Annotated in this window: 45 protein-coding genes and 1 riboswitch (2 of these 46 cut by a window edge); of the genes, 18 read left to right on the top strand and 27 right to left on the bottom strand. The window is 42.5% G+C overall.

Features of this window, described 5'->3' with window-relative positions; genetic code table 11:
* From LZG71_RS06620 to LZG71_RS06590, 7 genes are all read left to right on the top strand, one after another.
* On the top strand, positions 1–1366 hold the 3' portion of the coding sequence (locus LZG71_RS06620) for a sigma-54 dependent transcriptional regulator (protein ID WP_233818242.1). Its footprint begins 83 nt before the window's first position; 1366 of the gene's 1449 nt are visible here — the last part of the coding sequence; its start codon lies beyond the left edge, outside the window; the stop codon is at positions 1364–1366.
* A gap of 82 nt (positions 1367–1448) precedes the next feature.
* Positions 1449–2180 carry a PAS domain-containing protein gene (locus LZG71_RS06615; protein WP_233818240.1) on the top strand — a complete coding sequence of 244 codons (732 nt, stop codon included), beginning with the start codon at positions 1449–1451 and terminating at the stop codon, positions 2178–2180.
* Positions 2164–2916: an ATP-binding protein gene (locus LZG71_RS06610; RefSeq protein ID WP_233818238.1), complete on the top strand. Its 753-nt coding sequence runs from the start codon at positions 2164–2166 to the stop codon at positions 2914–2916. The genes LZG71_RS06615 and LZG71_RS06610 overlap by 17 nt, the downstream gene beginning before the upstream one ends.
* A gap of 32 nt (positions 2917–2948) precedes the next feature.
* Positions 2949–4376, top strand: a complete 1428-nt coding sequence (locus LZG71_RS06605) for a hybrid sensor histidine kinase/response regulator (protein ID WP_233818236.1) — start codon at positions 2949–2951, stop codon at positions 4374–4376.
* Positions 4377–4520: 144 nt separating this feature from the next.
* A complete protein-coding gene (locus LZG71_RS06600; RefSeq protein ID WP_233818235.1) occupies positions 4521–5009 on the top strand; it encodes a hypothetical protein in 489 nt (162 codons plus the stop codon).
* Positions 4981–5790 (top strand): tetratricopeptide repeat protein, encoded by an 810-nt coding sequence (locus LZG71_RS06595; RefSeq protein ID WP_233818233.1) that lies wholly within the window; start codon positions 4981–4983, stop codon positions 5788–5790. The genes LZG71_RS06600 and LZG71_RS06595 overlap by 29 nt, the downstream gene beginning before the upstream one ends.
* Before the next feature lie 134 nt (positions 5791–5924).
* Positions 5925–6290, top strand: a complete 366-nt coding sequence (locus LZG71_RS06590) for a hypothetical protein (protein WP_233818231.1) — start codon at positions 5925–5927, stop codon at positions 6288–6290.
* A 64-nt stretch (positions 6291–6354) separates the two neighbouring features.
* Here the strand turns inward: LZG71_RS06590 and LZG71_RS06585 are convergent, their stop codons facing one another.
* From LZG71_RS06585 to LZG71_RS06555, 7 genes are all read right to left on the bottom strand, one after another.
* On the bottom strand, positions 6355–9456 hold the full coding sequence (locus LZG71_RS06585; RefSeq protein ID WP_233818229.1) for an efflux RND transporter permease subunit: 3102 nt from the start codon (positions 9454–9456) through the stop codon (positions 6355–6357).
* Between the two features lie 172 nt (positions 9457–9628).
* Entirely contained in the window at positions 9629–10717 is a 1089-nt protein-coding gene (locus LZG71_RS06580) for an efflux RND transporter periplasmic adaptor subunit (RefSeq protein WP_233818227.1), read from the bottom strand.
* Positions 10718–10770: 53 nt separating this feature from the next.
* The gene (locus tag LZG71_RS06575) at positions 10771–12018 is read right to left on the bottom strand and encodes a TolC family protein (RefSeq protein WP_233818225.1); all 1248 of its coding nucleotides are present in this window, start codon (positions 12016–12018) and stop codon (positions 10771–10773) included.
* Positions 12019–12097: 79 nt separating this feature from the next.
* Complete coding sequence (locus tag LZG71_RS06570) at positions 12098–13465, bottom strand: cell wall metabolism sensor histidine kinase WalK (RefSeq protein WP_233818223.1); 1368 nt, start codon at positions 13463–13465, stop codon at positions 12098–12100.
* A 42-nt stretch (positions 13466–13507) separates the two neighbouring features.
* Entirely contained in the window at positions 13508–14194 is a 687-nt protein-coding gene (locus LZG71_RS06565; protein ID WP_233818221.1) for a response regulator transcription factor, read from the bottom strand.
* Positions 14195–14219: 25 nt separating this feature from the next.
* A complete protein-coding gene (locus LZG71_RS06560; RefSeq protein WP_233818219.1) occupies positions 14220–15380 on the bottom strand; it encodes a PLP-dependent aspartate aminotransferase family protein in 1161 nt (386 codons plus the stop codon).
* Positions 15381–15407: 27 nt separating this feature from the next.
* Positions 15408–16430 (bottom strand): App1 family protein, encoded by a 1023-nt coding sequence (locus LZG71_RS06555; RefSeq protein ID WP_233818217.1) that lies wholly within the window; start codon positions 16428–16430, stop codon positions 15408–15410.
* A 42-nt stretch (positions 16431–16472) separates the two neighbouring features.
* On the opposite strand from LZG71_RS06555, the gene LZG71_RS06550 reads away from it, so the two are divergent.
* From LZG71_RS06550 to LZG71_RS06535, 4 genes are all read left to right on the top strand, one after another.
* Positions 16473–17348 carry a diacylglycerol kinase family protein gene (locus LZG71_RS06550; RefSeq protein WP_233818215.1) on the top strand — a complete coding sequence of 292 codons (876 nt, stop codon included), beginning with the start codon at positions 16473–16475 and terminating at the stop codon, positions 17346–17348.
* A 256-nt stretch (positions 17349–17604) separates the two neighbouring features.
* Positions 17605–18753: a S9 family peptidase gene (locus LZG71_RS06545; protein WP_233818213.1), complete on the top strand. Its 1149-nt coding sequence runs from the start codon at positions 17605–17607 to the stop codon at positions 18751–18753.
* Positions 18750–19388 (top strand): hypothetical protein, encoded by a 639-nt coding sequence (locus LZG71_RS06540; RefSeq protein WP_233818211.1) that lies wholly within the window; start codon positions 18750–18752, stop codon positions 19386–19388. The genes LZG71_RS06545 and LZG71_RS06540 overlap by 4 nt, the downstream gene beginning before the upstream one ends.
* A gap of 46 nt (positions 19389–19434) precedes the next feature.
* The gene (locus LZG71_RS06535; RefSeq protein WP_255712728.1) at positions 19435–20775 is read left to right on the top strand and encodes a GntP family permease; all 1341 of its coding nucleotides are present in this window, start codon (positions 19435–19437) and stop codon (positions 20773–20775) included.
* A 107-nt stretch (positions 20776–20882) separates the two neighbouring features.
* On the opposite strand, the gene LZG71_RS06530 is transcribed toward LZG71_RS06535, so the two are convergent.
* From LZG71_RS06530 to sucC, 3 genes are all read right to left on the bottom strand, one after another.
* Positions 20883–21395: a hypothetical protein gene (locus LZG71_RS06530; RefSeq protein ID WP_233818207.1), complete on the bottom strand. Its 513-nt coding sequence runs from the start codon at positions 21393–21395 to the stop codon at positions 20883–20885.
* Positions 21396–21433: 38 nt separating this feature from the next.
* Positions 21434–24925 carry a T9SS type A sorting domain-containing protein gene (locus LZG71_RS06525; RefSeq protein ID WP_233818205.1) on the bottom strand — a complete coding sequence of 1164 codons (3492 nt, stop codon included), beginning with the start codon at positions 24923–24925 and terminating at the stop codon, positions 21434–21436.
* Between the two features lie 234 nt (positions 24926–25159).
* Entirely contained in the window at positions 25160–26383 is a 1224-nt protein-coding gene (gene sucC, locus LZG71_RS06520) for an ADP-forming succinate--CoA ligase subunit beta (RefSeq protein WP_233818203.1), read from the bottom strand.
* A gap of 88 nt (positions 26384–26471) precedes the next feature.
* On the opposite strand from sucC, the gene LZG71_RS06515 reads away from it, so the two are divergent.
* A complete protein-coding gene (locus LZG71_RS06515; protein WP_233818201.1) occupies positions 26472–27134 on the top strand; it encodes an ABC transporter ATP-binding protein in 663 nt (220 codons plus the stop codon).
* Between the two features lie 251 nt (positions 27135–27385).
* On the opposite strand, the gene groL is transcribed toward LZG71_RS06515, so the two are convergent.
* Both groL and groES read right to left on the bottom strand, forming a co-directional pair.
* Positions 27386–29017: a chaperonin GroEL gene (groL, locus tag LZG71_RS06510; RefSeq protein ID WP_233818198.1), complete on the bottom strand. Its 1632-nt coding sequence runs from the start codon at positions 29015–29017 to the stop codon at positions 27386–27388.
* 55 nt (positions 29018–29072) lie between these two features.
* Positions 29073–29369 (bottom strand): co-chaperone GroES, encoded by a 297-nt coding sequence (groES, locus tag LZG71_RS06505; protein ID WP_031526862.1) that lies wholly within the window; start codon positions 29367–29369, stop codon positions 29073–29075.
* Positions 29370–29606: 237 nt separating this feature from the next.
* On the opposite strand from groES, the gene LZG71_RS06500 reads away from it, so the two are divergent.
* On the top strand, positions 29607–30314 hold the full coding sequence (locus LZG71_RS06500; RefSeq protein WP_233818197.1) for a hypothetical protein: 708 nt from the start codon (positions 29607–29609) through the stop codon (positions 30312–30314).
* A 49-nt stretch (positions 30315–30363) separates the two neighbouring features.
* On the opposite strand, the gene LZG71_RS06495 is transcribed toward LZG71_RS06500, so the two are convergent.
* The 7 genes from LZG71_RS06495 to LZG71_RS06465 all read right to left on the bottom strand — a co-directional run bounded on the left by LZG71_RS06495 (position 30364) and on the right by LZG71_RS06465 (position 38248).
* On the bottom strand, positions 30364–30945 hold the full coding sequence (locus LZG71_RS06495; RefSeq protein WP_233818194.1) for a TIGR00730 family Rossman fold protein: 582 nt from the start codon (positions 30943–30945) through the stop codon (positions 30364–30366).
* Between the two features lie 100 nt (positions 30946–31045).
* Positions 31046–31423, bottom strand: coding sequence for a preprotein translocase subunit SecG (secG, locus tag LZG71_RS06490; protein ID WP_233818192.1), 378 nt, complete (start codon positions 31421–31423; stop codon positions 31046–31048).
* A gap of 57 nt (positions 31424–31480) precedes the next feature.
* Positions 31481–32137: a hypothetical protein gene (locus LZG71_RS06485; RefSeq protein WP_233818190.1), complete on the bottom strand. Its 657-nt coding sequence runs from the start codon at positions 32135–32137 to the stop codon at positions 31481–31483.
* A 57-nt stretch (positions 32138–32194) separates the two neighbouring features.
* Entirely contained in the window at positions 32195–32758 is a 564-nt protein-coding gene (locus LZG71_RS06480; protein ID WP_233818188.1) for an LptE family protein, read from the bottom strand.
* Between the two features lie 5 nt (positions 32759–32763).
* Complete coding sequence (locus LZG71_RS06475; RefSeq protein WP_233818186.1) at positions 32764–34056, bottom strand: sigma-54-dependent Fis family transcriptional regulator; 1293 nt, start codon at positions 34054–34056, stop codon at positions 32764–32766.
* Between the two features lie 81 nt (positions 34057–34137).
* The gene (gene miaB / locus LZG71_RS06470; protein ID WP_233818184.1) at positions 34138–35607 is read right to left on the bottom strand and encodes a tRNA (N6-isopentenyl adenosine(37)-C2)-methylthiotransferase MiaB; all 1470 of its coding nucleotides are present in this window, start codon (positions 35605–35607) and stop codon (positions 34138–34140) included.
* Positions 35608–35722: 115 nt separating this feature from the next.
* The gene (locus tag LZG71_RS06465) at positions 35723–38248 is read right to left on the bottom strand and encodes a BamA/TamA family outer membrane protein (RefSeq protein ID WP_233818182.1); all 2526 of its coding nucleotides are present in this window, start codon (positions 38246–38248) and stop codon (positions 35723–35725) included.
* Here LZG71_RS06465 and LZG71_RS06460 point away from each other — a divergent pair.
* A complete protein-coding gene (locus tag LZG71_RS06460) occupies positions 38248–39015 on the top strand; it encodes an RNA methyltransferase (protein WP_233818180.1) in 768 nt (255 codons plus the stop codon). The genes LZG71_RS06465 and LZG71_RS06460 overlap by 1 nt on opposite strands.
* 79 nt (positions 39016–39094) lie before the next feature.
* Here the strand turns inward: LZG71_RS06460 and LZG71_RS06455 are convergent, their stop codons facing one another.
* From LZG71_RS06455 to LZG71_RS06435, 5 genes are all read right to left on the bottom strand, one after another.
* On the bottom strand, positions 39095–39883 hold the full coding sequence (locus tag LZG71_RS06455; RefSeq protein ID WP_233818178.1) for a queuosine precursor transporter: 789 nt from the start codon (positions 39881–39883) through the stop codon (positions 39095–39097).
* 25 nt (positions 39884–39908) lie between these two features.
* Positions 39909–41153, bottom strand: coding sequence for a pyridoxal phosphate-dependent aminotransferase (locus tag LZG71_RS06450; protein ID WP_233818176.1), 1245 nt, complete (start codon positions 41151–41153; stop codon positions 39909–39911).
* A 154-nt stretch (positions 41154–41307) separates the two neighbouring features.
* A complete protein-coding gene (locus tag LZG71_RS06445; protein WP_233818174.1) occupies positions 41308–42162 on the bottom strand; it encodes a hypothetical protein in 855 nt (284 codons plus the stop codon).
* A gap of 27 nt (positions 42163–42189) precedes the next feature.
* Positions 42190–43920: a SusD/RagB family nutrient-binding outer membrane lipoprotein gene (locus LZG71_RS06440; RefSeq protein ID WP_233818172.1), complete on the bottom strand. Its 1731-nt coding sequence runs from the start codon at positions 43918–43920 to the stop codon at positions 42190–42192.
* 21 nt (positions 43921–43941) lie between these two features.
* Positions 43942–47112, bottom strand: coding sequence for a SusC/RagA family TonB-linked outer membrane protein (locus LZG71_RS06435; RefSeq protein ID WP_233818170.1), 3171 nt, complete (start codon positions 47110–47112; stop codon positions 43942–43944).
* A gap of 1288 nt (positions 47113–48400) precedes the next feature.
* Between LZG71_RS06435 and LZG71_RS06430 the strand changes: the two genes are divergently transcribed.
* From LZG71_RS06430 to LZG71_RS06420, 3 genes are all read left to right on the top strand, one after another.
* Positions 48401–51547 (top strand): TonB-dependent receptor, encoded by a 3147-nt coding sequence (locus LZG71_RS06430; RefSeq protein WP_233818168.1) that lies wholly within the window; start codon positions 48401–48403, stop codon positions 51545–51547.
* Positions 51548–51567: 20 nt separating this feature from the next.
* Entirely contained in the window at positions 51568–53013 is a 1446-nt protein-coding gene (locus tag LZG71_RS06425) for a RagB/SusD family nutrient uptake outer membrane protein (protein ID WP_233818166.1), read from the top strand.
* Between the two features lie 164 nt (positions 53014–53177).
* Entirely contained in the window at positions 53178–54500 is a 1323-nt protein-coding gene (locus LZG71_RS06420) for an amidohydrolase (RefSeq protein ID WP_233818164.1), read from the top strand.
* 89 nt (positions 54501–54589) lie between these two features.
* Here LZG71_RS06420 and LZG71_RS06415 read toward each other — a convergent pair whose 3' ends face one another.
* The 3 genes from LZG71_RS06415 to LZG71_RS06405 all read right to left on the bottom strand — a co-directional run bounded on the left by LZG71_RS06415 (position 54590) and on the right by LZG71_RS06405 (position 56723).
* Positions 54590–55390 (bottom strand): SDR family oxidoreductase, encoded by an 801-nt coding sequence (locus LZG71_RS06415; RefSeq protein WP_233818162.1) that lies wholly within the window; start codon positions 55388–55390, stop codon positions 54590–54592.
* 11 nt (positions 55391–55401) lie between these two features.
* Positions 55402–56331: an LD-carboxypeptidase gene (locus LZG71_RS06410; RefSeq protein ID WP_233818160.1), complete on the bottom strand. Its 930-nt coding sequence runs from the start codon at positions 56329–56331 to the stop codon at positions 55402–55404.
* Between the two features lie 65 nt (positions 56332–56396).
* Positions 56397–56723, bottom strand: a complete 327-nt coding sequence (locus tag LZG71_RS06405) for a DUF721 domain-containing protein (RefSeq protein WP_233818157.1) — start codon at positions 56721–56723, stop codon at positions 56397–56399.
* Positions 56724–56894: 171 nt separating this feature from the next.
* Positions 56895–57003, top strand: a riboswitch (SAM riboswitch).
* Between the two features lie 174 nt (positions 57004–57177).
* On the opposite strand from LZG71_RS06405, the gene metX reads away from it, so the two are divergent.
* Positions 57178–57671 carry the beginning of a homoserine O-acetyltransferase gene (metX, locus tag LZG71_RS06400; RefSeq protein ID WP_233818155.1) on the top strand. The gene runs 559 nt beyond the window's last position, so the window shows 494 of its 1053 coding nt (coding positions 1–494); the start codon lies at positions 57178–57180; the stop codon falls past the right edge of the window.

The raw sequence follows: 57671 nt of genomic DNA, 5'->3' as shown, positions 1-57671 counted from the left end.
CGAAACAGCCCAGAACGGTAAAGACGGTTTGGCTTTGATTGAATCGGTTTCTCCCGATCTGGTAATGACTGATTTCAGACTTGGTGATATTACAGGAACCGAATTGCTTACTGCGATAAAATCGAAGAGACCCAACGTTCCTGTGCTGATCATTACAGGCTACTCCGACATAAAAATTGCGGTGAACGTGATGAAGCTGGGAGCTTATGACTACATCACCAAGCCTCTTTTTCCTGACGAGATATTGGTTACCGTTAAAAAAGCGATAGCCGATGCCGAAAACGCACAGAATGATCAGCAGCAATATGTTGCATCGGAAGTGACGGACGCAGTTACCAAACCAGCTAAAAGGGGTTACTCTAAGTCCAAAGCAGGTTACGTAATGGGGCAGAGCGACATTGCCGATAACCTTTTCAAACAGGTGGATCTGGTTGCACCTACCAATTTCAGCGTAATTATTTACGGAGAAAGTGGCTCGGGTAAGGAGGCAATTGCACAGGAAATACATAACAGGTCGAAGAGAAAGGATATGCCTTTTGTAGCGATGGACTGCGGAGCTATTTCCAAAGAACTCGCAGGAAGTGAGCTGTTTGGTCACGAAAAGGGATCATTCACAGGTGCTTTGCAGACCAAGATAGGCCATTTTGAAATGGCTAATGGTGGTACCCTCTTTCTTGATGAAGTTTCCAATCTTTCCTACGAAATACAGGTAGCACTTTTACGGGTAGTGCAGGAACGTAAGATGAGACGTATAGGGGGATCGAAAGAGATAGATCTGGATGTACGTATCATTGTAGCCAGTAACGAAAGGCTGCTGGATTCAGCTAAAAACGGGAAGTTCAGAGAAGATCTTTACTATCGTTTTAATGAATTTACGATTGAAGTTCCTGCCTTGCGAAATCGTAAGGATGACCTGATGTTATTTGCAAATACATTCCTGCAATCGACGAATGTGGAGCTGAATAAAAATGTTCAGGGCTTTTCGGAAGAAGTTGTGGATGATTTTCTTAACTATTCATGGCCCGGAAACCTTCGTGAGCTGAAAAATGTGATCAAACGCTCTACGCTGTTGTCAGACGGAGATTTAATTGAGGAAAAAGCACTTCCCTTTGAAATTGTCAATTACAGGAAACTGAAAGATCTGGACGACGAACCGGTTGTTTCAATCCTGAATGCCACTCCTGCACCTGTGGAGGCTGAGGGTGAAGATTCAAAACCCAGCCTGAAAACAGTAGCGAACGAGGCTGAGTATGATATGATTATGCAGGTATTACGCGATGTGAATTTCAATAAAAGCAAAGCTGCACGTCTACTGAATATCGACAGAAAAACGCTTTACAACAAAATGAAGCAGTTTGATATTTAATAGTCAGTGCCGGTTTCAGTGAAAATGCGCCGGTCTTCTGAGACAAGCGCTTTTACCGCTTTGCCAACAAATAAACACTGATTTGGAAACTAAACATACATCTTTTGGGTGGGATCAACTATTAACCGGTTCGTCAACCGGTTACATGGTTTTTGTTAGTCAGGCAAAGAATACGCCGCCCGATGAAGCAAATAAATGCGTGTTTGCCAATCCATCTTCGGAAACGCTGACTGGTTTTAATCCGGCAGTAGGAGCAACATATTCAGGTATTTTTGGAAATGAGTACGACGCGAACCAGAAAGAAAGAACCGCTTATTTCTCCCATTCGGGTAAAATTTGTCAGCTAACTGAGTCAAGGCTCTCGGACGAACTTGTGCTGGTTTCAATCATCGAAACGCAGGATCCGCCTTTCGCCAACCTCATGCCGGCTTACAGTAATCTGCTTTGGAAAGAAGCAGAAAAAACGATGCAATTCGGCGGCTGGATATGGAACCCCGATCATGCAAAGGTTGAGTGGAGTGAGGGGATGTTCAGGCTAATGGGTTACGACTCAGGAGAATTGAAAGAACAACGCTTGAATATTGATTTTTGGGCAAAACATGTTCACCCCGAAGACAGGGATGGTTTTAACCGGCAAATAGAAGCAATCCCTTCTTACATCGGCTCCTATATCCTGGAATTCAGAATAATAGATAACCATGGAAGAGAAAAGAGCCTCTATCTGAAAGGACAAAATGTTTCAGGTAAAAAACCAGGTAGCATTGTAGCAATCGGTACCGCTTTCGATTTTAAAGCAAATGCAGGAACAGCTTGAAAACAAGGTGAATGATCTTAATAAGTCGAATGCAGACCTTGAACAGTTTGCCTATGTTGCTTCCCACGATCTTCAGGAACCACTGCGTAAAATCGCTTCTTTCGGAGAAAGGCTTGGTATTAAAGCGGGCGAAAATCTGAATGAAGAGCAAAGCTTGTATCTGGACAGAATACTGAATGCAACCAGGAGAATGCAGGAAATGGTTAAAAACCTGCTCGAATTTTCGAAAATCGCCGGCACGCCACGGGTTTTCGCGGTTACGGACCTTAACGCAATTTTACAAAATTCGCTCGGAGATCTTGAACTTGTCATTCTGAAAAAACAGGCTGTTATCGAATTTGGAAACTTGCCTGTGATTCAGGCGATTCCTTCCCAAATGTCTCAACTGTTTGTAAATCTGATATCGAACTCACTCAAATTCGTAAAGGAAGGCGTAGTTCCCCGAATATCCATAACGAGTGTTGCGATGCCGGCGGATTCGGATATGCAGGAACAGCGTGAAAAGGTAAAACTTGTTTTCCAGGATAATGGCATTGGATTTGGAAGTGAAAGTGCCGAACGGATATTTACCATTTTTCAAAGGTTGAGGGGGCGGTCTGAATACGAGGGATCGGGCATAGGGCTGTCTGTCTGTAAAAAGGTTGTGGAAATGCACGACGGTTCTATTGAAGCTTTTGGTGTACCTGACGGCGGTGCAAGATTTGAAATCATTCTTCCGCTACACCAGGACCAGTAAATTATATTGAAAGTGTAATTTTTAATTCTCTGATGAACAGCAAACTGATAACGGTACTTCTTGTAGACGATGATGAAGACGATTACTTCCTTACCAGGGAGTATTTTCAGGATCTTGTCAACTGGAAATTTGATATTACCTGGTGCTCAACCTACAAGAACGCATTGGAACAAATCAGATCCAATAAATATGATCTGTACTTATTCGATTATTTACTGGGAGAAAATACCGGAATTGACTTGTTGGAAGAGGCTTGCGGTATGGAGTGTGAAGAGCCAATTATATTGCTTACCGGCAAGGGAGATACCAAAATAGCAGTTGAAGCTTTAAGACTTGGAGCGGCAGATTATCTGATCAAAAGTGAGCTGGATTCAGAAAAGCTGGAAAGGAGCATTCGTTATGCTCTCGAAAGAACTTCTGTCCTTAAAGCGCTGAAATATAGCGAGAGACGATACAGAAGGGTATTTGAAGAATCAAACGATTTTCTATTTATTAGCGATCTGGATGGTAACATTGTGGATTTCAACACCTCAGCGTGCGAATTGACGGGATATTCTCCTGATGAATTAAAAGCGAATAACATTCTGAATCTAGTAGAAGAACCTGGTTTTAAGGATCAGTGGGCTGCCATTGAAGCGAAAACAATTCATGATTTCGAGGTAAAACTGATCACGAAAGATAGCGATAAAAAGTATTGCCTCTTTTCTGCGTCTGTGGAAGTGGATGAGCAGAACATGTACGTGCAGGGAAGAATACATGACATGACCGCCCGGAAACAGTCGGAACGGGAACGTTTGTTTTCAGAGAAAATGGCAGTTACCGGTCGCCTTGTGCGAATGCTCGCTCACGAAGTGAGAAATCCGCTCACCAATGTCAACCTTTCTGCGGAGCAGCTTGAAATGGAATTGACCGACGAGGATCAGAAGTTTTATACGCAGATCATCAAACGGAATTGCACCCGAATCAATGATCTGATCACCCAGCTTTTGCAACCTTCAAGTTCTGCCGATATTGAACTTGTAGAAAGCTCAATAAACAAGGTTCTTGACGACGCCATCGAAACGGCATACGACCGTGTTCAACTGAAACGTATACAGATAGTTAGCCAATATACTGACGAAGATTATGTACTTCCCCTGGATGCAGTTTCGTTACAGATGGCTTTCCTTAACCTGATTACCAATGCCATTGAGGCGATGGAAGAAGACAAAGGCATTTTGCGGATCAGTACCCGTAACGTTGGAGATGGTTTTCAGGTGGTTTTCGCGGACAACGGGTCTGGTATCAGTGAAGAGAACATGGATAAGATCTTTGAACCTTATTTTACAGGAAAAAATACGGGGATGGGTATTGGGCTGGCTACCACTATGAGCATTATTCACGCGCATCATGGCCGAATAGATGTTCAATCCGAAGTGAGTGTGGGAACCTCTTTCACAATTAGTTTCTCAGGAAAATAGCAATGGGTTTCCACTGCCCTGATTGTTAATTTTTGTTATTTCAGCTAAACAAAACCGGATGTTGATATCCGGTTTTGTATTTTAGCAGCTTCTCAACATTGCAAAGCTTTGGTCTTGATTCTTTGACACCAAACATCCGTTTCCTTGATAAAATTTGTAATACTACTCCTGTTACTCACGGCGGGCACGGCTGCACAGAGCCAGAATTTTATACTTTCCTATGGTGAGTTCATGGATACCACCGTCGTGGCCAATCCGAAGTGTAACGACAAGTACCTGATTTACTTTTATCATGTCAACACCAGATATCCTGTCAGCACGCAATCACTACTTTCTGAAAGCAAAGCATTTTTATCTAAAACCGGACAAAAATATACGGGATCGGGTTATGTCACTTTTAGGTTCATGATTAACTGCGAAGGGAAAATGCAGCGGGTAAGGGTAATGCAGGTAGATGACGATTACAAACCCAAACACTTCGACAAACGTTTCGTCAGTGACCTGAATGATTATATCCATACCCTCGATCGGTGGGAAACGGGACTTTCTGCTTTTAAAATGGAAAATGTAAATTACATCGCGTACCTCTCTTTCAGGATCAAAAATGGTGAAGTCATTAACGTTATTCATTAGTTTGCTTTTGCTGGGAGGCTACACCTCCGCTCAAAATGTAGATTGTTCTTCCAAATCTGTTCAGGATAGTTTGTTTCAATTGTATTCTGAAAAGGCTCATAAGTATAGTTTTCTGGACGACGCCTGGGATATGACCTATGATAGTTTGCTTGCAATCTGTCCCAATATCGCAGAGGCTTATCAGGAAAGGGGGCATCCGTATGTGGCCAATGGTAATTATCAAAAGGCGTTTGAGTATAATAACAAGGCCGTAGAGCTGGATCCGGCGCGCTGGACAGGTTACAGGGGTTACCTGAATTTTGTTTACACCAAAAACTACGAAAAGGCAGTTGTGGATTTTCTGGAAGCAGAAAGACTTACCCCGAACGGATTTATTCAGGATCATACCTATGCGTTTTTTACCGCCATCAGTTATATGGAATTGGGTGAATATGACAAGGCTGAGACCTATTTTCTGAAAGATATAGCCCAGCAAAAAAGAGGAAAGGGCGAAAATGATATCCATTTCAATTCTTTGCTTTATTTCGGAATTATGTATTACCTCATGAATGAGTTTGACAGAGCCGAAACATATCTGCGCGATTGTCTGCAATTATACGAACAACACCCCATGGCTAACTACTACCTGGCCCTGACTTTGAAGGTAACAGGCAACAGCCAGAAGGATATTTATTTTGATAAAGCAAAGCAGTATATACTTGAAGGTTACAAAATAAATGAGCCTTTTACTTATGTGAGTTTTCCAAGGCAGATCTCGCTTTATGAGGTAGAAAAGCGCTGAGCTTTGATTTGTATGATCTTACTCCGGCGCCAGGAAAGGTAATTTGGTTTGAATAATTATATTTTGTATTTGTTAAATTTTATTTTTGGTTTTTATGGTAACTTAGTGTTTTAAGTATCGGAACTAAGAAACTCATGAAAAACCTCCTGAAAATATCCGGGTTAATTTTAACCATTTTCTTACTGTCATGCTCGGAGAAACGCATTGGAAACGAGGATGGAATAATGATATGTGGTACAAAAGATCCTGTAAATGATCTGAAATGGCTGAATGCCGAGTTTAAATTGTTTCATGGAGGGAAAGACATTAATGCGATCGTTTTATATGAGTTTAATGGGCGAGAGGTAATTGAAGTCCAGAACTCTATTTTCAGCTCAACCAATATGCATCAATATTACTGCAATGGAGAAAGATTAAAATTGGAAGAGCCTGGGAAATTTGATGAGTTTAAAAAGAACCGTATTGAAAAGAAGATCATTTACGGTACTAAAATGTGGTGAGTTAAATCAAAAGAGCGGTCCTGTTTCGAAAAACGGACCGCTCTTTTGTATAGTCTAAAAATATTTAAGCAACCGCTCTTTTTGTCCTGTTAAAGAATCCATAAATAATCGGGAAGATGAGCAGGGTTAAAACCGTTGCCGTAATCAGCCCGCCAATAACTACAATAGCGAGTGGTTTTTGTGTTTCGGAACCTATCCCGGTAGATGTAGCCGCGGGTAGCAGACCAATCGCCGCCATAAGAGCCGTCATAATAACTGGTCTGATGCGTGATTTAACACCTTCCCTGATTGCCTCGTCCAGCGGCATTCGTTCCGCCAGATTCTTATTAAATACCGAAATGAGGATAACGCCGTTCTGAACACATAACCCAAATAATGCGATAAAGCCCACACCTGCCGAAATTCCGAAATTCATATGTGTAACATGGAGTGCGAGTATTCCGCCGATGAGTGCAAAAGGAACATTCACCAGAACCAGACCTGCATCTTTGGCATTGTTAAACATGATGAAAAGCAATATGAAAATCCCGATCAGGCTGATTGGTACTACCTGTCCCAACCTCGCCGTAGCACGGACCTGATTTTCGAATTCCCCTGACCAGTTGACTGAGTAACCTTTCGGCAAGGATTTCAACATAGGTTTCACGCGGTTTTGTGCATCTGCAATGGTGCTACCCAAATCTCTTTCACGAACGGAAAATTTAACACCAATGAACCGTTTGTTATTGTCGCGGTATACAAACGCAGGGCCGGTTACGGTTCTGATCGTTGATATTTCTTTCAAAGGAATTTTTCCTCCTGTCAGCGTCGGTACCATCAGCTGCTGAATGTCATCCACGTTTTTTCTGTACTGCTCTTCGTAACGAAGACGAATATCAAATTTACGTTCACCTTCATACAAAATGGATGCCGTTTTTCCTCCAATCGCCATTTCAATAACAGCCTGTACGTCGGCGGTGCTCACACCATATTGAGCCATTTTGTGGTCGTGCAGGATCACACTTACTTCCGGCTGACCGATGTTCCGGAGAATACCCACATCTTTAATTCCGGGCACATTCTTAATTGCCTCTAACACCTCGTTGGCTTTCGTATTTAGCGTTTCCAGGTCGTCCCCGTAAATTTTTACCGCATTGCTGGCATTCATTCCCGCTACGGCTTCGGCTACGTTATCGATAATTGGCTGTGAATAATTGTAATTGATACCCTGGAATTGTTTCAGCTTGGCATCCATTTCCTCAATAAGCTGGTCCTGCGTTATTTTTCGGGTCCATTCATCTTTTGGTTTAAGATTCACCTGCATTTGCACATAGTAAAAACCAGACGGATCGGTACCATCGTTTGATCGGCCTGTTTGAGATAAAACACCATTCACCTCCGGGAATTCATTGAGTTTGGCACGAAGCACCGTCACCATTTTGATGGTTTCATTCAGCGAACTACTCATCGGCATTTTGGCTTCCACCCAAAGCGCTCCTTCGTTCAATGTCGGAAGAAATTCGGTTCCGAGCAGGGTAGAAGAGAACAAGCTTAAACCAAGGAAAACCGAAGCGAACAGGATGCTGATTTTTTTATGACCGTAACACCACTCAAACCCGTTGGTAACAGCCCGGTCGAAGAAACGGACGATAGGATTACTTTTCTCACGAACGTTTTTATTGAGCAAATAGGAGCAGAGTACCGGAACCAGCGTAAGTGTATAAAGTAAAGCGCCTAATAAAGCGAAACCGAGCGTATACGCCAATGGCGTGAACATTTTGCCTTCCACTTTTTGAAAACTGAAAATGGGAATAAGCGCGGTGATGATGATCAGTTTTGAAAAGAAGATAGCCTTTCCAAGTTCGCCACCTGTCTTTTTGATCAGTCCAAGTTTTGAAAGCCGGTTGAACCGCTCCATGCCGTTTCTATGTGCCAGATGATCCAGCGCTACGAAAATACCTTCCACCATTACCACGGCTCCATCAATGATGATCCCGAAGTCTATCGCGCCCATCGATAGCAAATTGGCCGACATGCCCTTCATTTTCAAACACATGAATGCAAATAACAAAGCCAGCGGAATGATGATGGACACGATGACGGTTGTTCGCCAGTCGGCCATGAAAAGGAACACGATTACCGTTACAAGCACTATTCCTTCGATCAGGTTGTGTTTCACGGTATGAGCACAGAATTCGATCAGGTTGTCGCGGTCGTAGAAGGTTACCATTTTTACATCCGGCGGAAGTATTTTGGTATTGAGCTCCTCTACTTTATCCTTAATGAGCGCAAGCACGGCACTTGGATTTTCGCCTTTGCGCTGCACTACAATTCCTTCCACCACATCATCATTTTCATCCAGACCAACCTGTCCTACACGTGGCATGTCCGATTCTTTTACAACGGCCACGTCCCGAACCAGTACGGGATTGTCTTTCACATATTCCACAATGATGTTCTCTATATCAGGTATGGAATTCAGCAGACCAATTCCTCTCACCACATAAGCCTGTCCGTTTTTTTCTATCACATCGCCGCCGACGTTGATGTTGCTTTTGGTTACAGCCTGATATACTTCCAGCGGTGTAATATTGTATTTAACAAGATTGGTTGGATTTACCTGTACCTCGTATATTTTTTCACGGCCACCAAAAGCTACCACATCTGCAACACCAGGAATGCTGCGAAGCTGCCGGTCAATAACCCAACTTTGAAGAGTAAGAAGTTCCCGGCTGTCGCGATCTTTGCTTTTTAAGGTGTAACGGAAAATCTCACCGGTGGGTCCATATGGCGGCTGTACGTCGGGCTCAACGCCTTCTGGCAGGGATATGTTTCTGAGCTGATTGTTCACCTGTTGTCGGGCGAAAAAGTCTTCGACATTATCATCAAAAATGATTTTGATAATGCTGAGACCAAACATGGTCGTACTCCGCACATTGGTTTTTTGCTGCACCGAATTCATCGCAACCTCAATGGGTACGGTTACGAAACGTTCAATTTCCTCGGCACTACGGCCGTTCCATTGCGTTACAATGATGATCTGCGTATTGGTTACGTCCGGAAAAGCCTCCAAAGGCGTATTACGGTAGCTGACGATCCCCGCGATTATCAGCAGGCTTGTCATGAAGAAAATGAAAAAGCGGTTTTTTAGAGAAAAACCAACAATTCCCCGAATGAATTTATTCATAGAAATAATGATGACCGGGTCGCCGGTGCGATGAGAGAATGAACGAATGATAGACCGGGTCGCCGGCGCGATAGTAGAATTTAGAGTGGTCCGGAATTTTGAATCTGTAAGAAGTGATAGAGTGAGCCAAACATTCGCTCATTCTATCATTCACTCACTCTATCATTCTATTTTAGTCATTTAGCGCATCGTAAACCAGAAGTTGATTTTTGGAAATAATGACGTCGCCATCCTTTAAACCGCTGCTGATGTAAGTGCGATTGGCCAGTGAACGGTATATCTCAACAGCCCGGGTTTCTATTTTGGAACGTCCGTGAAACACCATTACCCAGTTTTTACTTCTGTCAAAAATGACTGACTGTGACGGAATGGCCTGCATTTGATTGCTTTCTTCAAAATTGAGAAATACAGTTGCATGCATTTCTGGTTTTAATTTCAGACCAACATTTTGAAGCTGGATCCGTATTTTCATGGTTTTCGTTTCAGGATCGAGCACATTATAAATCTTATCAACCTTACCCTTGAAAATCTGATCGGGAAAAGAGATTGTTTTTACATCCGCTGCCATGCCCAATTGCACACGAGGAATATCGCTCTCGTTTACGTTCGCAAGTATCCATACGTCGGCAATTTGACCTACTGTAAAAAGACTTTCCGAATTGTCGGAGCGGAGCTGCATGCCACGGTTCACATTTTTATCAATAATAAATCCGTTGATGGGCGACTTAATGGTATAATTGGTCGATTTCCCGATTCCGTAAATGGAGAATATCTCCTTGACGCGGTTGAGCTCTGCCTGTGCCTTGTCTACCATTTGGCGGGCGGTGATGGCATCGCGCTCGGGAACGAGTTTACTTTCATACAAATCCTCGGTTGAAGACAAATTCTTCTGGGCAATGAGCAGATCCGATTGTGCCTGAATCATCTGGCGCTCAAAGTCTGCAACTTCGCCGGATCGTATAGTGGCAAGCTTCTGCCCCTTTTTTACATTGTCGCCAAGCTCTACGCTGACGTCTTCCACATTGCCGCCTACCAGCGGGAATATCTTGATTACCTGATTTTCATCCGGTACCACTTTCCCTACCAGGGTAAGTTCGTTTCTCACAATTTCTGTTTTGACAGTGTCTAGTGAGATGCGGTTCATCATCGTATCCGAAAGCATAAATGCCTTTGCTTCTTCCGGCGCTTCCTTCTTTTTGCTGCAGGAAGAAGCCCATATGGCAACTGAAACCAGTAATATGACTGAAAGTGAATTTTTCATTTTAATATATAAATCGGCGGGAGCCTGGTTGAATAGGGAATTGAGATCAAAAATTAGTTGAAAAGCTCCTCGCCGACAGCGAAGTTGAGTTCTTCGTAAACCTTGATGCGGTCGGCTTGAAGGCGGTTAAATTCCCTGATGCTTTCGTTATAGGTTTCGATGAAATCGATGAATTCCAGGAGCGTAATATTCCTTTTCTGGAAATTGTCGTAAATGCCTTTATTCAGCAATTGGAATTGGTCGGTGAACCGGCTTTCCACACTTTGATATGCATTTTCAGCCACTTTCACCTTTTGGAGTGCTGCATCCACTTCATTGCTAACGCTATTTTCCTTGGCCTTTTCAGCTGTTTTATAGTAGCTGATGTTGCTTTTGGCCGCCTTGATATTTCCCTGATTCCGGTTGAAAAAGGGTAAATCCATTGTAGCCGATACGCCGAAGTAATTGTTGGTGTAATTACTCGCCTGGTCATAAACTGCTCCCAGCTGAATGTTTGGAACTGCCAGCGACTTTTGAAGTGTATAATTTAATTCTGCCTGTTTGGACGACGACTGCGCAATTTTCAGGTCTGCGCGGCTCTGGACCGCTTTGTCTCGGAGTGATGCCAAATCGTAGTTTCCGATCTGGTAACGAGTTATATCACTGCTGTTGACGATTGCTTTTACAGGAAGATCACTGTTCAGATAGGTCCTGAGGTCGCGTTGATTTTCTGAAAGCTCAAACAGGATATTCGCTCGGTCATTGGTCAGCTGAAACAGCAACGCTTTCAAACGAACCACCTCTTTTAAGGAAATATTGCTTCGTGTATATTCTTTGTCAAAAGCAGCGACGGTGGTATTAAGTGTTCCAATCTGATTGTCCAGCAACGTAACCGTTTGTTCCAAAAAATGCGTTTCAAAAAAGATCTGACGCAGGTCAAATTTTAGTGTTCTCACAAGATCAAAAAACTGGTACTCGCTTTTGCGGGTCGATTCTACATCGAGTGCGACCTGCTTGTTGCGTTTTCCGGCACGGGTGATCATTTGTTGTATACTGATCGCCTTCTGACCATTTTTGCCTACATCGAAGAAACCGCGTGAGGGATTATAGGCGCTTACTTCAACACTTACATTGGGATTGTCCCACAATTTGTCCTGGATTTCGATCGATTTTGCAATGTCGATCTGGTATTTTTCGGCAAGAAGTTCGAGATTGTTTTTTAGAAATAGGCTGTCAGCTTGCCGGATAGAGAGCCTGAGTGAGTCCTGTGCCCACAAACTGCTGGAAATACAGGTTAAAATTCCGATGAGGTAAATTCGCATAAGCTCTGTTTTAGAATATGCGATATTCCGACGCTACTATTATAGCAACCTTAAATTAACGTTAGAAAAACATTAGAACTTAAATGTGGTTCAGCTGCACGGTAAATTCACTCCCTTTTCCGAGCTCACTTTTGACAGAAAGGCTCCCATGATGAAGATCTACAATACGCTGACAGATGGAAAGGCCGATTCCGAAACCGGGTAATTCGCTGGTTTTGGACGACCGGAAAAAAGGATTGAAAATATGGGGAATTTCATCTTCGCTTATTCCGACACCATCGTCTTTTACGGTGACAAAGCAGTATTTCTCGTCAGTAGATATAAGAATTCGCGCTTCATGAGCCTCGGAGTATTTGCAGGCGTTATCGATCAGGTTGAGAAAAACCCTTTTAAGCAGCTCCTCATTTCCCTCAATTACAGTTTCCCGTTCATTTTCCGGGATTGAGACGTAGTCGATGCTGACGCTGTAATCGGGACGGGAGGTTAGCAGTTCCTCTTTCGCAAGGAAGACAAGGTCTTCGATCCTCACGGCTGAGGTTTTCATCCGATCGATATTTTCCAACGAACGCGCCAGGAAGAGCAGGTTGTTTGTAATGCTGATCAACCGCTCTGTATCAGAAAATAAATTGGCAAAAACTTCTTCAAGATCAGGATCATCTTTAACAAAACGCTGTCCGAGCTGAATTTCGGACTTTAGGGCGGCTAATGGCGTCCTGAGTTCGTGTGATGCATGTGAAACAAAACTTTTTTGTTGTTCAAATGCCTGGTTAAGCCGGTAAAGTACGGTGTTGAAATTGATGGCAAGCTGCGCGATCTCGTCTTTTCGGTTGCCCTCATCAAGTTTTTGGGATAAGTTCTGGGCAGTAATAAGTGACACCTGATCGTTGATACTGCTGATCGGTTTTAATGAGTTTCCTGCAAAATAAATACCCAGTACCACGGTGACACCAATGCCGACAAGCAGCCCCCAGGTCAGCGTTTGTATAAGGTTGTTTTGCTTGCTCCGCCCAAATTTGTCATAGGCCGATGCCAACACGACCAGTGGTTCCGCGCCTTCGGTATAGAGCAGCCCGATTACCTCACTGTCATCCTGAACAAATTCGATGCTCTTTTTCAGGCGAACATCTTCAAGCAGATTGGCATGATAAGTGAGTAGTTTGTCGTCTACGCTTGAATAAATAAGGTCATTTTTTGAATTGAAAATGAGTACTTTTTCATCCAGCATTTCGGTCAGCGTGTTCTCGTCAATAACTTTAAGCAGGTTTTTGTCAATCCCGTTCACCTTCACCAGCAGGCGACAGGTCGTACGCGCCTTGCTTCGAAGCCGGTCAAAGAACTCTTCCTGCCTGAAAGTGGAAGAGATAGTGTAAACCACAACGGAAAATGTAAACAGCAATGCTGCCACGAGTAGCGTAAACTGTAAAGCGATCCGGTCCTTGATTTTCACAGGAAGCTATTTGTATCTTGTTTAATTGAAATGAGTCAGCGTTTAGTCTTCCTTCAAAATGTAACCCAATCCGGGACGCGTATGTATCAGTTTTGTTTCAAAATCCTTATCTACTTTTTTGCGTAAATAGTTGATATACACCTCTACCACATTGGTTCCTGGATCAAAATTGAGGTGCCATACATGCTCCGCCAGATCCATTTTTGATATCACACGTCCTCGGTTGATCAGAAAATATTCAAGCAATGCAAATTCTTTTGCAGTGAGTTCGATTGACTTCCCGGCTCTGATCACCTCTTTGGTACCCAGGTTCATTTCAAGATCGGCGATGCGAAGCGTTTTATTTTCAGTCTCAGGATTACGGATTTCCGAGATGCGCAAAGCTGCGTTGATTCTGGCAAGTAATTCCCGGAAATCGAAAGGTTTTACGATGTAGTCGTCTGCTCCGCGCCCGAGCCCTTCAACTTTATCTTCAATTTCACCGTAAGCCGTGAGCATGATGATGGGAATTGCTGGTTTATAAAGTCTTATCTGCTGGCACACTTCGAATCCACGCATACCAGGAAGGTTGACATCAAGCAGCACCAGATCGAATTTTTTATCCAGAGCCAACTGCTTTCCGGTAATTCCATCGTGTGCAATTTCCGCTTCAAAATGCTCAGAAACCAAGCCTCTGAATATATTCTGGGCAATGCGCCTGTCGTCCTCAACAATCAGTATTTTTTTCATTGTTATCCGGATGGTTGGAGGTTTACTATAATATTTTAAGAGCCTGGTCAAGGTCAGCAATGAGGTAATCGGCATCTTCGAGCCCAACGTACATGCGTGCCATACGATGCTGTTCAATTTGGGGATCAAATTTATCAGGCCCTATTCCCGCTGCCTGTGGAAGGATCAGGGACTCGTGACCACCCCATGACACCGCAACAAGGAAATGTTTAAGTGAATAGGTAAATTTCTCGATCTGGCTATAGGAGTCCGATTTGAAAACAATCGTGAACAAGCCGCAGGCACCCTTCATTTGTTTATGTGCAAGTTCGAGTTGAGGGAAATCTTTGTCCAAGGGGAAAATCACTCGTTCAATTTTTGGATGACTTTTCAGGTAGGAAATCACCTTTTCCGTTGTTTTTGTAATATGTGCCAGCCTTACAGGCAATGTTCTCAGCCCACGCAGAATGAGCCATGCATTAAAAGGTGAAATACCCGAACCGTTGTTAAGCAGTTGTTCAAAAAATATTTTTTGTAATAACTCTTCCTTACCTGTGAGAACTCCGGCAACCGTATCGCTGTGGCCGCCCAGGTATTTTGTTGCTGATTGAAGGCTGAGATCTATTCCAAAAGCGAGCGGTTGCTGATAAAGCGGCGTGCAATAACTGTTGTCGATGATGGTAATGATATTATGGCTTTTAGCAAGCCTGGCAACAGCTTCCAGATCCTGTAAATCAAATGTAAGCGAATTGGGTGATTCAAGGTAAATGATCCGTGTTTCCGGTCGGATAGCCGCTTTGAAGTTTTCTATATCAGTGCCATTGATATACGTTGTCGAAATACCAAAGCGCGGAAGCATGTTGTCAAACATCCGGGAGGCCCAGCTGTATGGTTTTTCTACCGAAATAATATGATCGCCTGTCTTTACATTTGCCAGAACGGAACAGTATATGGCGGAAGCTCCACTATTAAAAACCAGTGCATCTTCCGCACCGTCAAGAGCTGCCAGTTTTTTACGAAGGATTTCAATGGTTGGATTCTTTCCCCTGGAATATAAATAAGTAGAGTTTTCGTCTTCAAAAGCTTTTCTTATTTCATCAAAAGTATCAAAAACAAAGTTGCTCGTTTGCATGATAGGAGGAGCAACAGCGTTAAAATATAAGCTACGGTCTTCTCCTAGCTCATTTAGTATATGGGAAATTTCCATTTGAATTAATAAATTTTTTTATGGTGCTTAGCGGCTTTTCGACGGTTGCTGATCCACGGGACTTTGAAATACAATTCCATGATCTAGAGAATGAATGATGGCTTTGTTACTGTGTGCAAAGTAACAAATATCAATTCCAAGGTTTTCTATGTTTTTCAGGAACAGGGTGGTTTCGGCCTTTGCACGTGTCCGGGTCTGACGGATGTACACTGCGCGGATATTTTTTGTGAATTGATTGCATACATTCTCATATATTTCAGGATCCTTTTGAGAATCATCTCCAAGTAATATGAATTGCAGTTCGGGATAAAATTCAAGTATATTGTGAATTTTGCGGAGCTTGTGCTCATGTGAACCGCTGCCAGTCATCACGAAATCGTCAAGTCCCGATTTTATCTTTTTAAGCTTCAATACAGCCTTGGGTAATCCGTTCAATTCTGCGAAGCGTACGATCATGTCGTATAAATTCCACTCACTGCTTGATACGTAAAAGAAGATGTTGCTTTGTTCCTGAGGGTGTACACGGCTGGCAAAAGAAAGGAGCTGATAGTGTTTGACAACGTCATCAAAAGGTTTTCTTGCCTGTACATTGCGTGCGAGAAGCACAAACAATTTTCTGAAAGATCTGCGGCTGTGTGACACCAGAAATGTGTCATCTATATCGGAAATAATGCCGTAGGAACTTGTAAATGGTATAAAAAATTCTTCCTTACTTACTGCGGCGTATTTTTTTGAATTTACAACTGTATCAATCGAGACCTCGTATTCGTGCCATCCTCCATTCAGCTCTTCGGGTAACGGAACCTGAAAACGAAAATATCCATCCTGCTCTGCTACTAGATTGGCCGTTATAGATCCTACACGAAGCGTTACCGGCAGATATGGAATGGTTTTAATTGAAAATAGCTGAATAATGGTTCTTGCATAACGAAAGCCTTTTCGTGTATATTTATGGTCGCCGGAAGGGTATTTTTTAACAACATGTCCAAAAACAACCAATTCTTTTTTATTCGCATACCCTCGATATAGTTTTATTTCACATCGCTCCATACACTACATTTAACAGACTTTAAAGTCCCTAATTTAGACAATATGTTTTCAGAACGAAAGGTTTTGTTGGTTGTTAATCCTATTTCCGGAGATTTGGATAAGGATGAAATTTGTAATACGGTTATCGACAAAGCTAAAAATGAAGGTCTTGATTTACGAATTTATCTCACTACCGGGGTGCAGGATCATGAGATCGTGAAGGAAATGGTGGAAAATCTCAAACCGGAGCGTGTTCTGGTTGCCGGAGGTGACGGAACGATTTCACTCGTTGCCCAGGCTGTATATGGGCTTGATGTTACCTTGTGCATTATTCCGGCTGGGTCTGCTAATGGTTTATCAGTCGACTTTGGCATTCCGGCGAATCTTTCGGATGCTGTTGAAATTGCATTCGGTGAAAAAAGTATTGGAATTGATGCCGTAAGTATCAATGGAGAAATAAGTCTTCATTTAAGCGACATTGGTTTGAATGCATTGTTGGTGAAAAACTATGAGAATGGCGAAACCCGAGGTAAAATGGGTTACGCGCGCGAAATGCTTAAAACGCTGAGTGAGCACGAAAATTTCCAGGTCCGTATCACAACTGAAAATGAAGTGATTGAAACGGAGGCTTTGATCGTCATCATTGCCAATGCTCAAAAATATGGCACCGGTGTGAACATCAATCCGATGGGAAATATGTCCGATGGCTTTTATGAACTGGTCATTGCCAAAAGACTGGATTTTATTGAAACAGCTAAAATCCTGACAGGTAATACGGATCTCAATCCTGAAATTATGAAAATAATTTCTGTGGAAAATGCGCTGATCGAGTGCCTGGATAAGGAAGTGTATTTTCAGATCGATGGTGAGTACAAAGGTATGGTTCGTAAACTGGAAACGCATATTCTCAAAGACTATATCCGGGTTGCCATTCCTTGAAGCAAATTCCTGTCCCGGAATGCATGACGCAGTCAGGCTGAACGGAGCTAACTGGTCTGAACGACGGAGTCGGTCTGAATAGAAAGAATTGCCTCTGGTCTGCAAGATACAGTCAGGCTGAACAAAGTCTTAGGAAAGAACTTGAAGTCGTTCAGACCGGCTCTCGCCGTTCAGACCGAAATACTTCATTACATCAGTAGTAAAGCACGTTGAGCTGTCTTTTTCCGACAATCCGATCATTCATTCCAGCAACTCCATGAGATTATTTTTGATACTTATTCTTGCTGCATTTGCAGTAAACAATGTATGTGCACAAACGGCAGAGCTCTGTCAGGGAAAGTATTTTACTGAGGCCGAGGGGAAAGCCTTCCTTGAAAACCATACTGTAACCAGCAAGCCAGCCTGGGAAGCACGAGCTGCACAGATCAGAAATCAGATAAAAAAAGGGATGGGTTTGGAAACCCTCCCAGCCAGACCCGTTAGCAAACCCATCATTCACAGCAAGCGTATTATGGATGGTTACAGCATAGAAAATGTAGCTTTCGAAAGTATACCCGGTGTGTATGTAACAGGTAATTTGTATAGACCTTTGCAAAAACAAAAATCCTACCCGGCTGTATTGTGTCCGCACGGACACGGTGAAAATCCGCATGGGCGTTTTCGTGAGCAAACACAAAAACGCTGCGCCACTTTGGCCAGAATGGGCGCCGTGGTGTTTGTGTGGGATATGGTGGGGCAGGGAGATGCCAGACAGTGTGAGCACAAAATGCCCAAAGCGTTGAAGTTACAGACAATCAATGCCATAAGAGCCCTGGATTTTGTTTCGTCTCTGCCCGAGGTTGACAAGCAACGTATCGCGGTAACCGGCGAGTCGGGCGGGGGAACACAAACTTTCCTCCTTACAGCGCTGGATGATCGTATAAAGGTGTCGGTGCCTTGTGTGATGGTTTCTGCTTACTTTTTTGGTGGCTGTGTTTGTGAAAGTGGCTTGCCAATTCATAAGAACGGCAATTTTCAAACCAATAATGTTGAAATAGCAGCTCTCGCGGTTCCACGTCCGATGCTGCTCATTTCTGACGGTGACGATTGGACTAAAAATACCCCCGAAGTTGAGTTTCCACATATTAAGAATATTTATGGCTTATACGGAAAATCGGAGCTGGTAGAAAACGTACACCTTCCCGACGAAAAACATGATTATGGTCCTTCGAAAAGAAATGCGATGTATGTATTTATGGCAAAACAGCTGAATCTGGACATTAAAAAAATATCCGATGCCAACGGTCAAGTTGACGAAGCGGGTTCAAAAGTGCTAACTCAGGCAGATCTTGAAGTATTTAATGCGGCACATCCACGTCCTTCCAATGCCGTAATGGGAGATGATAAAATCATGGGGTTGTTATGATGAAAGCAGATAAGTTTTCTTTCGGATTTGTTTTTTTAATATGCTTGTTTATAGTGAGTTGTAAGAAGGATGGTGATGCTCTCCCGCAAGTAAAATCTTTATCCATCAAGGCTGGTGAAATTTTGTCAAGCGAGAATTTTTATCATTATGCCTTTAATCCAATTGTAATTGTTGAGCCAAGTTTGAAATGTGATACTGCTGGGGGAGTTATATCCTGTGGTATGGCGGAAGGTGCATTCAAAATTAATTTAGATAATGATGATACGCCGGACATTGCATTTTCGAGCAAAATTTACAAAACATTTGCGAAAATGGATGGTGTTGAAAGCAAAGTTCATTTAGGGGCATTTTATAGTATGCATCCTTTTCCAGTAAACAAGGGGGATGTGATTTCAAATAGCTTAGAATGGACTACAAATGGTACCTCTTGGGGAGATAGTTTGCGTGGGAAAACTATTTCTTATAAGACAGGAGCGTTTATTGTTCCACAGTCAGAAATGAATTTGTGGAATGAAGAAGTATATATGGCATTAAGAAAAGTGGTAGGAACAGATACAACTTTTGGATGGGTACAACTAAAAATAGACGACTTTCATAAAGTGAAAATATTGCAGCATGGCTGCCAGACAAATTAATATTAGTCCAACACTTTGATAAAATAGACTTCATCAAAACCGTTTTATGATTATTCTGGTCGTTCTTTTATCCATTCTTTTTATTGTTTTAAGTTCAACCGTGCTAAAATTACACCCACTGGCAGGTCTGCTTCTGGCTGCATTAGGTGTGGGTATTTTTGCAGGATTACCCATTGACAAACTTGCCGAGACGATAGGCAAGGGCTTTGGCGAACTAATGTCCAAAATCGGGCTGATGGTGATCCTTGGCTGTGTAATTGGCGCCATTCTGGACAAATCGGGTGCAGCGATTAAAGTGGCGGATGTGATCCTGAAATTGTTTGGAGAAAAACGTCCTGCTCTGGCCATGTCGCTGATCGGGGCAATTGTAGGTATTCCCGTTTTCTGTGATTCGGGATTTATCATCTTGCACAAGCTGAATCAGGTTGTTGCGAAACGAACCGGGATCTCACTTCCTGTAATCGCCATCTCACTTTCCGGTGGACTTTTTGCTACGCATACACTGGTGCCTCCAACACCAGGTCCGCTATCTGCCGCCGGGAATTTGGGCATAGCCGACTCCGTTGGTCTTGTGATCATCATAGGACTTCTGGTTTCTATTCCCAGTTTGTTCTTATCAACCTGGTTTGCCGGAAGGTATGCGAAGAATATTCAGGTGAGTGAAGAGTTTTCATTAGAAAATGTATCGGTCGAGAACCGGACTTTGCCGCCTGCATGGAAATCCTTTATGCCAATTGTTCTTCCCATTTTGCTGATAACGCTGGCTTCTTCTGCCAAAATCCTGCATTTCCCGGAACAGATAGCGGCCTGGTTAGGGTTTTTCGGAAGCCCGCTGGTGTCTTTTTTGCTGGCGATTTTTTTTAGTTATTCCCTGTTTCCCAAAGATGCAGCTGCAAATATGACAGCCTGTTTCAAAAGTGGAATCGAGCATTGCGGCACCACACTTGTACTAGTAGGGGCAGGTGGAGCATTTGGCGCTATTTTAAAAGAAACCTCGTTGAAAGATATGGTGAGTGAGTGGCTGCTGCACAATGAAATGTCGGGAGTATATCTGCTGTTGATTGCTTTCTTCATTGCAGCGTTCTTCAAAACTGCTCAGGGATCCACAACCTCATCCATGGTATTGACAACGAGCATTCTAGCTCCCTTACTTGCGTCACTTGGGTTTGTAACTCCAATCCAAATCACATTTGTGGTAATGGCAGTTGGCAGCGGTGCCATGGTTGTTTCGCATACGAATGATGCCTGGTTTTGGGTTGTTTCACAATTTACAGGAATCAGTGCCAAAGATGCTTACCGGACACATACATTGCTTACCGGTTTGCAGGGAGTTGTTAGTTTGGTGGTTACGGTGATATTGTATCAAATTTGGATGATCGTTTCTTAGCATAGTTAGTGGAGAAATTTGACTTTGTTGGTAAGTAAAATTTCTCCACTAAGGATCAAATTCTAATTTTGTAATGTGCTGATTATAACAGTATAATAATCAGCACATTATAAAATATCAGTAGTCTGAAACTTACAGTTCGTTATTTCAATAAAACCTTCGGTTGGATTTCTTAGGCTTGCATTAAATTCACCAGCTACTTTTCCAGGACCTAGTGGAGTGGTGGGTAAATTGCCTTCTGTTATCTTAACAACAGGCTGAACAGTAGCCTTTTTGTCGTTGGAATAGGTGATTCCGTTGTACACTACGGATATGCTGCTACCCTCATGGCTCGTAGCAGAATAATTTCCTGTACCGGTAAATCCGCTAATTGTGATCACAATGCCATCGTTGCCTTTGGCCGTTTTTCCATCTTTGTATCCAACTATGGAAACATTGGTTTGGGATCCGATTTTGGCATCTACTGCGCCGCATTCGCCACTCCACGTGGTGCCGTTAATCTGCATTGAAATGGTTCCTTCGCGTTTATCATTCGGGGTGACATCGTCCGAATTTTTCTTGCTGCATGAATTCAGACTAAAAAATAGGAGCGTAACTGCGAAAAATAGGGGAGTTTTCATCTGGTGCTTTATATTTAGAGGTTTTAATTAACTGAATTTCAATTGCCTTTGACTGCCTTGATATTAACCGTTTCTGAGCCAGAGGTAATACGAATCACATAAGCACCTGCGGGAATATTCAAATCAGTAAGATCGATTTTATTATCTGTGACAATCACATTTCTGTCAAACACCACACTCCCTTTTGAATCGATGAATTGTATTTCAGCTTTTTGGTCGTTTTGATTTTTTACAGATATCGATACTTCATTCACAAATGGATTGGGATAAGCGAACTTTTGGGCGGAGTCATTGAATTTAAGACTTACGATCTTGCTGTAAGCGAAACTTCCATCCAGATCGAGCATTTTTAGCCGGTAATAGATTTGATTTTGTGAATTGACGAAATTGGAAGCTTTCAGGTCGTTGTATTCGTATTTATTTTCTTTGGCAGAGAAGTCCACTTTGGAAACGAACTGAAATTGTTTGGCATCAGTACTTCTTTCCAGGTCAAAATGGCTGAAATTGGAAGCATCTGCTATTTCCCATTGCAGGAGAGCATTTAGTTCCTGCGTTTTTCCATTGAATTCGACGAGCCGAACTGGTAGAGAAGAGGAATAAGTATGGACGATAAACCCGCTGAAACCTGTACTTACATCAAAACTTACTTCCCAACGATCTTGTTGGCTGTTCCAAATAATATCGGCATCATCCGGGTTGATGGTTTCGGATCCCTCAGTATAACTGGCAGGCAGACCAGTACCATCGTTACTTTTCCCTGCAAATTTCTCTACACGCAGATTCAAAATTCCGGTTGCATCTCCACCGTTTGCAGGGAGATCCAAGGTACTTCCCGAGTGACTGTTGAATTCCAAGAATTCTTTATGGGTAAAATAAAGTGTTACACGGGCAGTAGACGTATTTTTTTCGGGGGTGATTTGGTAGTGCCTGGCTACATATGGATAAATTGCTGTTGAAGGAACTGTTCCTTCTTTCCATATCTGTGCGTGTACTTTACCTCTTACCGGATCGCTGCCATTGGGAGTAATACTCACCACGATGTTGCAGCCGCCGTCAGTAAGAAACGGGATTTTGTTATTCCCAAGCACAATTACAGATGTTTCCGCACCGCTGGTTGGTAAATCTTGTCCGGTAGCATTGTGAATAATGATGGAATTTTCACGAGAGAGACCAACAATCAGATAACCATAAGTGTAATTGTAGGCTGGTTTCAGGCTTCCTCCTTCGTTGGCAACATTTCCGAGTATACTGTTACAGCGTGAAATCGTGCCTGACATTGCAAACGACCCATTACCTAAGGTCATTGATCCTGCGTTTGGGGTAGCACCATTGTCCCAATTTACTCCGCGAATTAAGTAATTTCCATCGTTGAGTGGGCTGGTAAAGTAGTAGCCTAAATTATCGTTTGCGGTATTACCTACCAAGGAATTACTGGAATTTACGGCTCCGATTGTGCCTTTCACCCCATCGCACAATGTCACGGCCCCAACATGTTCTATAACCCCATTGTTCCATAAGTGACTTTCCACCACATAATTTCCATTAGCCAACGGATGGATACCAACATCAACACCTGTTGTTGCCTGAACTCCTATGTTATCATTGGGACTACTGCCTACAAGTGAATTGGCAACACTCACCAAACCTGTAATACCTGTTAAACCATCACCCCAGGTAACTGCTCCAACATCAGCTACGGCACCATTATTCCAGATAGGGCTACCTACTACATAGTTGCCATTGTGCAGACGTACAACATCACGACCTACATTATCTGAAGGGCTACTTCCAGTTAAGGAATTAGAGGCAGATAGCGTTCCTGAGGTTGGTACAGTACCATTTCGCCATGTGGCTGCCCCTGCGTCAACGGTTGCACCGTTATTCCAGTATTGGTTTGCTACTACGTAATTGCCGTTAGTCAGTGCTATTACCTTTTGAGATATAAAGTCGTTAGTGGTATTTCCAATAATTGAATTAGCAGATGATATGGTGCCGGCGGTGAGTGAGCTTCCGTTAGCCCAGGTGGTAGCACCTACGTTTGACGTGCCTCCATTGTCCCAGTAAGGACTGGAAATGACATAATTGCCATTTGTTAGTGCGGTAATTTTCTGTCCTATCTGGTCATTTGCCTGAGCACCTATAATTGATGCAGCTGCTGTTACGGTACCAGTAGAACCTGTACTTCCATTGCACCAAATTACTGCTCCCGCATTTAAAACAGCACCGTTGTCCCAGCCCGGTCCGGATACTACATAGTTTCCATTGCTTAATGGAACTACTTTCCCTTCGAGCGGTCCGCCACCGAGTTGGTCTTCGTTTGTACTCCCAACCAAAGAATTTGCAGAAGAAACTGCGCCTGTTCTGCCAGTAAGTCCATTGCACCAGGTTACTGCGCCGGCGTTTACAATTGAGCCATTATCCCAGACTTCGGAGCGTACTACATAATGGTCGTTGGATAGGATAACAATCCCTCCGGTTATACTGTAACCTACCTTATCCTGAGCCTTACTACCAACGAGAGAATTACTGGCATTCACAGTTCCGGAAGTGCCAGTAGTTCCGTTGCCCCAGGTTACAGCACCGGCCTCCGCAATTCCTCCCTGGCGACTAAGTGGGCTGCTGACCAAATAATTCCCGTTGGGAAGAGCTTTTACACCAGAAGAACCAACATTGTCACCGTCAAAACTTCCCACAAGTGAATTAGTGGCACTCACCCGACCAGCGGTTCCTCCTGATCCGTTGGCCCACGTCACAGCACCAAGAGATGTCGTAGGAGTACTGCCGCCCCATTTGGTACTGGTAATGACATAGTTATTATTAGATAAAATTGTTATCCCATCACCGCCAACGGCATCATCCCAGCGACTACCAACAATAGAATTGCTTTCTGTAACTGTTCCTGATGTTCCGGTATTTCCATTTCCCCAGGTTACAGCACCGGCATCGTTCATTAGTAATGTGTTGTGTTCCCAATGTGGGCTCACAACCACGTAGTGGCCATTGAGTAAAGCTCTGACGCCGGAGGAACTCACATTGTCATTAGGAGTGCTGCCTGTCAAAGAATTCAATGTACTTATAACACCCGAAATTCCTGTCACTCCATTTCCCCAGGTAGCTGCACCTGCCTGGTGGTAACCTCCGTTTCTCCACTGCGGGCTACTTATAACAAAATTTCCGTTGGTTAAGGCAGTGACTCCTCCTGATCCTACCTGATCGCTCGGTTGTGACCCGGTAATGGTGCTGATGAGCGTGTGGGTTTTACCATGATATAAATGAACTGCACCCACGTGTGTTACTCCCGGAATATTATGAAGTACATCTGTTACCACATAGTTGCCATTTGTTAAAACAGTGACACTTAACCCAAAAGATTCGCTACCAGCAGGACCGTTTATTCTTATGGATTGAGCATTTGCGACATGATACAAAAGACAGGTAAGCAGGTATAGGCATCCTTTCATGATGAAATTAATTCGCCATAGTTCTAAATTCCGGTTAACAGATTTCGGAAAAAGTAGCAGTCGTTTCATGGTTGCGATGGATTAGTGAATAGAATAAATTAACCTATTTCATTACCATACAAATTTGGGTTAATAAGGTAGGCGGTTCAATACCATATTCGGGTTAAGGAAAACTACGTGGTTGACCTGCAATGGAGAAGGAAAGGATGCAATTATGGGAGGAGAGGAGAGGGATATAAACCAAAAAATGAGAGCCATGCAAGCACGACTCTCATTTTCAATAAGACTTCTTTATACTAAAACCTAAGCACCAAGCCCGGCCAATACTTCTTTCACTTTGGCAGCAGCTTCTTTGAATTCAATCGCAGAATATACTTTCAATCCTGATTCGTTGATGATACGAGCACCTTCTTCGGCATTGGTACCTTGAAGACGAACGATGATCGGAACAGGAATTTCACCAATCGCTTTGTAAGCTTCTACAACACCGGCAGCAACACGGTCGCAACGAACGATACCACCGAAGATGTTGATAAGAATTGCTTTTACATTTGGATCTTTCAGAATGATACGGAAACCTGCTTCTACGGTACGAGCATTTGCACCACCCCCAACATCAAGGAAGTTAGCAGGATCACCACCAGAAAGTTTGATAAGGTCCATTGTAGCCATTGCAAGTCCGGCACCGTTAACCATGCAACCTACGTTTCCGTCAAGTTTCACATAGTTCAGGTTGTTTGCACCCGCTTCTACCTCCAAAGGATCCTCTTCGTTTGTATCGCGCATCTCTGCCAATTCAGGATGACGGTACAATGCGTTGTCATCAAGATCCACTTTTGCATCAACAGCAAGAATTTTGTTGTCTGATGTTTTCAAAACCGGGTTGATTTCAAACATTGCCGAGTCACTCTCAATGTATGCTTTGTAAAGAGAAGTGATGAATTTCACCATTTCTTTAAAAGCATCACCTTCAAGACCAAGAGCGAAAGCCACTTTACGTGCCTGGAATGGCTGCAATCCAACTTTTGGATCAATCCACTCCTTCATGATTTTTTCCGGCGTATGTTCCGCAACTTCTTCAATGTCCATACCACCTTCAGTGCTGGCCATGATTACGTTACAGTTTCTGCCACGATCCAATAAAATGGATAAATAATATTCCTTAGGCTCACTTGGGCCTGGATAGTAAACGTCTTCTGCAATAAGAACTTTATTCACACGCTTTCCGGCATCGCCTGTCTGATGCGTAACAAGTACTTTACCAAGTATGTTGTTGGATATCGTACGTACGTCTTCAACAGATTTAGCAAGAGCAACACCGCGTTGTTCTGTACCAACTATTCTGCCTTTACCACGCCCGCCGGCATGAATCTGCGATTTAACCACATACCATTTGGTACCTGTTTGCTGGCTAAGCTCACGTGCAACTTCTACCGCCTTGTCGGGCGTGTCGGCTACAAGCCCTTCCTGAATACGCACACCGTATTTTTTCAGAACGCTTTTGCCTTGATATTCGTGAATATTCATGAGTATAAAAGTAAATTGGTATTTTCACGGCAAATTAAGGAATTAATCAAAACGGGGCTAGGTTTTTGCCCAATTATCTTTCAGGAAAATGAATTTACTTCGGGCAAAAGGAATAAAACGTACATACGGTTCATTGCAGGTTCTGAAAGGAATTGACCTTGAAGTGGAACAGGGAGAAGTAGTAGCGATTGTGGGTGCTTCCGGAGCTGGGAAAAGCACTTTTCTTCATATTTTAGGCACATTGGATCGCCCGGAAGAGGGGCAGGTATTTATACAGGATGTCAATGTTTTTACGCAAAAAGATAAGGATCTTGCCAGATTCAGAAACGAAAAGATTGGTTTTATTTTTCAATTCCATAATCTTCTGGCGGAATTTACCGCTCTGGAAAACACCTGCATGCCTGCTTACATTGGTGGCAAGATGAAGGATAAGGAAATCATTTCCCGGGGAAAAGAATTGCTGGATTTGTTGGGATTGTCGGATAGGATGAATCACTTGCCATCTCAACTTTCGGGAGGTGAGCAGCAGCGCGTTGCAGTAGCACGTGCATTGCTCAATAAACCAGCGATTGTATTGGCCGACGAGCCAAGCGGTAATCTGGATTCTCACAATGCACTGGATCTTCATCAGCTATTTTTCAAACTTCGTGACGAATTCGGACAGACTTTTGTAATCGTAACACACAATGAAGAATTGGCGGAAATGGCTGATAGAAGGCTAGTTATGCAGGATGGGAGTATGCTGAGCTGACGTAAAAAAAAGTTTTTTCAAAAAAAGTAAATATTTTTTAAAAAAATGTGTGACCAACGTTTTGATGCTCCGTCATAATGCCGAAGTTTTTCATAACGTTGAGTAAAGTGAATAGTCGTCTGGAGTTTTCCGGACGACTATTTTTTGTGGCTAGCTCCTCTAACTACATAACTTCTTTAACTTCTCCGCTTATAAATCAAAAAGCCCTCCGAAATTTCCGGAAGGCTTTTTGATTTATAAGCGGTTATGAATTACATCATTCCGCCCATTCCACCTGGGTGACCATGGCCACCACCAGCTGGTGCTTCTTCTGGTTCGTCAGCAATTACGCATTCTGTTGTAAGCAACAGACCAGCGATAGATGCTGCATTTTCCAAAGCAAGACGTGAAACTTTCTTAGGATCTATGATACCTGCTTCCAACAAGTCAGTATAAACATTGTCTTTCGCATTGTAACCATAAGCGCCAGTTCCTTCTTTAACTTTCGCAACTACAACAGATGGCTCCTGGCCAGAGTTAGATACGATTGTTCTCAAAGGAGCTTCAAGAGCTACACGGATGATGTTGATACCGGTAGTTTCGTCTTCGTTGTTTCCAACCAATCCGTCAAGAGCAGCAGTTGCGCGGATGTAAGCCACACCACCACCTGCTACGATACCTTCTTCAACAGCAGCACGAGTCGCGTGCAAAGCATCGTCAACACGGTCTTTTTTCTCTTTCATTTCAACCTCAGTTGCAGCTCCAATGTATAGGATAGCTACACCACCAGACAATTTAGCAAGACGTTCCTGAAGTTTTTCGCGATCGTAATCAGAAGTTGTATTTTCGATCTGCGCTTTGATTTGGTTTACACGACCCTGAATATCTTCAGAATTTCCTGCTCCGTTAACCAAAGTTGTATTGTCTTTGTCGATAATTGCTTTTTCGCAAGTACCAAGATAATCCAAAGTAACGTTTTCAAGTTTGAAACCGCGTTCTTCGCTGATCACTGTTCCGCCAGTGATTACAGCGATGTCTTCAAGCATTGCTTTACGACGATCACCAAAACCAGGAGCTTTAACAGCAGCAACTTTCAAGGCGCCACGGATTTTGTTAACTACCAATGTAGCCAATGCTTCTCCGTCCACATCTTCTGCCAAAATAAGCAAAGGACGGCCAGTTTGAGCTACTGCTTCCAATACAGGAAGAAGTTCTTTCATTGAAGAAACTTTCTTCTCAGAAATAAGGATATATGGACGCTCAAGATCAGCTTCCATTTTCTCAGTATTCGTTACGAAATATGGAGAAAGGTATCCACGGTCGAACTGCATACCTTCAACAGTTTTAACTTCTGTTTCAGTACCACGAGCTTCTTCAACAGTGATAACACCTTCTTTACCAACTTTTTCCATCGCCTCAGCAATCATGTTACCGATTTCTTCGTCGTGGTTGGCAGAGATAGTTGCAACCTGAGCTATTTCTTTTGAAGTAGAAATATTTTTTTTCTGTGCTTCAAGGTTTTTAGTGATAACAGCAACCGCTTTATCAATACCGCGTTTCAAATCCATTGGATTTGCACCAGCAGCTACGTTTTTAACACCGATAGAATAGATTGCCTGAGCAAGTACCGTTGCAGTAGTAGTACCATCACCCGCTGAGTCAGCAGTTTTAGAAGCAACTTCTTTAACCAACTGAGCACCCATGTTTTCGATAGGATCTTTCAAGTCGATTTCTTTTGCAACAGTTACACCATCCTTAGTGATGCTTGGAGAACCGAATTTTTTATCGATTACCACGTTACGTCCACGAGGTCCCAATGTAACTTTAACGGCGTCAGCCAATGTATCAACACCCTTTTTTATCTTATCGCGGGCCTCGGTATCAAAAAATATTTTCTTAGACATACCTATTAATAATTTGAATTAACTTTTAAAATTTAAACGGATAATGGTTCAGATATTAACCAATGATGGCGTAGATATCTGATTCACGCATAATAAGGATATCTTTTCCTTCGTACGCCAGTTCTGTACCAGAGTATTTGCCATACAATACGGTGTCACCAACTTTCACAGTCAGTGGCTCATCTTTTTTGCCTGGTCCTACTGCAACAACAGTACCGCGTTGTGGTTTTTCTTTTGCAGTATCAGGAATGATGATACCAAATGCTGTTTTTTCTTCGGCTGGGGCTGGTTCTACAAGAACACGATCAGCCAGAGGTTGTACGTTCACTTGTATTTCTGCTAAAGTTGACATAGATATTAAACGTTTATTATTTTATGATTGTCAGTAATTTGAATTGACTGCTTTATCATTAGCACAATCTATGCCAACGTGATGAGTCTGACATTTTTTCAGTCGTATTGTGACAATTTTGTATGTTGGCGTGTTTCGATATGATTTTTGGTGTATTGAGTCTGTCAAGTGATGTAAATATTTTGCTTTATTGAGACAAATGTTTAAATTCTGTCCGTATAAAAAGTGATCTGTATCATGACAAAACTCCACAATGATTGGCTGACCGAGGGTATTTTGGATTTTGAATACAAAAAGTATGTGCTCATGGCATATCTGCAGCACATCGGAATACAGTTTACTGCCAATAAACTCTATCCGTATCTTCCCGAATTAAAGCTGCATTTTGATACTTGTGTTCGAATTCGTGCAAATCAACAGGCAATAAGGCACTTCATGCCAAAAGATCTGAAAGGTGTTAATGTCAAATCCTGGGAGTTGATTTACGAAGACAAGTACCAGGAAGATTCATATATCAATGAATTTAATCAGATTCTGGACTATGCGATTCCTGGTTTTTCGAAAATGCTGGAAGAAGGAACAGAGAGATTTTCTGAGGTGGGAGAAAATATCAAAATTTCGCCGGTGGGTATTGTTCCACTGCGAATTGAGGAAGGCTACCTGTTTTTTTGTCATACACTTGAAAGTATGATCACGATTTTTCAGTATGAACTGGCACTTTATACAGAAATGCAGGAAAGATATTTGAAAACCGTTTTTGTGGATTCCGTGCGACTTGGATTCGGGAATTCACTGGCGCAGATCAAGGTGGATCTTGTAAAGCGAAATAAGTCTTTACCCAATCCCGCTACGTACATCGTAGAGTCAAAATACGAATATCCTTTGCAGGAGACTCTTCTTCCGGTAGCGAAAAAAATGATGCTTAAGCAGATGAATGTTGCCTGATTGAGCTCTGACAACATTCATCCTCCTGAATTTATAAAGAAATAGCTGCCTATACGGTCTTGTTGGAAATCCATTTTCCAACTTCGGGTGCCTTGTATTCACTCATCTGTGTTAACAAATCGTCAATACTATCACTCACCAGAAGCATTGTTTTGTTGGCTGATTTTAGAAAACCTTTTTCAACCATTACGTCAATGAAAGAGTTTAAGGAGTCGTAGAAACCATCAACATTTAGAATGGCAACGGGTTTTTTATGAAGACCCAACTGGGCCCAGGTAAGTATTTCAAACAGTTCCTCAAGTGTTCCGAAGCCTCCCGGCAAAGCAATTGCACCATCGGATATCTCATTCATTTTGGTTTTTCTTTCGTGCATGCTTTGTACCAAAATCAATTCCGTGAGACCTTCATGAGCAATTTCCTTTGTTTGCAAAAAATGAGGTAACACACCAATTACTTTTCCGCCTTCACTTAGTGCACCGTCGGCTACTGCACCCATCAATCCCACATTTGCGCCGCCATAAACAAGCTGGATGTCTCTTTTTGCCAAAGCAACTCCAAGTTCAGTTGCTTTGGTTTGATATACAGGGTCGGTGCCGAAGCTTGAACCGCAAAATACGGTAATTCTTTTCATTTGAAATTGATCTGGTTACTAACAACTTGTAAAAGAAAACAGCTCAAACAAACAGGTCGATCTGTTTGTTTGAGCTGTAATTTATCTTTTAATATAAAACCTATTTCGTAGTATCTGCGGGAGCAGTAGCTGGTGCTGCCGGAGCTGCTTCGCCACCAGCTGCCGGAGCAGGAGCAATATTGCCACCTGGTACTGCAGTGTTCTGTGCTTTTTCAATGTTGACACTTCTGATCGCGCCACCATCGCTGCTGCCACCTACAATAATGTAAGAAGCCAACGAAATTAAGATAACCGCGCTTGCCAGACCCCAGGTAATTTGTTCGAGCAAATCGGTGGTTTTTTTAACACCGAACATTTGTGTTGTACCTGCTCCGCTAAATTCGCTGGATAAACCACCGCCCTTAGAATTTTGAACCAATACTACCAGAATCAACAATACTGCGACGATCGCAACCAAAATAATCAAACCCAAATACATGCCTTAAATAATATAGAATGAATGAATGCGTAAATAATCAACAATAATAAATAAGATTTACTTTCCTGAATGGTTCAGTTCACTTAATTTTTTCGCAAAGTAATTCCTTTTTTCCGGATTTCTCAAGATCAATTTTTGATAGAGGTCAATTGCCTTGTCCGTTTTTCCCTGCCGAAGCAAAATTTTGGCAAAGGCTTCTGTTTCAATCATTCCCGTTCCAGACTGTGCAACTCTGCCGGCAACGTCAATTGTTACGGGTTCAACGTTGCTTTCCTGCCTGATGATACGCGGATTTTTTTTCATGAAACCCTGTATTATCTGCTGCTGTCTTTTTTGTTCTTCCGACCGCAGTAAAGAGTGATCAGTGGTTTCCTGTTCACCAAGTTTTGCAAGAACGTCCTCAGTATCTTCGGCAATCAGTGGCTCCTTACCGGCAACAATTTTTTCGATGTTAACAGAAGTATCGTACCGCTCATGTCCTTCTACGAGATTTTGCAAGGCAATGCGGCTTAAAGCATAGGCTGCTGCGAGCGGCTTAGCTCTTTCCAGTTCGTCTGCTCCAAAAATGCTGGAAGCCTTGGCGAGCAGGGAATAGTTGATCTGGCAATAAGGAAAGGCCTTGATTGTAGCTTCAAGTTGTGGAATCACTTCTGTACCCAGTTCATTTGGGTTTTTCACCAAATTATTGAACGTATCCTTATCAACAATTGTCATGAACCGCCAGGGTTTTAAAGTAAATTAAAAGATGAAATTACAGAAAATGAACGGCTCTTACCAGTCAGCTGCCGATTTATTGAAAATTTGCTGAATAAGATTTTCCTGAATGGTAGGTAACAATCGTGCCTCATTCTGGTCAAGCGTCTGTTCCTGAGGGAAATCGGCGTAATAAGTAAAAGACTGATCAAAGTTTTTGGTTTCATCCTTTCCGTTTGTAAACCGCACCTGCACAGTAACGTTTAGTCTGTTGAGTCCCGCCTGGTCATTGGCTGTGGTAGCCGCCGGAGTTACGTCATATCCGGTAATGGATCCTTCCAGAATCAGATCCCCTCCGCTGGGCAGAATGGTAAGACTGGTATTCTTCTGGAAATATTCCTTCAATTGTTCTGTCAGCCTTTGGGGAAGGTTAGCTGGTCCGCCCGCAGTTCCCATAGTGAAGTTGATAACCGAAAAAGTTTTAAGGTCAGGAGACAGGTTGGTACCGCTGAACGAATAAATACCGCAGCTGGATAGGAAAAATGAAGAGTTAAGAATTAAGAATATCAAAGTAACCCTTGCCACAGATGAAGCAGAGATACTTTTAAGCACAGATGCCATTTTGAACAAATTGTTTATCATATTTTTTATTCTTCAATATCGTACTGTTTGATTTTGCGATACAACGTTCTTTCCGATATGCCCAATGCACTTGCAGCGTACTTTCTTTTGTTGTTGTTTTTTCGCAAAGCCTTAATAATCATTTCCTTCTCTTTGTCTTCCAGCGAAAGTGATTCTTCTTCCGCAGTGACGTGGATTACATCTTCAATTTCACTTCTTTCGTCAGAATATCTGTCCAGATCCACATTGCGCTGATGAGGGGTAAGAAGTCGTGCAGGTTCGATGGTCGGTTGTGAAATGGCGGGTTCAGGAGTGTTCAACGAACTGAATAATTCCTGATGATCCTTTAAAATTTCTCCTCCGTACTTCTCATTTTCTAAAACGCTCCGCACCAGCTTTTTTAGTTCGGTTACATCACGGCGCATGTCAAAAAGTACCTTGTATAAAAGTTCTCTTTCCGAAAATGAATTGGACGAATCCTCTGCAGTACGCATTGGAACCAGCGCTTTTCTACCAGACGGCTGAATGGGATTGAGGTAATGGTTGAGCGTAAGTGCACTGATTGGTAATTCTTTATCCGTTTCCAGAATGGTGATCTGCTCCGCAATGTTTTTAAGCTGACGGATGTTACCCGGAAATGCGTATTGCATCAGCACATCACGAGCTTCGGCATCCAGTCTCACAGGTTTGGTTCGGTAGCGCTCCGAGAAATCGTTGGTAAATTTCCTGAACAATAACAGTACGTCTTCTCCCCGGTCACGAAGCGGAGGAACATAAATTGGCACAGTGTTCAGCCTGTAATAAAGGTCTTCACGAAATTTTCCGTTATTAACCGCTTCCAGAAGATTTACGTTGGTTGCAGCAACAACACGTACATTCGTTTTCATCACTTTGGAAGATCCAACACGTATGTATTCGCCATTTTCTAACACCCTGAGCAACCGCGATTGTGTGCCTATTGGCATTTCACCTACTTCATCCAGGAAAATAGTGCCACCATTGGTCGTTTCAAAATATCCCTTTCTTGAGTCCAGCGCGCCTGTAAATGCACCTTTTTCATGACCAAATAACTCCGAATCAATCGTCCCTTCCGGAATAGCTCCACAGTTGATGGCAATAAAAGGACCATGTTTACGGGAACTGATACTATGTATAATTTTAGAAAATGACTCCTTTCCACTACCGCTTTCTCCCGTAATGAGAACGGTAAGATCCGTAGCAGCAACCTGAATCGCTACATTGATAGCGTGGTTGAGCACCGGTGAGGAGCCAATAATACCAAATCTGTTCTTTACTGCTTGTATTTCTGATGAATCCATTAAGATAGCAGGTGGCTGTGAACTGCATGCGTTCAGCCGTTTTATAGTTAGTGCCGGAGGTTCTCTCTGGTCACGAACATGTTAGTACTGGTTAACCTCTTCTTCAATCAGCGCTTTTCCGCGCAACGTTGCCGAAGTTGTTTCTGTGATCAGAACATTTACGTAATCACCCTTTTTGAAATTCTCTTTGGGGAAAATAACTACCTTGTTCTGGTCGCTGCGGCCAGATAAATCGTCTTGCGAACGTTTTGAGAATCCTTCGGCGAGTACCCGCTGAACCGTTCCGATCAATTTCTGATTTTTTTCTGCTGAGACCCGTTGCTGAATCTCTATAATCTCAGCCAGTCTTCTTTGCTTGATGTCAGCTGGTATGTCGTCCACAAATTTCTTAGCAGCCGGCGTTCCCGGTCGTTCGGAATAGGAGAACATATATCCGAAATCGAATCTGACATTTTCCAGTAACGAAAGTGAATCCTGATGTTCTTCCTCTGTTTCGGTACAAAATCCTGCAATCATATCATGAGAAATACCACATTCTTCACCAAGAATTCTACGTATGCTGTCCACTCTTTCCAGATACCACTCACGGTCGTAAGTCCGATTCATGATCGCTAACACGCGATTGTTTCCGTGCTGAGCAGGAAGATGTATGTATTTACAGATGTTGTCATACTTTTTGATCGTATACAAAACTTCATCCGTAATATCTTTCGGGTGCGAGGTACTGAACCGAACCCGAAGCTCCGGGCTGATTTGCGCAACCATTTCCAGAAGTCTGGCAAAATTAATCTGAGTAAATGCTGCTTCATTTCCTCCTTCCGGGGATCCATTCCATTTGTAACTGTCCACATTTTGTCCAAGCAGTGTTACTTCTTTATAACCCTGATCAAACAACTCCTGTGCTTCTTTGACAATAGAAAAAGGATCACGGCTTCTTTCGCGACCACGGGTATATGGTACCACACAAAAGCTGCACATATTGTCGCAGCCGCGCATGATAGAAATTAATGCGGTAATACCATTAGAGTTCAGCCTTACCGGTGAAATATCTGCATAAGTTTCTTCTCTGGACAGAAAAACGTTAACACCTTTCTGGCCCGTTTCTGCTTCTTCAACAAGGCGTGGCAGATCGCGGTAAGCATCAGGACCGGTGACGATATCAACCATTTTTTCCTCTTCCAGCAGTTTCGCTTTCAGGCGTTCTGCCATACAGCCAAGCACGCCGATGAGCATCCCGGGTCTTTTTCTTTTATATACGTTTAGCTGTTTTAGTCTTGTTCTGACACGCTGCTCCGCGTTATCTCTGATCGCACATGTATTCAGGAAAACAAGATCTGCATTTTCTGCATCGGATGTGGTGGCGAAGCCTGCGTTGCGCATTACTGAGGCTACAATTTCACTGTCGGCAAAATTCATCTGACAGCCATAGCTTTCAATGAAAAGTGTTTTTTTGCCAACAGATGGCTCATTTTCAGAAATCCGTACTGTTTCGCAAGCCTCTTTATCCGATTCTGTTAATATTTTTAAACTCGCTGCAATTCTGTTCTCCATCTGACAAAGGTATTCTTGGTAGTCTGCAATTGAATCGCAAAGGTACGAAGAAATAAGTAAAAACTGCCAAACTGGCAGAATGTTGAAATCGCAGGATTAAGCAATTTTAACAGTATCAGAAAGGATATCCTACGCCCAGGTTGATGTTCAGGAAATTGGGTTGGGTTCTTTTAAATGGTTTGCGGAAATCAAATTCGTCTAACACAAATCCCCTTCTTTTGCCTGATGCATTATCGCCTTCGGTAATCTCAACAGACGGATCGTAGACTTTTACTCCGAAATCGAAACGAAGGACAAAAAAGGAAAGGTCGTAACGTATACCAAATCCGGAGCCGACGGCTATGTCTTTGAGTAAATTGCTGGCTTTGATATTCTGTTCCTTCTGCTGGCTGTTAAAACTCCATACATTACCTGCATCAATAAAAAAAGCATAGTTGATATCCCCAAAGAAATCGGCAAGGTGTCCCCTCCATTCAAGATTTCCTTCCAATAGAAACTGACCAGGTGCTTCGAAAGAGAAATTGTTTTCTGTACCGTCTATGTTATTGGTGAGCCGCGGTGCAGAGGAACCAGGTCCAAGTCGTCTTGGCAACCAGGCCCTCACACTATTGGAACCACCAGCGAAGAAATATTTTTCATAAGGAGATTCATTGTTATCTCCGTAGCTATGAATCGCACCGCTGTTTACTCGGGCTACGAACGATGATCGTCTGCCGACTGGCCAATATTTCCGAAAATCGACATTCCAGCGGAGATATTTGTAGAACTGAAGATCGCCAGCTTTATCTTGAAAAATGTACTTGATAAGCTGCTTTTGCGCCGGGAAAATATTCTGAGACGTACCTCCTGATTCAAGTGAAAGGCGAAAGTAACGGGCATGCTGTGGTGGACCAGCGATGGGATTGTTGTTAAAAACGTAGGTAAAATTCACATCCGAAACAAAGGATTTGAGGAAACTATTGCGAAGATTGTTACCCTGAAGAAATAGTGTGTCAAGCAGGTTGCTGAACTTTTCGCTCTTTCTGGACGTGTTTAGGACGTTGAGGTCAACAAGCGATAAGTTATATAATGTATTTACATTGGGCTGCCAGGAGTATGTTAGCGCCGTTTTGAAGTTGGTTCTGGAATATTCAGGTCTTCTCACAAAGTTGTAGCCCACACCAACCTGTGTCCGGGGATTGTAGGCAGCAACTTTTCTACTGAAATAATTACCTGGTATTAATAATTTAGGAAATAATATGGAAGTATTAAGTCCAATTTCTTCACTTCTGTAAATGTCATCACTATTGAGGAATCCGGGCACCAGTTCGATACCTCCACGAACATTGGCTTCAAAGTTTTCAAGTCCGTTAAACACATTCCGGATCTTGTAAGAGAGGTTAGCAAAAGGACCCGGAGCGCCTTGTAGCTGTATCACATTCAGACCCACATCGGTAGAAAACTGATATTTGTCGAGCGGAATGGCTTTGTAAGTGCCATGTATGCCATGCCCGGTGGAATCCAGCTTATAACTGTAGTTGATGAAACGAAACTGATCGGTTAGCGAAAGTTGTCGTTGCGTGTCTCGTTCCTTTTGCTGGCTATACAATTCGCCGGGTCTGATCTGTATTTTACTATCCAGAATAGCTGTCGAAAACTTTTTGTCGGTAAATGAATATTGGATATTCCTGAAATTGGATACGTTTTTACGGAACAGTGAATCCGGTAAACCGGCAGGAGGTAAAACTTCAAAGTTTATGGAAGAGAAAGTATACCGCGCGAGCTCACTGTCATTAGATTCCATATCAACCCGAACGGCAACATCCACCTGTTTGAATACACTATCTGTTTTAGGATTCGTGAGTGTGTCATTCACAAGATAAGTAACATTCTGTCTCGAAAATCCAAAATAACCTTCATTCCGAAGTAGCGTTTCCACGCGTACACGCTCTTCTTCAAACGCGTCTCCATCATATCGTTTTCCAGCTACAAGCGTGGCACTTTTCTTATTTGCAGTAAGTAAACTATCCACGAAAGCGTTATATATCACATAATCAACATTCCGTATGATGGTTGGGCGATTTTCAGTTACAAAGTAGTTGATCTTGATTCTGTTAAATGTGGTGTCTGGTTTGAATGTTACTGTAGACTGAAAAAAACCGTTGTTGTAAAGGTATTTCTGCATTTTCTCTGCGTTTTTCTCTACCTCCCCATTAATGTAGTAGACCGGTTCTTCGCCGAGGATTCTCATCCAAAAGTTACCCTTGTCTACTCTTGTCTGCGCCCGGTCCAGTTTTTTGCCGTACCTGCGCTGTATTTTTTCGAGCTTTGCTGGGTTGTTTTCGTGTAAACGCGATTCTTTCTGATAATTTTGCGTCACCTCAATTACTTTTCTCTGCTTTTCTTCTTTCACGTAGAAAAGCTGTCCGAAGCGATAAAGGCCAACATAAGGAAATACCGGTAAGCCTAACAGGCGTCGGTTGGGTTTTTGAGGGATGAGCGCATCAAGTTCTGAGTCGCTCACCACAAGATTTCCTTTGATGTAGGAATTGCCCAGATAATAACCATTGGACCGAACATGTTGCTTCCGGGCACAGGAAGACAGTCCAATGAGAAAAAGGAGCAGATACTTACAATATGTAAACTTATACTTACTATTCAATGCTTTCTAAAAATCGTATTAAGTACGTTAACTCGCTGAAAATCAAAAAATACCGTCAGCTCAATCAGTCTTTCATTGTGGAAGGTGCCAAAAGCGTACTTGAATTACTCAACTCGGATTTTGTCATTGAGTTTGTGTTAGCCACCCAGGAATTTCAACAAAAATACTCAAGTATTTCAAGCCAGCACAAAACTCTTTTTGAAACAGTCACATTAACCGAATTACAGGGATTGGGTTCGTTTCAAACCAACGATTCATGCCTTGCAGTAGTCAAAACGAAGGAGAATGTTTTTTTGCGTGCAGAGGATTCAGAATATGTGCTTGTGCTTGATGATGTTAGTGATCCGGGGAACTTGGGCACCATCATAAGAATAGCGGATTGGTATGGCGTAAAGAAAATTGTTTGTTCTGAAAACACCACTGACGTCTATAATCCGAAGGTTATTGCGGCAAGCAAAGGCTCATTTACGAGAATCAATCTTTTTTACGCGGATCTTGTCGAATATCTTAAAACAAATGCAGAAGATAAGATGGTCGCAGGAGCTTTTTTGGGAGGCGCATCCTTATACGATTTTAAATTTCCCAATGATGGAGGTTACATTGTGATGGGCAACGAATCCAATGGAGTGGGTGAGGAGGTTGAGAAATATGTAACGCACAGGATCACAATTCCAAGATTTGGAGAAGCTGAGTCACTCAATGTCGGTATTGCAACGGCAGTAATTCTGGACAACATGAGAAGAGGTGCCGGTCTGGATACTGTTTAGCGGACCGCACAGGCCGGACTGAACGGTAATGAATCACCAATTAGCATCGGTTGGTACAGTTTTCTTGTTCTCCCTGTCATCACTCGTGAGCAGCCTTATGGGTCAGTTCTTCTGCGTAGTCTTTGCCCAGATAATTGTTGATAAAATAATGGGCGATGTACAGTAGTGGAGTCAGCAAAATTGCGATCATACCTTTATACAGGTAATTGATACTTCCCACAGAGAAAACTTGCTTCATATCCCAGTTTCCGAATACGTAAAAGGCGATAGCAATCACGAGGAAACTGTCGATTAACTGCGAAAACATGGTTGACCCTGTGGCACGAAGCCAGATAAAGCGACCTCCTGTTTTTCTCCGCAGCCAGGAAAATACAGATATATCCAAAAGCTGTCCCAGCAAAAAAGCAACAATGGAACCGACCATAATACCAAGTCCCTGATTGAAGATGCGGGAAAAAGCATCATTAATGTTAAAAACGTTTCCCTGATTATCCGTTCCGTTAATATCCAGCCAAAACTGGGCAGGAGGTAGTTTGGTTGCTACCAAAACAGTGATAAAAGTATATACAATGAATCCTGCGGTAAGAAAAGAGATTCTTTTTACACCTTTTCTGCCAAAGTATTCATTGATAATGTCTGAGGTAATGAAAACGACAGGCCAGTTTATTACGCCTGCCGTCATATTGAAATCCAGCCTTTGTCCTCCGATCAGCAGTTGAGCCGGAGGGATTCCCAGTAAAGCCTCCACCGAAAAAATTTTACCTCCTATAATTTCAGCAATCAGTGCATTGGTCAGAAATATGCCGCATAAAACCAAAAACAGGCGTTGTCTCTTGGCTTCCTGCAAAGATTGGTCGGGAGATGTCATTTATTTGAGAGGTGTTGAGATCGTTTTATGCAATGATGTCTTCAACTGTACGAGTTGATAACACGCGGTGGTTTTCCAGGAAAAATTCTAGCTTGTCCATCGCCTGATTCAGCTCATCTACCGTTGGCAGAATCACAATCCTGAAATGATCATCACTCACATAGTTGAATCCTGTTCCGGCTACCACCAGTACTTTTTGTTCACTTAAAAGGTCGTAAACAAACTGCTCATCGTTTTTAAGACCGAATTTTTTAAGGTCAATTTTGGGGAATACATATAACGACCCTTTCGGTTTTACGCAGGTAATTCCGGGTATGGAGGTAAGGCGATCGTAAACCAGGTTGATCTGTTTGTACAACCTGCCCGAAGGCGCCACCAGCTCTTTTATGCTTTGATATCCACCCAGCGCGGTTTGTATTGCGTATTGCGTTGGTACGTTGGCACACAACCGAAGACTTGCCAGTAACAGCAAACCTTCCATATAAGATTTTGCTTTTTGTTTGGCACCGCTCAAAATCATCCACCCGCCACGAAAACCAGCGGAACGGTAATTTTTTGATAAACCACCATAGGATACACACAAAGTATCAGTCACCAAAGTGCCCATCGGATAATGGACGGCCCCATCATAAAGAATTTTGTCATAAATCTCATCGGAGAAAATGATCAGTCCGTGCTCTTCTGCCATTTTAGCAATGCGGATCAGAACATCTTTTTCATAAACTGCACCGGTTGGGTTGTTTGGATTGATCAGAACGATCCCCTTTGTACGGGAGGTGATCTTACTTTCCATATCTTCCAGATCCGGGTTCCAGTCCCACTGCTCATCACATACATAATGAACCGGCTTCCCACCACTCAATGCCACAGAAGCAGTCCAGAGCGGATAATCCGGGCTCGGTACCAGCACCTCATCACCGGGATTCAGCAATGCCTGCATGGAAAGCAAAATAAGCTCACTCACACCATTACCAATGAAAATATCATTAATTTCCACATCCTGAATGCCGATTGTCTGCGTGTAATGCATCACGGCCTTTCTGGCAGCAAACAGTCCGCGGGAGTCCGAATAGCCCTGAGCGTTTCTTAGATTCATGATGATATCGTGTACGATTTCATCCGGAGAATCAAAACCAAAGGGGGCAGGATTGCCGATATTCAGATTATGGATTTTAAAACCCTGGCTTTCAAGTTCCAGTGCTTTCTGGTAGGTAGCACCTCTAATCTCATACTTAAGATTATTAAGGCGCTGGCTTTTTAAAAATTCCATGAGCGGATTGTATTGCTATTTGGTTTCAAAGGTAAGGAAAATACTGTTTCAAGTATATGAGCTAGTCACATTCTGCCTGAATGCAATTAAGTAAAAGGCCCTGCTGAACATAAGTTCGGCAGGGCCTTTTAATCTAAAAGCTATTTTATGACTCTTATGGCTTTGTAATTGTTAAAGCGTATGATCCGAAACTACCTTCGTCAACATCATAGCTCATATTAATTGTGATGGTATTTTCACAAGCATTAATTTCCCCATCTCCTTTAACTCTAAGGTTGTTGTACCCAAATATTGAAGGGGTAGCAAGCGTGGAAGGCACCGAAACTTTGGCCGTACGCGGGTCGATAGTCACTTTAATTACTGATTTTGGATCATCTACGAAACCAGTGACAACGAGTATATTTTCACTTTCACGAGTTACTGTTACTGGATAGTCATACTCCATAAAACCAGGATCCTCGATTGTGAATTTTCCTACAAATTCATCCACATCAAGCGGACAAACCACAGAATATTTCAGAGAAAGGCTTGACCCCGGGAAGTTGGAGATATCAGCAGAAAACTGATTTGACAACTCGCTAAAAGCAGGTATGGTTAGTCCACTCTGAGTAACAATGTTTGCTCCAACCTCAAAATAATCACCAGGAACGATCTGGCTAACTGTCATTCCGAAAGCCGTTGCTAACTTAGCTGCGTCTACGTCAACTGTTACAGGGAAAGTAGTTACGGCAGCCTGGATAACCTTGACGGTTTTATAATCTCCGTTTTTTGCAACCACTACATCCACTTGTTTTGGTGCAACATCGTCTTTGAAATACATATCCACGGTAAACTTGCCTTTAAACTCAGCAGGTTCCTGGATAAGTACATCGGCTTTGTCATCTAATTTTAACAACGGAATAGGTACCCTTTCAAGATCAGGTAAATTTCCATTTCCATCGGAGCTACACGAAGCTACAAACAGCGACATCGCGAGCAATAGTGAGGAAACTAATTTTATATTTTTCATAATTAATGTTATTGCTATGATGAATGACTATTTCTTATCCCAGAACACTTTGTAAGTAGAAGGTACCTTTTGCGCAGGAGCCGAGGAGTTTACCTGAAGTTCTTCCAAAGGCCATGGAAGGGAACGGGGATAATCTCTTGACAACTGAACAGGAACAGGAGCCTGATCACCGGAAATAGTTGGATCGCCCTTTACCGGAGGTTGAACGGATCCGTTTGGAGCCATAGTAGCATCTTTTGGATTGAAAAGGATAGGGTAGCCAGTACGACGGTAATCCGTGTATTGATCAACGCTAAAACCAAAACTTGTGATCCATTTTTCAGTCATGATCATTTCTAGCTGCTTTTCTTTTGTAGCGGCTGCGAAAGCAGTACTCACTTTCGTTTTGTAATCATTTGCCGCAGCGGTACCCACCAACTTGGGAGCAGTAGGTGCTGCTTTGCCTGATACGTAGTCAACAAGTGCGAGAGATTCAGTAAGTGCTTTGTCAAATACAACTTTTGCATCACCAGTTGCAAGACCAGCGTTGATCAATTCTGCTTCAATGTACAGACGGTCAGCGTAAGTAAGCAGTTTTAATGGTGCGGCACCGGTACCACTTGTAGCACTGATTTTAGCGCCAGACTGGTCGTCGTATTTACCACCGGCAGGATACACACCTAAAACTGTCATACTTGCATCTTGTGACCAGTCGCGGTTACGGCCTACTGACCCGAAATAAATTGAAACAAAACCTCCGTCGCGGAATTCAGTCGCATTCTGTGCAGCTGATGTTGCAGCGTTGGTAAGTTGTTTGTAGAAATAGAAAGGAAGACGAGGATCTTTAATTCCTGTAAGAACCGACGCGTTATAACCATTCATAATTGACCAGAACCAGGGACTGATGTAATTTCCTTTTTGTCCCGCAGGATAATCAGAGTAGGCCGGATTACGGTCATCAGGAGAAATACTTGTTCCGTAATTGAACATCAGTCCGTCCGTCGTTGATGCAAATATTTTGCCGGAAGCCAAAAGCGCTTTCACTTCAGCAGACACATCTTTGGTAAGACGAATCTGATTGTAAAGTTTCAGTTTTATTGTATTTGCAGCTTTTTCCCATTTCGCCACACTTCCCTGATAGAAAAGATCGTCGGTTGCCGGAGTAAGTGCATTTTTTGCTCCTGCATTGTTGATATCAGCGATACCCGCATCCAGCATAGCCAGAAGCTGAGGATATATTTCATCTCCCTTGTCAAACTTTGGATATAGTATCTTGTCTTCGGTCGAGAATTTGTTCGCTTCCGAAAAAGGCACATCGCCGTAAAGGTCAACCAGAATACTGAACGCGTATGCTTTTAGAATCTTACCGATTCCTGCATATTTCAAATTGCCGTCCTTTTCTCCTTTTTCAATAAGAATTTCCAGGTTTTGAAGGCAGCCTACATAATCTGGTGAGCCTTGAGAAGCTTGGGGACTGTACATTCCATTCCACGAGCCATTGATGTTAAATTCAGAGCTGGTAGCACCGTACTGATCATGCGATTCACGTGTTGACAGCTGATGCATGTAAACAGAAAGTACTGTACTGATTCCTCTTGCACCACGAGCGTCGTTGGTATAACCCAACACAGATGCAAGTCCTCTCTCCGCACTTGGAAGAAGCTGGTTTACAGAAATGTCTGTCGGATTATTCGGATCTGTGTTGATGTCAAGGAAGTCCTTGGTACAACCCGAGGCCATAAATAATATGGCAACTATATATATGATTGATTTTTTCATTGTTCGATAATGCTTGTTTGATTAAAACGTAACTCTCAAGTTCACACCAAATCTCTTTGTTGTTGGCGCAGCCGAAAGTTCAATACCTGATACGTTGCTCGCACCGTAACTAGCAGACTCAGGATTGAAATTCGTGTATTTCGGCATATTAGGAGCAAAATACCAAAGGTTTCTTCCGCTTACGGATAGGTTAACAGAGCCAATTGGCGTTTTACCAAACCATTGTTTTGGTAAATCGTATCCCAAAGAAACCTCTCTCAAAGTCCATACTGTTGCATCATATATTTGCATATCAGTGTTGGAGTTGATGGCAAAAGAATTTCCAAAGTATAGTCCGTTTGTGCTGATGGCAGTAGTGTTTCTAACTTTCTCACCATCCACCAATATAGGTTTTCCACTTTCCGCATCACCATAGTATCCTGGAATAACCCAGCTAGTCTCTCTGTCTTCTGTATCTCTTGTAACCCCTCTGCCCAGCAATGAAGTAACTGTTACAGAATACATATCACCACCTTTGGTATAATCAAGCAATGCGTTCAAAGACAAGCCTTTGTATTTGATGCCCGTGCTGAAACCCATTTTGAAATCGGGGTTAGGATTACCTACAACACCTGGTTCAAGAGATGTGATCAGATCACCGGTAACAGGATTGATCAGCAAATTGCCTTCTTCGTCACGCGCGGACTTTGTTCCATATAGTGCGCCATAAGGCTGATCTACTATCCCCCTTTTCTCATCATAAATAGCCACAGGCTGAATGCTGGTAAGAACAGAAGCGATAGGCAACAAGGTTACACCATCTTTCAGGTCTGTTACAATACTCTTGTTTTTAGTGTAGATTATATGAAAGTTCCATTCAAAATCTTTCAATTGTAACGGCACGAACTTAAGATCAACTTCCACACCGGTGTTGGTGATCTCACCGAAGTTATCATAGGTAGCATTGAAACCTGAAGAAGCAGGCAGTGTGATAGGAGCGATCAGGTCTTTCGAAACACGTTTGTATACTGCAAGATCTAGGCTGATTCTTCTTTTAAATGCCGACATTTCCGCGCCAATTTCCTGGTCTGTGGTATATTCAGGTTTCAGGTTTGGATTCGCAGCTGTTGGGTAAATAGAAGCACTTGATCCTCCGTTAAAAGGTGTGTTTACCTGATAAGTGTTCATTAAAGAATAAGGATCTGCATCACGACCAACTTTAGACCAGCTAGCCTTTAGCTTACCGTAAAAAGTTTCTTCCGGAATATTCAATACACGAGACATGTTCACTGCAAGAGAAGCACTTGGGTAGAAGTAGCTTCTATTTGCTTTTGGAAGTGTTGACGACCAGTCATTACGACCACCAATAGTAAGAAATGCGATATCGTCGTATCCTACACTTACCTCTCCCAAAATACCCCAGATTCTTCTTTCTGTAAGATTTGAAGCATCAGCAACTTGTGTTTTGGTATTTGTTAGCGTATAAATGCCCGGCGCTACGATCTGTGTACCGGTAGTAAGCTGGTTGCGGTTATCGCGGTGGTTTACATTGTGACCAAGAAATGCCTTAATATCAAACTTGCCAATAGGCGCAGGGTTGAAGTTTAAAAGGAAAATAGATTCGATTTCTTTGTTGGCAAAATTGGCTTCTTTGATCTCTCCAAGTCCACCAGATCCACGTGATCCAAGATCAACAACTTCGCGACGGAACATGCTGAACTGGTTAACACCAAGACGGTAACTAGCGCTCAACCACGAATTGATATCATACGCAAATCCTACGTTTCCTGTAACCCGGTCGTTTTTAGTATTTACGGTGTTGTGCTGCCAAGACCACAGCGGGTTGTCATATTGTGCATTTGCTGTGGATACTGGGAAACCTCTTGCATCTTCATAAGGAAGACCGGCGAAATTCCAGTGACGACCTAAGAACAAAGTTCTCGCAAAAGAAGAAGAAGCACCTTCAACCTGGTTTTCTCCGAAAATACCTCCTGCCTGGTTGGTGTGAGAATAACTGAACGCACCATTTACAGTCAGACCGTTATTCAATTTAGTACTACCACCCAAACCGATACTACCTCTGTCAAACCCTGAATTTGGTACATAACCTGAATGTTTCAGGAAAGACATGGTTGCACTAATTGATGATTTCTCGTTTCCTCCTGAGATGTTGACAGAATTGTCCCACATCTTACCTGTTCTGAACAAGTCTTTCACGTTATTAGGAACAGCGCGATAAGCCATATTGCCACTTGCAGGAAAAGAACCTGGGAATGCATTCAGGTAATCAGCCCAAACGGGTATAGAATCTCTTGAAGCGAAAGGAGATCCCCATGAGCCGTTTGCGTTAGCGTAATTGAAAGATGACCCTGTTCCGTAAAGGTTTTGATAGTCAGGCAGGTTAGCAATTGTTTCCGCTGCAAATGATCCTGAATAGGTAACTTCCATTCCTTTTTTACCAGGATTTGAGCTTCCCGACTTCGTTGTAATAATCACCGCACCATTCGAAGCACGTGAACCATAAAGAGCAGCTGCTGCGGCACCTTTTAATACGTTCATTGTTTCGATGTCGTTCGGGTCAAGGCTGGATAAACCATTCGCATAAGCCCCACCACCCGAAGTCTGGCTTGATGTAGTAATTTGTGAGTTGTTATATGGAATTCCATCAACAACGATCAAAGGCTCATTCGATCCGAAAAACGAAGTATTCCCACGGATCTGAATTTTCGTTGCAGCACCTGGTGTTCCTTGTGACGTTCTGATGTCAACACCGGCAACTCTTCCCTGAAGTGCTTTCAATGGATCCGGCTCACTTTTTCTAACCAGCTGGCTTCCATCCACACGAGCAACGGAATAACCAAGAGCACGTGACTCCCTTTTGATACCCAATGCCGTTACAACAACTTCATTCAATACACTTACATCACTTTTAAGCGTAATGTTAATTACTGAGCGACCGCCCACTGAAACATCCTGTGTTTCAAAGCCAATAAAGCTGTACGACAATGTCCCGCTGTTCGGTACTTCAATAGAGTAAAAACCTTCGGCGTTCGTGGTGGTGCCACGGGTTGTACCTTTTAATGCAATGCTTACACCAGGTAACGTTGAACCGTCTTCTCCGGATACTTTTCCGGTTACGGTAAGGTCTTGCCCGAAGACATGTAAGCTAAAAAGCATTAATGTCGCGAAGCAGAATAATATAGTATTCCTCATACGATATGGGTTGGTTATAGTTTGTTAGAATTTAACAGAGCAAAAATAAATATTGTTTTGCCTATTTCCATTTATCTAATTTCATATTTTGAAATTCAGTGCGCTTTTGCGCGGCTTTTTGGTAATTTACACTCTTTACAGTGCTCTTTTTTTGCAATAGTTGTAAATTATTAGAAATGCCGGGTAAATGTTGAAATGTGAAATTTTTGTTAAGAAATTACTTGAATTGTCTGAATATTCATATTTTATTATAAATAAAAGTGCTTTTTTCGAAATATTATTATGCATGCATAACGTCACCTGTTCTGCTTGTTTGTAATTATTATAAATTACATTATTTGAAGAATTTATTCCTGAAAATCTGGCTGAGAGAATCTCAAATGACCAATGTAGGCCTTCAGTTACTTCTTAAATTTTTTTCATAATTTTTAGCTGAGCAGCGTTTCCCCGTTAAAGTTAGGAGCTCCCATCTGTCGATGATAAAGGTGCTAAAGTCAGGAGGTTGTCGTGTGAACACATAGAGTTTGCGCTATTAGCGTCCGATGGTGAACTCAGGCACGACCAAACAACGGATTAAGCTCATGGCTCTACTAATAATGAAATGTAAATCAAAATTTTTGTCGGTATAATTGTATTATACTAAGATTTCGAGTCGTACTTAGGCATGGAAAGGAATTTATTTTTGAAGTTTTTGGCATTGAGTCGAAAATGCCGGAGGCATTCTGTGGAAAGTAGGATTTTGATTGCATTAATGCGCCATTAATAAGAATTATCTAAATTTTTTTTCGATTCGTTAGTAAAAAAGTAAGAAATGGCATGAAAGGCTAAAAATCCGTTCAATTGAAAAATTGGCAAAGAATATGTTTTTTGGTAGAAAATTTGCCATTTTACGGGTGTGAGCCAAAGTATATTTTGATAAATCTGTAATTTTTTATTGTGATGGTCAAAACAATAATTACTTTTGCAACATAATAATAGCATAACAAACCTAACTTTATAAACTATGATTTATCCTCTCCTCCCTTCTTTGCAACGCCGACAATTTCTGTTCGCACTCTTTCAAAATTAAAACAACTCAATTCTAAGGATGCACTTGCACCTCATCAGTTTATCGTTGAGCTAGTCGGTTTAAAAAACCTGACTATGGCAATCGTATTTTAGATAACCTGTGAATGATGGCTGGTCATAGGTGGGCATACCTCCGCTTCCCGAGAGAGTGAGTAGTAGTTTGTATCGTATCAGTGTTTTGCTGTTTTTTTATTTTTCCAACCTAACTAATTAATAACGTATGAGGAGTTATTTATTGATTTTTTTCTTGTTTTGCTCTGGACTGGTTCTGGCTCAGGACAAGGTAATTACCGGAACGGTAACATCAAGTGACGATGGATCTGTACTTCCGGGTGTGTCGGTTCTTATTAAAGGAACAACAACCGGTACAACATCAGATGCGGACGGTAAGTACCGTCTAACAACTGCTTCAAATGGAGCGACGCTTGTGTTCAGTTTTGTGGGAATGAACTCAAAAGAGGTTGCAGTAGGAAGTCAGTCAGTTGTTGACGTGGCGCTTGTTGCCAACCTTACTGAACTTAGCGAAGTGGTTGTAACAGGTTATGCGGTTCAGAAAAGAACTGAATTTACCGGTTCTGCCTCCACCATTAAAGGTAAAGGTATCGCTGAACGTCCGGTTCAAAGTTTTGGACAAGGCCTTACAGGACAGGCCGCTGGAGTGAACATCACTCAGCCTAATGGACTTTTGAACAACCCACCTGTAATCCGTGTTCGTGGTCTTAGCTCTTTGTCGCTAAGCTCATTCCCATTGGTTGTTGTAGATGGTATTCCTATTACTGCAGACAATATTTCTGCTAACGCGACAACCAATAATCCGCTTGGTGATATCAACCCTGCTGATATCGAATCTATTGATATCCTGAAAGATGCTGCATCGTCTGCGATTTACGGATCAAGAGCTGCTGCGGGTGTGTTACTTATCACAACTAAAAGAGGTAAAAGTGGTAGTGCCAAAGTTACGATTGATAGCTGGGCTGGTGTAAGTAACGCGGTACGTGTTCCTGAGGTTTTGAACGCACAACAATACATGGATCACAAAAATGGTGCTATTGCTAATGCATTGGCTTTAAACCCAAATGCTATTGCGGCAAACCAACGTGATGCACAGAACCGTTCGTTTTTACCAACTTACAATGCAGATGGTTCAATGGTAGATACCAATTGGGGAGATTTTATTTTCAGAACTGCATTTTCTCAAAACCACAATGTTTCTTTAACGGGTGGTACTGACAAAACTTCATACTACTTCTCGGCAGGTTTGTCGGATCAGGATGGATTTTTGAAAGCAAACTCTTTCCAGCGTCGTTCGGCACGTTTGAACATGGATCACAAAGCCACCAAATGGTTGAGATTGACTTTCAATATCAACTACAACAATTCGTTGAACAAAGCTCCTGCGAGTGGATCGAACCCGGATGGTGCATTTGGATCTTCTGGTCTTGGACGTATGGTTATGAATCAGATTCCTAACCTGCCTGCATACAACGAAGACGGTAGCTACAACCTGGAGAACAATACGCTTGGACGTAAGAACAATCTGTTGGCTTCTCAGTTCGCTAATCCTGCGACTCTCATTGATTTGGATAAAAACACGTCTGAAAACAATCGCTTGATTTCTAACCTTGGAGCAGAGATCACTTTGATGCCAGGTTTGATCTTCAAAACTACCTATTCATGGGATAGAAGAAACACTGAAGACATCCGTTTCTGGAACCCATACAATGGTGATGGTTACAGTATGCAGGGTGATGCATACAACAGATATCAGCGTGCAGATAACTGGAACTGGATCAATACGCTACAATACAACAAAACGTTTGGAAAACACAACTTAGGATTGGTTGTGGGTACGGATGCTCAAGAGAGAAGAACTACCAACTGGGGAGCGGAACGTCAGGGACTGGCAGATTATTTCTTTACTGATTTCCAAGGAAACTTCGGTACAAACCTTGCGGCTGGTAATGGCATAACTCAAGTTTCATACGAGGCGTATCTTGGTAGTGTAAGTTATAACTATGCAGGTAAATATTTCATAAGTGGAAACTACCGTCGTGACGGTAACTCTGCTTTGGCATCTGAAAATCAATGGGGTAACTTTGGTGGTGTTTCCGCAGGATGGACAATCTCAGAGGAAGAGTTCTTCAAAGGATCTAAGCTTAGCAATGTGATGTCTTCTTTAAGATTGAAAGCAAGCTGGGGTCGAGTGGGTAATGGTAATGTTAGAAATGCCTATGGATCTTACTCCACTTTCGGATCTTCACTTTATGGGGCTTCTCCAACACTTGCATTTAACCAGGCTGGTAACAAGAATCTTAAATGGGAAACTAGTGAGCAAACAAACATTGGATTGGATGTTAGTTTCCTGAACGACCGTATTACTTTGGAGGCGAACTATTACAACAAGGATATCAACAATTTGATTTTGGACGTTCCTCTTCCTCCTTCCTTAGGTGTTCCAGAAAATAAGATTCTTTCTAACGTAGGTTCCATGTATAACAGAGGATTTGAATTAGGAATTACTGCTGTGCCGATTAACAAAGGTGCTTTCAGCTGGACTACCAACCTGAACTTCTCTTCTAACAAGAACATGGTAACGTCTCTTGTAAATGACGATACCCCGATCCTGACAAATACTTCAGGTCTTGAAGCAACCAACATTACAAAGGTTGGCTATTCTGCGGCTCAGATTTATGGTGTGCAAACAGCAGGTGTGAATTCAGCGAACGGACGCCGTATTTTTAACAGACTTGATGGTACTCAGGTACAATATATGCATCAGGGAGGGGCAAATGCCTGGACTACACTTGCTGGCGGAGCTGCAACTTCTGCTTCTAACCAACAGCAGATATTGGGTAATACATTGCCAACCTGGTATGGTGGATTTAATAACACCTTTAAGTATGGAAACTTTGACCTGGGACTTAACTTCACATTCTCGGGAGGTAACTACATTTACAACGGTAGCCGTGCCGGTTTGCTTGATCAGCGTATATGGAATAACTCTGTTGAGGTTCTTAACGCCTGGAAAACTGAAGGTCAGATTACCAACATACCAAGAGCGGTTTATGGAGATAACATCTCTAACGGTTCTTCGTTCCTTATCAGCGAAAACGTAGAAAAAGGTGACTTCCTAAGACTTCAGACCGCAACATTGGGTTACCGCTTCCCATCTTCGGTGTTTGGAAAAACGGGGATTACAGGTTTGAGATTATATGCTCAGGTTAACAATGCTTTCATATTGACGAAATATTCAGGTGTGGATCCTGAGATTTCGACAAACGGAGATTCTAACCTGGCATCAGGTATCGAGCGTAACTCTATTCCTCAGGCTCGTGCATTCACCTTTGGTCTTAACCTTACTTTCTAATTTAAAAGATAAAAGCTATTATGAATTCATTGATTAAAGATATAAGCAGGACTAAAATTTCTGCGCTGGCGTTGGCTCTGCTTATGAGCGTATCGTCTTGCAACGATAGCTTCCTTGAAGCCGTGCCGGAGACAGATCTTTCGGATGTAAGTGCATTCGACACACCTGCACGTGTATTGTCACAGGTAAATGGTATATATGGTTCCGTTAAAAATGGTAACTTTTTGGGGGGACGTTATTTAGTCTATAACGATATTCGTGCTGAGGAGTTTGTTAACCGTACTACCAATTCGGTAACTGGTTATTCGGTGTATCAGGGAAACCAGGATCCGGCGGATACTTATGTAGCTGCATTTTGGAATCAGGGATACCTTTCAATAAACAGAATTAACTTGTTTTTGGAAGGTTTAACTGCTAATTCCAGCAAGATAGATGCAACGCTAGCAACGCAGTATGCTGGCGAGGTGAAATTTATCCGTGCGCTTACGTACTTTTCACTGGTTCAGATATTTGCAAAACCTTATGCATTGGATAACGGCGCTTCTCCGGGACTCCCATTACGTCTGACCGGAGAGATTTCAGGGGCGAACGCTCAATTGAAAAGGAGCACTGTAGCGCAGGTATACGATCAAATTCTTAAAGATTTGAACGAGGCTGAAGCTGGTTTGCCAGATACTTACGCAACGCCATTGCTACGTACAACAAGAGCGCACAAGAATACGGCGATAGCTCTAAAAACTCGTGTTCTTCTTGCTAAAGGTGATTATGCAGGTGTAATTACAGAGGGAAATAAGATTGTTTCTGCAACTGCTCCTTTCAAATCTCCTAATCGTGTTGCTCACGAATTGCAGGCAGACGTTGTTTCGGTGTTCAGAACGCCTTACACATCAAACGAGTCGATATTGTCATTCCCAATGGCAGATACAAATGCGCCGGGTACACAGAATCAGCTTGGCTATTACTTCAACTTTGGTAACCTTGAGTATGTGTTGAATACCGCTGGTTCAGGTATTTATGCCAATACAAAGTGGTCAGAAACTGATGACCGAAGAGCAAAACTTACAGCTCAGTATACAACACTTGGAAGACATCCTCTTAAGTTTAGTGGTGTATCTCCATTTACTGATTATGTTCCAAGCATCCGTTACGCTGAGATTTTGTTGAACGTTGCTGAAGCAGAAGCTGAAACAGGAAGTCTTGTACGTGCACAGGCTCTTCTTGAAGCCGTTCGTTTGAGATCTGATGCAACATACAAGTTCGGAACTTTGGACAAAGCAGGTCTTATCGAAGCTATCCTTCTTGAAAGAAGAATAGAGTTGCTTGCAGAGGGTTTCCGTACCAATGATATCTTGAGAAGGGGACAACCAATAAACTCTTTCGGAGCTGGTGCGCTTATTCAGCCTACGAGCGATCGTTATTTCTTCGGTATTCCCCTTACCGAGCAACAAACCAATCCAGGTCTTTAATTTTCCTCAATTTGATTTTTGCAAACGGGCTGTCTGTCAAAAGGCAGCCCGTTTGTTTTATTTCACCCCAATTATTTTTTTGATCCATTCTTTATTAACTTATAGTTCAATATTCGCTTGGTGAACAGATTGTTACTATTTAAATACAGATTATTCTCATTCCTATGAATTTTAAAAAACTTCTACCATTTTCATTTCTTGCGCTGTCAGGATTTTATACTTCCGGGCAAACTTTAAACACAAAAATTGATCAGAAGGCGCAGGCTCTGGAATCAAAGATTGTGACCTGGCGCAGGGATTTTCACCAGAACCCGGAACTCGGAAACAGGGAATTTAAAACAGCTGAAAAAATCGCGGCTCATTTGAAACAACTTGGTTTTGAAGTACAAACCGGCGTTGCGCATACTGGCGTTGTGGGTTTGCTTAAAGGAGGAAAGCCGGGTCCTGTTGTAGCGCTTCGTGCAGATATGGATGGCCTGCCTGTAACAGAGCGTGTTGATCTTCCTTTCAAATCCAGTGTAACAACAGAGTATAACGGGCAAAATACCGGCGTAATGCATGCTTGCGGTCACGATACCCACGTTGCCATTCTCATGGGTGTTGCGGAGGTTTTGGCATCTGTGAAAGCGGATCTGAAAGGAACTGTTAAGTTTATCTTCCAGCCTGCGGAGGAAGGGGCTCCTGAAGGAGAAGAAGGTGGAGCCAAATTAATGGTTAAAGAAGGGGTACTTGAAAACCCGAAGGTTGACGCCATTTTTGGTCTGCATATCAACTCCCAAACAGAAGTCAATACCATTGCCTACAAACCGGGAGCGACCATGGCGGCGGTAGATTTTTTCAGTATTGATGTAAAAGGAAAACAAACCCATGGTGCATATCCATGGTCAGGTGTGGATCCTATTGTTACTTCTTCACAGATTGTAACAGGTCTTCAGACCATTGTGAGCAGAAATCTTGACATTACCAAAGCACCGGCTGTGGTAACAATTGGTGCTATTCATGGGGGAATTCGCCAGAATATAATCCCGGAAGAGGTAAAAATGATCGGGACCATCCGCACCTTCGACGAAGAAATGCATACGCACGTTCACAAAAGGGTGAAGGAGATTTCTACCAATATAGCGGAAAGTGCCGGCGCAACAGCCAATGTAAAAATTGATGTATTGTATCCCGTTACATTCAATGATATTCCTTTGACAGAAAAAATGATTGGGACATTGCAAAATGTAGCTGGAAAGGAAAATGTGATACTTACATCGGCAAAAACCGGAGCTGAGGATTTCTCTTACTTTCAACAAAAAGTACCCGGATTTTTCTTCTTTTTAGGGGGAATGCCAAAAGGGAAAAATCCACTGGAAGCAGCGCCACACCACACGCCTGATTTTTACATAGACGAAAGCGGACTGGTATTAGGTGTAAGATCGCTAAGCAGATTGGCGGTTGATTACATGGAGCAAAGTGCAGGAGCTACCAAAGCGAAGAAATAGTTGTTAATTGTTAATGGTTAGTTGTTAATTAATTGTTAATCAGTTAATTGATAATTAACCATTAACAATTAATACTTAACCATTAATAATTATTCCGGTATATTCTTCCTCACCTGATCAAATAGCAGATTTGGTAAGAAGCGTTTTAGATAGATTGCAGCAACTTCTTTAAATCCTCCGATGTAAATTTCTTTCTTGTCTTTTTTTACAGCATTAAGAATCTGGCGGGCGCATTCTTCTGCGGGTATACCATTTGCCTGATTGGAGTCCATTTTTCCAAATTTGCTTCCTGCCTCATTCAGGGCATTGAGAGAAATATTGGTGCGGATGTACCCCGGGCAAATGGTGGTTACCCTGATATTATCTTTATAGCCTTCAGCCCGAAGCGAATCATAGAATCCATGTAATGCATGTTTGGCTGCATTGTATCCTGATCGCATGATGGTCCCTATTTTGCCCGCCACGCTGCTGATCACGATAAAATGGCCGCTTTGCTGCTGGATCATGTAGGGTAGAATTGCCTTTGTGATGGCAACCGTGCTGTAAAAATCAACATCCATTAATTTACGATATACATCCAGATCCGTGTCGACGATGTAAGACCGCTGACTTACGCCCGCGTTGTGCACCATGATATCAATGCTGCCAAAGGTTTTGATGATTTCTTCGGCAGCGGGTTTCGCCTTTTCGAAATCTGTAACATCCATGGGTAGGATGAGGATGGAAGAATCCGGTAAGCCGGTAAGTTTCGCAACCCGTACCAATTCTTCTTCTCTTCTTGCAGTCAATACCAGTTTGGCGCCCTCTTTGGCAAATGCTAAGGTGATCGCTTCACCAATACCGGATGAAGCACCGGTAATCCAGACTACTTTATTATTGAATGTTTTCATAATTGAAATTGCTAAACGATTTCCTCAGTCAGGAAATTAAGAGAGACATTATCGTGGCCGACATCTAAGTTGGCCTTTACACCAACCACCAAAGCCCTATTGTCAGCAACATGGCCGAGAGGGAAGTCGTAACAAACAGGATAGGTATAATCGGATGTATGTTCCTGAATGATCTGATAGGCATCTTTACCAAACGTTGGTGATGAATTATCGCGCATGTCAGAGAATTGACCTACAACAAGTCCGGCAAGGTTATCCAGTTTTCCAGCTCTTTTTAGCTGAATCATCATCCTGTCGAGGTTGTATAAATATTCATTTACATCCTCAATAAAAAGGATCTTTCCGGCTGTATCGGTGTCCGTTCTGGACCCAATTAAATGAGCAAAAATACAAAGATTTCCGCCCACCAGTTCACCTTCACCCTTACCTGGCTTATTAAGTGGGTGGGTTGAAGTACTGTATTGAGGTAATTTTCCGAAAAGTATATCTCTGAGTGAATTGGCTGCCTCTTCCGATCCGGGTTGGGTCATGGATTTAACCATAGGTGCATGTAAGCTGGCTATGCCCAAGTGATAAATACTTGCATGCAAAGCAGTTAAATCACTGAAGCCAACAATCCATTTAGGAGAATTTATAAAACCCGAAAAATCAATTTGATCAACGATCCTCGAGCAACCATAACCGCCTCTTGCAGCGATAATCGCTTTGATGGATGGGTCGTCGAGCATGATCTGAATGTCTGAAAGCCGATCGGTGTCATTGGCAGAAAATTGGTTGAAAGCGCTTTTTATTGTCGTTCCTTCCACAATTTCCAGTCCCCAGTCATCACGCAAAATGGTTATTCCGGGAAGCAGGTCTTCGTATTTAACTACACTGGCCGGAGCCACGATTCCAATTTTATCGCCTGGTTTTAAAAAAGGGGGAATTATAATTTGGGACATAAATTGTGTCAGACTTTTGCAGGTAAGAACAGAGGAAATGGTTTTGAAACACAGGATCTGGGGAACTATATGAAAACGACTTCATCTACCAGATCACTCTTCATTTCCCTGTTAATGAGTTCAATAATTTTGGATTTGGCACGAACCAGTTCATTACGAAGCGGAGCGGACTCTATTTGCAGAAACAGTGTACGATCCTTGATAAAGACCTTTTTCGTTCTGGAAGCGATAGCCGCTCCCATAATTTTATCCCAATGTGCAACTACATACGACTGGTCGAACCGGTTTCTCAAACGGTATTTTTCCAGCATCTGATCAATAGCCTCTTTGAGAGGTGTAATGCCTGGTCTGCGGGACGCCTGTTCTTTATTGAAACGATATTGTTGTGCCATATTTCATTGGGTGCATTGTTACAAATGTAAGCATATCACTCCGAATTAGACGAGGCTCGGTTAAGTAAAGTTCAACTCCGGATTTTAAATTAAACGGGAGGTAATTTGCATTTTCAGGGATCGGGACTTAATATTGCAACATCAAGTCAATTGCTTCACTAATCAGCGATTGATTTATAAAGAAGAGGCGAGAGAATGGGCTCTACGAACCTCTGGCAACCTGCTACCACATAGGAGAAAGGTGCTAATTCCCACCTAAGTTATTTAGGAGATATAAAATCAATTCGTGCAATACTTACTGTTAGAAATTTCCGTAAGCCGGATGGCTTTAATCTCGTATCTGACGCTGAAAACCAGTTTTTCAATAGGTGGATTCCACGTATATCGTTGATTTTTAATTTTCAATGATATGCGTTTAAATCATTTTTGAATTTAAACTTGTGCTTTTGCACTTATGCAAGCGGAACAAAAAATATTCAGGTATCCATATACTTATTCTCTGGAACTGGGACGTGAGTTGCCAGGTTTTGAACTGTCATACACCACCTATGGTACCCGAAATGCAGATGACAACAACATCGTTTGGGTTTGCCACGCGCTTACCGGAAGCTCTAACGTAGCCGAATGGTGGGATGGCTTGGTTGGAGAAGGCAAATACATTGATCCGGCTAAGTACTTTATCATCTGTGTTAATGTCATCGGTTCGGCTTACGGCTCTACCAACCCTTTATCCGTTAATCCGAAAACGCAGCAGCCCTTTTACAGGGACTTTCCTATCATTACTGTAAAAGACGTGGTAGGCAGTTTGGAAATACTGAGACAGGAATTACAGATAAGGAAAATCAATATCTGTATCGGAGGCTCGCTAGGTGGACAGCAGGCGCTGGAATGGGCGGTGGAAGTTCCTGATCTTTTTGAAGAACTGATACTAATTGCTTCCAATGCATT

This window comes from Dyadobacter sp. CY312, assembly GCF_021390535.1.
GTDB lineage: Bacteria > Bacteroidota > Bacteroidia > Cytophagales > Spirosomataceae > Dyadobacter.
This window is presented reverse-complemented; position numbering and strand designations above follow the sequence as displayed.

Coding starts and splice junctions, on each gene's coding strand:
- LZG71_RS06610 (WP_233818238.1), top strand. CDS start 2,164: ATGCAGGAACAGCTTGAAAACAAGGTGAATGATCTTAATAAGTCGAAT.
- LZG71_RS06605 (WP_233818236.1), top strand. CDS start 2,949: ATGAACAGCAAACTGATAACGGTACTTCTTGTAGACGATGATGAAGAC.
- LZG71_RS06595 (WP_233818233.1), top strand. CDS start 4,981: ATGGTGAAGTCATTAACGTTATTCATTAGTTTGCTTTTGCTGGGAGGC.
- LZG71_RS06590 (WP_233818231.1), top strand. CDS start 5,925: ATGAAAAACCTCCTGAAAATATCCGGGTTAATTTTAACCATTTTCTTA.
- LZG71_RS06585 (WP_233818229.1), bottom strand. CDS start 9,456: ATGAATAAATTCATTCGGGGAATTGTTGGTTTTTCTCTAAAAAACCGC.
- LZG71_RS06580 (WP_233818227.1), bottom strand. CDS start 10,717: ATGAAAAATTCACTTTCAGTCATATTACTGGTTTCAGTTGCCATATGG.
- LZG71_RS06575 (WP_233818225.1), bottom strand. CDS start 12,018: ATGCGAATTTACCTCATCGGAATTTTAACCTGTATTTCCAGCAGTTTG.
- LZG71_RS06565 (WP_233818221.1), bottom strand. CDS start 14,194: ATGAAAAAAATACTGATTGTTGAGGACGACAGGCGCATTGCCCAGAAT.
- LZG71_RS06560 (WP_233818219.1), bottom strand. CDS start 15,380: ATGGAAATTTCCCATATACTAAATGAGCTAGGAGAAGACCGTAGCTTA.
- LZG71_RS06555 (WP_233818217.1), bottom strand. CDS start 16,430: ATGGAGCGATGTGAAATAAAACTATATCGAGGGTATGCGAATAAAAAA.
- LZG71_RS06550 (WP_233818215.1), top strand. CDS start 16,473: ATGTTTTCAGAACGAAAGGTTTTGTTGGTTGTTAATCCTATTTCCGGA.
- LZG71_RS06545 (WP_233818213.1), top strand. CDS start 17,605: ATGAGATTATTTTTGATACTTATTCTTGCTGCATTTGCAGTAAACAAT.
- LZG71_RS06540 (WP_233818211.1), top strand. CDS start 18,750: ATGATGAAAGCAGATAAGTTTTCTTTCGGATTTGTTTTTTTAATATGC.
- LZG71_RS06535 (WP_255712728.1), top strand. CDS start 19,435: ATGATTATTCTGGTCGTTCTTTTATCCATTCTTTTTATTGTTTTAAGT.
- LZG71_RS06530 (WP_233818207.1), bottom strand. CDS start 21,395: ATGAAAACTCCCCTATTTTTCGCAGTTACGCTCCTATTTTTTAGTCTG.
- LZG71_RS06525 (WP_233818205.1), bottom strand. CDS start 24,925: ATGAAACGACTGCTACTTTTTCCGAAATCTGTTAACCGGAATTTAGAA.
- sucC (WP_233818203.1), bottom strand. CDS start 26,383: ATGAATATTCACGAATATCAAGGCAAAAGCGTTCTGAAAAAATACGGT.
- LZG71_RS06515 (WP_233818201.1), top strand. CDS start 26,472: ATGAATTTACTTCGGGCAAAAGGAATAAAACGTACATACGGTTCATTG.
- groL (WP_233818198.1), bottom strand. CDS start 29,017: ATGTCTAAGAAAATATTTTTTGATACCGAGGCCCGCGATAAGATAAAA.
- groES (WP_031526862.1), bottom strand. CDS start 29,369: ATGTCAACTTTAGCAGAAATACAAGTGAACGTACAACCTCTGGCTGAT.
- LZG71_RS06500 (WP_233818197.1), top strand. CDS start 29,607: ATGACAAAACTCCACAATGATTGGCTGACCGAGGGTATTTTGGATTTT.
- LZG71_RS06495 (WP_233818194.1), bottom strand. CDS start 30,945: ATGAAAAGAATTACCGTATTTTGCGGTTCAAGCTTCGGCACCGACCCT.
- secG (WP_233818192.1), bottom strand. CDS start 31,423: ATGTATTTGGGTTTGATTATTTTGGTTGCGATCGTCGCAGTATTGTTG.
- LZG71_RS06485 (WP_233818190.1), bottom strand. CDS start 32,137: ATGACAATTGTTGATAAGGATACGTTCAATAATTTGGTGAAAAACCCA.
- LZG71_RS06480 (WP_233818188.1), bottom strand. CDS start 32,758: ATGATAAACAATTTGTTCAAAATGGCATCTGTGCTTAAAAGTATCTCT.
- LZG71_RS06475 (WP_233818186.1), bottom strand. CDS start 34,056: ATGGATTCATCAGAAATACAAGCAGTAAAGAACAGATTTGGTATTATT.
- miaB (WP_233818184.1), bottom strand. CDS start 35,607: ATGGAGAACAGAATTGCAGCGAGTTTAAAAATATTAACAGAATCGGAT.
- LZG71_RS06460 (WP_233818180.1), top strand. CDS start 38,248: ATGCTTTCTAAAAATCGTATTAAGTACGTTAACTCGCTGAAAATCAAA.
- LZG71_RS06455 (WP_233818178.1), bottom strand. CDS start 39,883: ATGACATCTCCCGACCAATCTTTGCAGGAAGCCAAGAGACAACGCCTG.
- LZG71_RS06450 (WP_233818176.1), bottom strand. CDS start 41,153: ATGGAATTTTTAAAAAGCCAGCGCCTTAATAATCTTAAGTATGAGATT.
- LZG71_RS06445 (WP_233818174.1), bottom strand. CDS start 42,162: ATGAAAAATATAAAATTAGTTTCCTCACTATTGCTCGCGATGTCGCTG.
- LZG71_RS06440 (WP_233818172.1), bottom strand. CDS start 43,920: ATGAAAAAATCAATCATATATATAGTTGCCATATTATTTATGGCCTCG.
- LZG71_RS06435 (WP_233818170.1), bottom strand. CDS start 47,112: ATGAGGAATACTATATTATTCTGCTTCGCGACATTAATGCTTTTTAGC.
- LZG71_RS06430 (WP_233818168.1), top strand. CDS start 48,401: ATGAGGAGTTATTTATTGATTTTTTTCTTGTTTTGCTCTGGACTGGTT.
- LZG71_RS06425 (WP_233818166.1), top strand. CDS start 51,568: ATGAATTCATTGATTAAAGATATAAGCAGGACTAAAATTTCTGCGCTG.
- LZG71_RS06420 (WP_233818164.1), top strand. CDS start 53,178: ATGAATTTTAAAAAACTTCTACCATTTTCATTTCTTGCGCTGTCAGGA.
- LZG71_RS06415 (WP_233818162.1), bottom strand. CDS start 55,390: ATGAAAACATTCAATAATAAAGTAGTCTGGATTACCGGTGCTTCATCC.
- LZG71_RS06410 (WP_233818160.1), bottom strand. CDS start 56,331: ATGTCCCAAATTATAATTCCCCCTTTTTTAAAACCAGGCGATAAAATT.
- LZG71_RS06405 (WP_233818157.1), bottom strand. CDS start 56,723: ATGGCACAACAATATCGTTTCAATAAAGAACAGGCGTCCCGCAGACCA.